Genomic DNA, 49,443 nt, shown 5'->3' on the forward strand with positions numbered 1-49,443 from the left:
GCGCTTCTTCTGCGATCTGGAGTTTGGCGATCGGCTGTTTCTGATGCAGGAAAAAGATTTTAAACAGGCCACCCAGCAGGAGTGGCAGGCTTTCGCCCGTCAGCACGGCAAACCAGCGGCGATCCTGATGAACGACTGCATCCTGCGTCGCGTCGGGAATGCCGGTCAGTTGCATGACGCCCATTTTTTTAAAGGGATTCCGGCGGCGGGGTTCTCCAGCTTCGGTGAGATCCTGGGCGTGCCGATCAACCAGACACTGTCGGCGCTGGTGTTCTTTCATCACGATGTGAAAGCGATGAGTCAGTTCCCGGTGGAGTACGCCGGTTACGCTGCGCACTATGCGCAACGGGCATTACGTCGCTGGGAAGCGCTGAACAGCGTGCAGAGTGGCGTGCTTAACCGGGTCATTAACTATCAGCAGGCGCTGATGCCGCTGATGGAGGCCCTGCCAGTGCTGGAGAGCGCCACGCAAAGTCAGGGTGAAGCCCTGAGCGTGGCAGAAAACAGTATTCGTGCCATCAGCGATATTGCTGGCCAGAGCCAGCAGGCGCAGGAGCGGCTCGATGACGGGCTGGACGATCTGGAAAAAATCTCGCACGGGATTAATGAGATCACTCATGGCATCAGTAATATCGCCTTCCAGACCAACATTCTGGCACTAAACGCGGCGGTGGAAGCGGCTCGCGCCGGAGAAGCGGGTCGGGGTTTTGCGGTGGTGGCTGGCGAAGTGCGACGCCTTGCGCACTCGTCCAAAGAGCAGGCAGAAGCCACGGCCAGTAACATCAGTGACGCGGTAACGACAATTTCACGTATCCGCCGGGTGGCCAGTGACAGCGCGCACACCGCTACCCAGATGGCCGCACGCAGCATCAATGCGGCAGACACGCTGGCGACGATGAATCAGCAGACCCGTCATGAGCGCGCCGATATCGCTAAACATCTTGGCAGCCTGCGTGAACTCAGTCAGGGCATGGAGGCAATGCAGGACGCGGTGGCGCAGCTCAGGGTGCTACAGACCCTGTCAGGCGGAAAGGTTAATGGCTGATTAGTAAGCTGAAAAGACAACAAAGTGCGGTGCAAGCGGATCGGCCAGGCAAGCCGGGCCGGCAGTTGTTACACTTGACGGTGATTAACCACGCAGAGGTACCAATGAAAATTAAAAGTTATGCAGCCATGCAGGCTGGTCAGGCACTTGAACTGTATGAATATGACGCTGCTGAACTTGCAGCAGAAGAAGTTGAAGTCGAGGTTGAGTATTGTGGCGTCTGCCACTCTGACCTGTCGATGATCGATAACGAGTGGGGCATTTCTCAGTTCCCTGTTATTGCCGGGCACGAAGTGATTGGACGGGTTTCTGCGCTGGGCGATGCGGCCAAAAACAAAGGTCTGTCGGTGGGTCAGCGGGTTGGCATTGGCTGGACCGCCAAGAGCTGCCAGCACTGCGATGCCTGTATCAATGGTGAGCAGGTTAACTGTCAGCAGGGCAGCACGCCAACCATCATGAATAAAGGTGGTTTTGCTGAGAAACTGCGTGCCGACTGGCAATGGGTTATTCCGCTGCCGGAGAAACTGGACGTTGCCACTGCGGGTCCGCTGCTGTGTGGCGGCATCACCGTCTTTAAACCGCTGCTGATGAGTAATATCACCGCCACCAGTCGTGTAGGCGTGATCGGTATCGGTGGCCTGGGCCACATTGCCATCAAGATTCTGCACGCAATGGGTGCCGAAGTGGTGGCCTTCAGCTCTACGCCAGATAAAAAGCAATCGATTCTGGACATGGGTGCAGATGAAGTGGTGAACAGCCGTGACGCTGAAGCGCTGAAGCAGCAGGCGGGTCGTTTCGATCTGATCCTCAGCACCGTCGCGGTCGATCTGGACTGGAAACCCTATTTCGCGGCGCTGGCACCAAAAGGGAAATTCCATACCGTCGGCGCAGTGATGAAACCGTTCCAGGTCGGTGCGTTTGACCTGATCATGGGTGACAAAGCGGTAACGGGTTCGTCCACTGGCTCGCCGGGTCAGCTGCGTTCGTTACTGAAGCTGGCGTCCCGTGCTGATATCGCACCACAGGTGGAGTTCTTCCCGATGTCAGACATCAATAAAGCGCTGGAACACGTACGCGCCGGTAAAGCCAATTACCGCGTGGTGCTGAAAGCCGATTTCTGATGATCGTGTTATAAAAATTCCCTGCCGCAGATAACTGCGGCATTTTTGTTTTGTCCTCTGATTCACCCTTTCCTTCCTGTTGCTGAGCAGCGTCTGAACATTTTCCAGTTGAATTAACCGCACTGCATTCACCAACAGCAGGTTGGCCCGATTTCATCGATCACTGTCCATTGAGCCTGTCACGCCGTCGTCTGTAACCGGGTAAAGTCACATTATCGCAACCACAGCGTTGTCGACGCTGATTGTACTGAACCGAACTTTGACCGGAGCCTGATGATGAAATTAACCCAAGTCCGTAATGCCACGCTGATGCTGCACTATGCCGGCAAGAAATTCCTGATTGACCCGATGCTGGCTGAAAAAGAAGCCTGGCCGGGCTTTGAAGGGAGCGCTCGTCCGCACCTGAGAAATCCGATGGTTGAACTGCCGATGCCGGTTTCACAACTGCTGGATGCCGATGCGGTTATTCTTACCCATACGCATACCGATCACTGGGACGAGGCCGCGCAGCAGCAGCTACCAAAGACCATGATGATTTATACCCAGAACCACAGTGACGCCGAACTGATTCGTTCTCAGGGCTTTCACAACGTTCAGGTCTTGCAGGAAGAAAACCGATTTGTGGATGGCCTGACGATCTATAAAACTGACGGTCAGCATGGCAGTAATGCGCTGTATGCCGACAAAGTGATGGCCGATCTGCTGGGCGATGCCTGTGGACTGGTGTTTACCCATCCGGACGAAAAAACGCTCTACATTGCTGGTGACACAGTCTGGGTTAAGCCCTATGTGCGAAGCCTGCAACGTTTTCAGCCGGACGTGGTGGTGCTGAATATTGGTAATGCGACCCACGATCTTTATGGCCCGATTATTATGGGTAAAGAGGATACACTGCATACGTTAAACATTGTGCCTCAGGCAACGCTGGTGGCTTCGCACATGGAAGCGATCAACCACTGTCTGCTGACCCGTGCTGAACTGCGTGCTTACACCGAAGAACAGGGCATTGCCGATAACGTGCTGATTCCGCAGGATGGTGAAACCATAACCTTCTGATCGGTCAGAACAGGGCGGTATTGAGATGAATAAGGGGAACGAGATGAGCGCTTTGACGGTGGCGGTGGTGGCAACGGCAGGATTCAGTCCGTTTCACTTTTCGGTTCCCTGCATCCTGTTTGGCTCCGCCCTGCCGCAGCCGGATCTGTTTCAGCTGAATATTTGTGCGGAGAAGCCTGGCGTTCTCCTTTCAGAGAGTGGCCTGTCGATCAATGTGGAGCATGGGCTTGAACTGCTTGATGTGGCTGACATTATTATTGTGCCTTATTGGCATAATCCGGGCGAAAAACCGGCTCAGCAACTGCTTGATGCGCTGACGGCGGCCTGGCAGCGTGGTGCTGAAGTGGTGGGGCTGTGTCTGGGAACCTATGTGCTGGCTTATGCTGGCCTGCTCAATCAGCATCGTGCTGCCACGCACTGGGAATTTGAGCGCGACTTCAGTCAACGCTTTCCGGACGTTCATCTCGACAGTAACGCGCTCTACACCCGTGACGATCGTCTGATTACCTCGGCCGGAACTGCAGCGGGCATCGACTGTTGTCTGGATATCATTCGTCAGCACTACGGCAGCGCCGTGGCCAACCGTGTGGCGAGAAGAATGGTAGTGCCGCCTTATCGTGATGGAGGACAGGCGCAGTTTATCGAGCGTCCGGTTCCTGAAAATACCCGCGACGGTAAAATCAATGCGCTGCTGGACTCACTGCGGCATAACCTTCATCAGCCGCACGATCTCGATTCTCTGGCTCAATCGGCTGGCATGAGCCGGCGAACCCTGACGCGCCATTTTTTCAAAGCGACCGGCATGACGCTGGGGGAATGGCTGCTGGCTGAGCGTCTGCAACGCAGCCAGGAACTGCTGGAAACCACCGGCATCAGTATTGAAAGCGTGGCTGAGAAAGTCGGTTTCCACTCACCCATCTCTTTTCGCCAGCGTTTTAAACAGCGGTTTGGCGTCACGCCCAGCGAATGGCGACGAACCTTTCGCGGACCGCTGTCAGTGTCGAAAGATGAGAGCGTACAGACATCGGGCCGTCAGGCCACGACGAGCCTAATGCAGGCAAAATAGCGAGCCGGAAAATTCAGCAATCAGGCGCGGCTGAATTTTCCGGAGCGGCATGATCACGGATTAAAGCAGAAAATCATCCAGTGACTGACCGTTATCCAGTGCGGTTTTAATCGGTGAAGGCGTACGACCCTGCCCGGTCCAGGTTTTCATCTCGCCGTTTTCATCGCGATAGTGATATTTGGCTGGCCGCTTAGCGCGTTTTTTGCGACCATCCGTGCCCGAAGCCAGGCCAGTCGTCAGCTCGGTCAGGCTGATACCGTCTTCCAGCAGCAATTCCAGGTACATCGCCATTTTTTCAGCTTTCTCGCGCGCTTCGGCCGCCTGAGCCTCTTCGGCTTCGCGCCGCTCCCTGACCACAGTCTCTAATTTTTGCGCCATCTCTTCCAGAACCTCCAGATCGACATTGCGCGACTGGGCTCGCAGGGTCCGGATGTTATTCAGGCTGCTCAGGTTGTCACTCATAAAAAAAGTCCTTCAATACACAAATTAAACAACAGTACAGATTCACTGTAAGCGGTAAGGATAACATGTATCCCGCTGATTTTTGAAGAGTTGTGGTCGGATGAAGCCTTAAAATGAGCAACCCTGGCGAGGCAGAATGGGTTTTAACCGCGATGGGTCAAAAGATGGAGGGGGCGATGAGAATACTCTACGCCACACAACAGTGATATTTGCACTTTTGCCTCCGGTTAACTGTGCTTAACTCAGTTAAAGGGTTTGAATAGGGACAGGCATGAAGTTTCGCAGGAAAAATGCGGCGCCAGCGCCAAAGATTTCGCCGCTACTCAGAAGCATCACCTTATCAGGCTTGCTGCTCACGGTGGCCGTTATCGCCATTAATCTCTGGACGCTGCGTGAAGACTGGCGTGCCGCCGTGAGTCAGGCGGAAGAAATGGCGGTCAATCTGTCGCTGTCACAGGCGCGTCAGGCGGAAGATACTTTTCTGCAGACTGAGCTGTCGTTGCGCGAAGTTCAGCGTGAGCTGGAGACGCAGATAGCAGCAGGTCAGGTGGATGGCGATGCGCTGAGTAAGACCATGCGTGTTTTGCAAAGTCGCCTGCCGCAGCTGCACGGCTTGTTCTATTACGATGCGCAGGGCAAATGGATCGCGACCTCAATGAGCACGACGCCCGTCGGGATTAATAACTCCGATCGTGAATACTTCCGCTATCACCGCTCTACTCTGCGTAACAGCGTACATGTCGGGCCGGTGATACGCAGTCGCAGCACCCAGGATCGGGTGATACCGGTGTCGCTGCGCGTCAATGACAGTGCCAGCGGGTTTAATGGCGTCTTACTGGCTACCATCAAAGTGGACTATTTTCGGCGCTTCTACAGCTATTACGAGCTGGGCGCGCGCGACGTACTGGTGCTGATGCTGGCAGACAGCACGGTGCTCTATGCCCGTCCGATGCCGGACAGCTTCATTGGTAAAAATCTCTCCTCCAGCCCTCTGTTCCGCAGCATGCTGGCCACTGCCGATCAGGGTAGCGGGCAGTGGAAAGCGGCGCTGGATGGCGAAAACCGTATCTTTGGATTCGCCCGATCTGAACGTTATCCGCTGATTGTTGCCGCTGGCTATGATAAATCCACGCTGTTCACCCGCTGGTTAAAAGGCCGGGGGCAGGATGTGATGTTAAGTCTGGCGCTGCTGGCGGTCATTCTCTCGCTGAGCGTTTTTTTGCTGCGCCAGGCGCGTCACACGTTGCGCTACCAGCGTGAACTCACCCGGCTGCGTGATGAACTTACCGCGGCGAATCTTTCACTGGAGAGCCTGGCGCACAGTGATGGCTTAACCGGCGTGGCCAACCGTCGCTACTTTGACCGGATGCTGAATGAAAGCCTGCAGCAAGCCCGCGCCAGCGGTCAGCCGGTTTCTCTGATCCTGATCGATATCGACTATTTCAAGCATTACAACGACACCTATGGGCATGTGGCTGGCGATGAATGTCTGAAAACCATCGCGATGATACTGAAAAACTTCGCAGCGGGTGAGAATGAGTTACCTGCGCGATATGGCGGTGAAGAGTTTGCGATCGTTTTGCCGGGTTATACCCTGGAAGAGACGCTGAAACTCGCCAGGTCGATCGTTGCCACGGTTTATCAACTGGAGATCCCTCATCTTACCAGCGGTCTGGCGGCAAAACGGGTGACGCTCAGCGCTGGCTGTGCCACTCAACGCATTAACCCCGGGCCAGAGACGTTGTCAGATCTGATTGAGCGTGCCGATGAGGCCTTGTATCGCGCTAAGCGACAAGGGCGAAATCGTGCGGAGTGCGAAAAGCCAGCCGGTTAAGCACCGCTGAACACGTCCAGATTCGCTTCTGTGGCATGGTGAAAGCTCAATATTCTCAGGAGGTGACAATGTCAAAGGATACGGGATTCAGCCATCTTGCTCTGCAGGTCCGCGATCTGGAAAAAAGCATCCGGTTTTACCAGCGTTATGCCGGGATGCAGGTTATTCATCACCGCGAGCCCGGCATTGCAGAAGCGCAGAAAGTGGCGTGGCTGTCAGATTTAACCCGGCCGTTTGCGCTGGTGCTGGTGCAGTCAGAACGCTGCGAAGATACGCCGCTGGGGCCGTTTGGTCACATCGGTGTCGCCTGTGCCAGCCGGGAAGAGATCGATGCCAGAGTTGAACAGGCACAGCAGGAAGGAGTTTTACGCCGCGCGGCGCAGGAATCGGGTGCTCCGGTCGGATACTGGGCGTTTTTCGCCGATCCCGATGGCAATACGCTTGAACTCTCATACGGTCAGCAAATTGGAATGGAAATAATAATGGCGCGCAATGCAGCAGTGGAAGGAGAGAATTAACCCTGCAGCGACGCTGCCTGTTACCGTAACGTCATGAGTTGCGAGAAAGGCAGAGAATGGTCACTGGGTGATCCTGTCTCTTGCCGGGCGGAGGAGAAGGGCAGGGGATGATCAGTACAGTGCGATAATTCCGAGGCTGTGCAGTTAACATGATGACACATTCTCATCGCTACATTCATCCAGGCTCTCTTAATTAACCTCCTTTTCAGAGAGTCAGGTTAATCAAATACTGTCTGAATATGGCGCGATGTGTTAACAGTAAATCCGCCCGGCCAGCGCCGGACGGATTACCTTCGGGCAGTACGCTGCTATTAAATCAGGAAGTCATCCAGTGACTTACCATTTTCAATGGCAGATTTGATCGCAGAGGGAGTACGTCCCTGACCGGTCCACTGCTTAACTTCGCCGTTTTCATCGGTGTACTGATATTTGGCCGGGCGAGGCGCGCGCTTTTTCTTCTCAACCGGCGCTGACTGCATACCATTTAACAGTTCGTTAGGATCGATGCCTTCCTGCAGCAACAGTTCGCGATATTTAGCCAGTTTCTCAGCCTTCTCACGATTTGCAGCTTCTGAAGCCTGCGCCTCTTCACGACGCTCACTAACAACAACAGTAAGTTTTTCCAGCATTTCTTCCAGGGCAGCAAGATCGAGTTCGCGAGCGTTGGCGCGAAGGGTACGGATATTATTCAAGCTGCTGAGAGTGTCACTCATCAAAGTCACCATAGTCATGTTCAGATAATAAAATACAGAGCGGGTTCACGCTGATGCTTTTCGTCAGACCTGCTTTTTAAAATGCTTGCCTTCGAAGAATCTCAATACTGAACCAATAGTTCAACTCTGACATATTAATCGTTTTTCAAGACAGTTGAAACTGTAATTAACGTGCAATAACCTGGGAATCGTAAATGAACTTACACTTTTCTGCTCAGTGGCTCAAAAAGTCAAAAAAATGCAGCACTTTTCATCCGTAAGTTAAATCAGCCTGAACGGGGTTATTCCTCGCGGTACGCCAATTCCCTGGCGCGTCATACACGGTTTCAGGACCCGTTATCAATCGGCAGAGAGATAAAATTCATCGGGATATCATGTCATGTGAAACAGGATATGTGAGCTTTGTTAAGCGTGATAATTACGTACTAAAGTATTGATTCGCTATCAACCACAATTTCCTGCTGTGATATTCGGACCATTGGATGAATAACTTATCTTTTTGATTCACTTCTTCTTTCAGAATCACTGGCCGGTAAAAAGTGGATGCAGGCTACAATTCGGTGCTTCACACTCTCAACCGGTTGGGTTAAATGTCATTGGCGTTCGGCAGATCTTCCGTTTTCCTATTCCAGTTAAAGTTAACAGGGGTCAGACTCACGATGATTTGCAAATGGTCATCCAGGGTAATAATAACGATCGGTTCCGTGGTTGAGCTGAGCTTATATATGAACGATAAATCATCAAACGCCGATTATTGACGGTATGCGATGACATTATTGCATTAAACGCATTAAACTTTTCTTCGCAGGACGGAATCTGACAGCCCTATTTCGCTGCCGGAAGGGACGTTATCCGCTAAACTGCCACAATGCTGAACAGTCCCGGTGCGGTATAAAAAGGGGCGTTCTGAAGTCAATGACCGGTATGACGGCTGCGTAATGAGAGTTTTTATATAGCGCGGCGGTTCGTTTTTGTTAGCAAATTAAAGCGTGATAACGGCGCGGTTTTACCTGAACTTTTATGCCAGTCGTCGCGTGAATAGCGCTCTGTATGCGGCCATTTAGCCAGGCAGGGAACAGAAATCTGCAAAGCCGGCGCCCGGGACTTCCGCTATAAAGATCATTCAGCCACCAGGCGACAACGGTTCATCAGGTGCTGTTTATATGGCAAGGCTTGCCGTGTTAAGTGCCAGAAAACACGCTGAAAAGCGCTATTCTGCGGCTGATGTGAGTCTGTCGTTGCACAGAGCTCTGAAGGCATAAAAGCACTGACACGTTTGACTCTGGCATTCTCTGAGGAGGCTATTCAGATGACCTTTAAAGGAAATAAAAAAAATTTACCGGTCCGTTACTGCAAAACCTGCAATAAGCCTATGGTGTGGCGTAAAAAATGGGAAAAGTGCTGGGATGAGGTGCAGTATTGTTCCGAGCGTTGCCGGCGTCAGCGTCACCCGTTGCCCGTCGATCGTCAGCCTTGATCAGGATGGCGGGCAGGAATGGCCTCAGCCGCGGTCTGAACGGTTAATTCAGCCTGAACCAGACCGCGCCCTGCCTTTACTACTGAACCTGAATCTGTTGCCAGCCTTTTTTGAACATACAATCTTTCACCAGTATCTCCCGCTGTGCTTCATTGGCATCGCGAGTCGAATAATCGGTATCGGTGGTTTTGTACTTGCTGTCTTTTGAGGTGTATTTGCCGCTGACAATGTTATCAGGCGGCAATTCCCGCAGGGCCTGAGCCTGACAAGCGGTCTCCGCCCTGATTTCCTGTTGTTCGGTTGCATCAGGTTTAACCCATTTGTACTCAGCGCATCCGGACAACGTGAGGGTGATGAACAGCAGAAATAACGTTTTCATAATTGTGTCTCAGCGATATTAATCCTGTTTCCGGCCGGTAATATTGTGCGTTATCGGCCGGGGAGCATCTGAAGCGAGGTCCTTTTTACGGGGAAAGATTACGGACCTCTGTTAGCGAGCGGTTGATACTCAGAAAGTGATGCCACCGCCAACGAAAGGACCTTCAATCAGCGTATGGCCAGGCCGTCCATCTTTACCGTCAACGCCGGCGTAGCGATAACCCGCTTTTAACATCAGCGGTGTAATGGGTGACCAGCGAATACCCCCTTCAGCTTCAACAAAGTTTTTTACACTGTTAGTGAAATGTTCGGGAGCAGAATAGCCTTCGCCATACAGGGCAAAATTTGCGGGCAGATTAAGCGTTGCACCGCCACCAATCGGAAAGGCAATGCCGTTATCCCCTTTTTTGCCGCCAATGTAAGTCGCTTTTAACCCGGCTGACAGCATGACAGGTCCTAATTCCAGGTTATAACCGGTGCCGGCCTGTCCAATCTGAGCGCCATCCCGGGTGTTTTTGATCCACTGGCTATCGAGATAAATCCCGCTGGAAGATTTGCCAATTTCAGCGTTGAGGCCGGTAAAGTTTTTACCCTGTTCGGCGGTCAGGCCAATAGCCATCGCTGACGACGAGGCAAACAACAGTACGCTGATGCCAATCAAAGCCTTTTTCATGTCAGTAATTCCTGATGTAATTATGGCTGCTTTGCAGTCTGGTTTTTAAGTGAATAATGACCTATTTTTCAACAATCTCTTTCACATCCTGCTGCTGCAGCTGATGTGTATTTCCGTCGCTATCTTTATAAGATATCAGGCCGGTCTCTTTGTCTTTGGCCGGTTTTCCGTGCGTAGAAATCATATGTCCATCGCGTGTCGAGATAACGTAATTGCCTGAACAGGCAGAAACCATCATCGCCGTAGTGAGAAGAAAGATGATGCCTGCTGTTTTCTTGCCTGATACTGAGACGTTCATTGTGATTCCCTGATTTTTTGTTAATGACGACCGGTATTATCGGTACTGCGCATTTTCACATCTGCTAATTAAACCGGTCCGTAATGGTCCGGTTTTAATTGTTTTTAGGCTCTGTGAGTTGATCTCAGTCATTGTTGATTTGAAAAAGGATTTACTTAACGGCCGCAGCACGAAAGGGGTTGCCGGCAATAAGCTGTACCCGGTATGAATCTGATTGAGGGTAAAAAATGTGTCTGAGCCTCACCGTTGTTCAACAGCCAGATCATTTTTGCGACACATATCCATTCGCCTGGCTGTTCTTTTTATCAGCGAATCTGGCCGCATTTTATGATCCTGACGCGCAGCCTTGCTGACGAGTCATCACGTCTCGGTCTGCTGACTTATTCAGCACGCCAGCCTGCCTTTCACCATGCGGTTCCGGCGTCGCTGGGGCATTGATGACCCGCGGGTTTTAAGATTTCTGCCAGCATCATTTCTTTACGTATCTCCTTAAAATAGCGCTCGCTTAGCGCTGCGGTTAACACCTCAGACGCTGTCAGCCAGACTGGAATCTGCGTCTCTTGCTTCAGAAAGTGATTTCAGACACTTCTGTTCGCTGATGTCTGTCGGTTCGTCATGCTGAGGGCAACCTCAGGCAGATACGGCGGGCGAACAGCCCATGTGATGCGGAAACCGATTTTGCGCGTTATCGCTAAAGGTTAAGGACAGATATGCACACTCAGAATCCCGATCGGACCATCAGCGTCACTTCCTTCCAGGAAGCCGTCAGGCTGCTGGAGCAGGGGAGCTATTCCCGCATCCAGCTGAACTGGGATATCTCTGGTGATGAGTTTTTTCGGCTGGTCGATCTGGTGAAGCAGACCGCTGGCATGGAGATTGAACAACAGAAGGATGGCTTCTGGCTGAAACAGCAATAACAGGGGGCTCCTCCGGCGCTAAAGGATTTCTGAGATACAGGCCAGGCAGGGGCATTGTCTGGCTAAAGTGCTGTCAGGAGTTCCACAGGATGCTACTCTGGCCGGCTGTCCGTCGGGCAAGATTAGCTCATTAATTCACCGATTAGTTACATCATCCTTTTTATGTTCTGTTGATGACGGTGCCCGACATTTACCGTTAAGCCCCTTCTGACCCTGACCCTGTCCGCTGCGCGCTGTAATTAAGAAGCTGGCCCTGACTACCGTTATCGTGCCAGCTTCAAACACGCGCCCGCAATGACCTCCTGAACAGGCGCGCCGCCGGGCCGAAGGCCCGATGTGTATTATGGCTTTATTGAATGATGTAACTAAGTCGCTAACGGTTAACTGCCTGATCGGCAGCCAACCGCAAGCCCCCGGAAATCTCTGATTTCATGTCGCCTGCGCCATAAAATCAGCTCACCGGGGCGATGGACTTAGTGGATAGCCAGCTGTCGCGGTAAGGCCGTCAGGTCTGTCAGGAAAGAGGCGTGAATCCGCCTTTCCGCGCATCACCGTTTGCTGGCAGTCGCGAGCGGGTGAGGTGTGGCCAGAATCTGTAAATCGTTGAGCTCTCGTTGACGTTTCCTGACATTATTCAGGGTCGCCCGATGTCAGATCAAAATCGGGAATGCTTATCATTTATATAATCACTGCCACTTACCCCCAATCAGATGGTCATATGGCGATGAACATGCATAGCACCTACCGTATCCTCGGCTATCAGCCCGCAGTGAACCCCGCCTGGCGTCAGAAATTGCTCACCATGGGCATGCTCCCGGGTGCCATCATTGAGATTATCCGCGTTGCGCCGATGGGCGATCCGGTACAGATCCGTACCCGGCGCGTCAGTCTGGCTGTGCGGCAGCGTGACCTCGACGCCATCATCCTGGAGGAGATAGCCTCATGAAAAATATCACTATCGGGCTGATCGGGAATCCGAATACCGGCAAGACCACCTTATTCAACCAGCTGACCGGCGCACGCCAGCGGGTCGGTAACTGGGCGGGCGTGACCGTCGAGCGCAAAGAAGGGCAATTTTTTACCGCTCAGTCAGATGTCCGGCTGGTCGATCTGCCTGGCACCCGTTCCCTCACCACGCTGTCGGCGGAAAGCTCCATCGATGAGAGTATCGCCTGCCAGTATCTCTATCACGACCACGCCGATTTAGTGATTAACGTGGTCGATGCGTCGAATCTGGAAAGCAATCTGTTCCTGACGTTCCAGCTTCTGGAGCTGGGCGTGCCCTGCATTGTCGCCCTGAATATGCAGGATATCGCCGCCAGTCAGAATATCAGTATTGATATCGAGGCACTGTCTGTCCGGCTGGGCTGTCCGGTGGTCTCGCTGACGTCAACCCGGGGTGAAGGGCTGGCCCAGCTTAAAGCGCTGATCGACAATCCGCACCGCTATTCTTCGCCTGAACGGGTGCGCTATCCGGCGAACATTGAAACGGCTATTCATCAATTGTGCGAACTGATGCCCGCATCGATACATCCTCAGAAACGTTACTGGCTGGCGCTGCAGTTACTGGAAGGGGATATCAACAGCCAGCAGCTCTGTCCGACGCTGGTGCCGCATCTGGCCGAAATCATTCAACAGGCCGGTGGTGATACCGGCGTGACGATTGCCGATTATCGTTATCGCGCAATTCATGCCCTGTGTGGTGCTGTCAGTAACATTCATCATGCCGCGCCCGGCAGTCTGACCAGCCAGATCGATAAGGTTGTGCTGAACCGCTGGCTGGGTATCCCGATCTTTCTGGCGGTGATGTACGTGATGTTCGTGCTGTCGATTAATATCGGGGCGGCATTACAGCCGCTGTTTGATAGCAGTTCGGTCGCCCTGTTTATTCATGGCGCGCAGTGGCTGGGCTATGTCTGCCATTTCCCCGCCTGGCTCACCGTCTTTCTGGCGCAGGGCGTTGGGGCAGGTATCAATACCGTGCTGCCGATCATTCCACAGATTGGCCTGATGTTCCTGTTCCTCTCTTTTCTGGAAGATTCCGGTTATATGGCTCGCGCCGCCTTTGTGATGGATCGTCTGATGCAGTCACTGGGACTGCCGGGTAAATCCTTTGTCCCGCTGATTGTCGGATTCGGCTGCAATGTTCCTTCGGTGATGGGCGCCAGAACCCTGGACACGCCGCGTGAGCGACTGCTCACGGTTTTAATCTCACCCTTTATGTCCTGTGGCGCACGGCTGGCCATCTTCGCCGTTTTTGCCGCCACGTTCTTCAGCACGCACGGTTCCAGCCTGGTTTTTTCACTCTATCTGCTCGGTATTCTGGTGGCGATCGTCACCGGATTAATACTGAAACATACCTTGCTGGGCGGTGAAGCCTCGCCCTTTATTATGGAGTTGCCGGTTTATCATCGACCTCATCTGAAGAGCCTGCTGATCCAGACCTGGCAGCGGCTGAAAATGTTTGTGGTGCGTGCCGGACGGGTCATTATCCTTGTCAGTATGCTGATTGGTTTGCTGACCAGCTTCTCGTTCAATGGTCAGCCGGTCGAGGATATCAACCATTCTGCGCTGGCCACCACCAGCAAAGCGATCACCCCGGTTTTACAACCTATTGGCGTCACTCAGGATAACTGGCAGGCAACGGTGGGATTGGTTAGCGGCATCATGGCGAAAGAGGTGGTGGTCGGTACACTGAACAGTCTTTATACCAGTGAGGCGATTCAGAACGGTGACTTTAATCCTCAGCAGTTTAATCTGCTGAGCGAGCTGAAGGATTCGGTCACCGAGACCTGGACTGGCCTGACTGCCGCGTTAAGCCTGGATGCACTGGCCCATCCTATCGATGCCAGCAAAGGCGATGGCGAAATGGCGGCGAGTCAGATGAGCGTGATGTCAGCCAAATTTGGCAGCGGCATTGCGGCCTACAGCTACCTGATCTTTGTGCTGCTGTATGTCCCGTGCGTGTCGGTGATGGGCGCTATCGCGCGCGAAGCCGGTCGCAACTGGATGCTGTTCTCCTTCTTCTGGGGGCTTAACATCGCCTTCACCACCGCAACGCTGTTTTATCAGAGCGTGACCTTTGCCGAACATCCCGCCTTCAGCACCACCTGTCTGATTAGCGTTATCGCACTGAACGCGTTGATCTTGTTGGCGATGCGCAAATCGGGTTCCCGGATGAAACAGCATCCGCTCACGCTGCCTGTCGTCACCAGCGGTTCGGGTTGCAGTGGTAGCTGCAGCGGTTGTGCTAAACAGGATAGCTTCGCGCAGTAATGCGGTTTGATTCCGCCGCCGGTGGCGATGAACAGGCCGCCGGCGGCGGAGCTGATCCGGGGCTCCTCACGGCCGATCAAGAATGCCCTTACGGCATACCTCAAGGATTTCATCCGCCAGCGGATCGTTATCCGGACAGGCGCGTGACAGCACCATGGCGCCCACCATCCGGGCGATAGTATTGATTAACGCCGCCCGGTCTGCTGCTGTTGAATCGCTTTCCGGGGTTAACGCCGCCAGCTGTTTTTCAAGCCCGGCCGCGAAGGCGTGTTTGACCTCGTCCGGCTGGCGAGCCGTATCCGCGCCCAGTGCCGCCATCATGCAGCCGGTTGCCATTGCATCACGATGACGGCGTGACAGGTAATCCGTGATAAACCCGGCCTTATCCGCCCCTTCAATTTGCGCAGCTGCGGATGAAAATCCACAGCTCACCGCCTCCGCCATCAGATCGGCTTTTGACTGAAAGTGTTTATAGAAACCACCGTGGGTGAATCCTGCTGCTGACATCAGTTCTGCCACACCAATGCCGTCATATCCCCTGGCCCGGAACAGTTCCGACGCGGTTTTGACGATATGCGCCCGATTCTCCTGCACCTGCTGTTTCGACACTTTCATTGCTGGCCACCTCCCGTTCATGTTGGCGCCATCATACATTTATGATGATCGTAATCAAAGCGATTGACATTATAGATTATGATCATCATCATTAATCATCTGCCAGCCTGCTGACATTGACCACTGAAGACAACATTAAGGGTGCCACTATGACTGTTAAACCTATCGCGCTGGTTACCGGCGCATCGTCCGGTATTGGCAGGGTCACCGCGAAGAAACTCATCGCTGCAGGCTATCGGGTTTATGGCACCAGCCGGCGCGGCAGTCAGGCGGGAGATCAGGGTTTCCCCTTACTGACGCTGGATGTGACAGAGGATGATTCAGTGACTGCTGTAGTCAGAGAACTATTGCAGCGCGAAGGGCGCATCGACCTGCTGGTAAATAACGCCGGATTTGGCATCGCGCCGGCAGCCGCAGAAGAGTCTTCAATCGACCAGGCAAAGCATATCTTCGATACCAACTTCCTCGGTATGGTGCGAATGGTGGTTGCCGTGCTGCCTCAGATGCGCCGCCAGGGCAAGGGTCGCATCATCAATATCGGTTCTGTCATCGGGATCGTGCCGCTGCCCTATGTTGCGCTTTATGCTGCCAGTAAGCATGCCGTTGAAGGTTACTCCGAATCGCTGGACCATGAACTGCGTACCTACGGAATAAGGGTATCCGTTATCGAGCCCGCCTATACCCGAACCGATTTTGAAAACAACAGTCAGCTACCGGATCTTCCCCGGGAAGAATTTGCGCCGATACGCAGCAGATTAACCGATATTGTCAGTCAGGCGATGGCGAAAGCAGATGAACCTGAAATCGTGGCTGAGGTGATTGTCCAGGTGGCGCAAAGTACCCGACCCAGGCTGCGCTATACCGCAGGCAAACTGGCCACCAGACTGGCCTTATTGCGCCGTTTCGCCCCTGCAAGCGTGCTCGATAAAGCGGTACGGAAAAGCCTTCAGCTCGACACCATCAAACCTAAAGGGCACAAAGCCGATGGACAATAGCAACAACCGCGCGTTTACGTTTCAACGCTATGGCAAGTCTCCGCAGTCTGGTTTTCAGCCCGTTACCTTACCTGAGCCGAATGCACACCAGTTGCTGGTTGAGGTCTATGCGGCCGGCCTTAATCCCATCGATAACCTGATCCCCACCGGCATCTTTAAGCCGGTTCTGCCACTAACCTTGCCGGCCGTTATCGGCAGCGATCTTGCGGGTATTGTGGTTGCGACAGGCAGTGAAGTAACACGCTTTAAGCCTGGCGATGAGGTGTTTGCCAGCACTTTTGATAGCGACTACGGCTCTCTGGCTGAATTTACCCTGGTGAATGAGAGTGCGGCCGCACTAAAGCCGGTTAACCTCGATTTTATTCAGGCTGCGTCGCTGCCGATGGTCAGCCTGACCGCCTGGCAGGCGTTGTTCGAACGTGCCGGCCTGCAACCGGGCCAGAAAGTTTTTATCCCTGCCGGTGCGGGCGGTATCGGTTCGTTTGCTATTCAGCTGGCTAACCAGTCGGGTGTTACGGTTGCCACCACGACCAGCAGCGCTAATGTTGAGTGGGTGACACGGCTCGGCGCGAATGTGGTCGTGGACTACACAAAAGAGCGGTTTGAGTCGATTTTGCAGGATTATGATGCGGTGCTGGCTACGCTAAAAGGAGACGAAATCGAAAAGTATCCGGATATTCTCAGGGCTGGCGGGAAGATTGTGTCTCTGGTGGGTCCCTTAGATTTCAGCTTTGCTCGTGCCCGACGATTGAACATAATGATTACGGCGATTGCAGGATGGCTTAGCCGCAGAATTAAACGGCTGGCGAAAAAACGCGGCGTCGATTACTCGTTTCTTTTTGTCCGGCCTGATGGCCAGCAACTCAGCCAGATAGGTCACTATATTGAGACGGGTCGCATCAGGCCCGTTATCGATAGCGTGTTCCCGTTCGAAAAGGCGGCGGCGGCGCTGGAGCATTTGCAGCAGGGACATGCGAAAGGGAAGGTAGTGGTCGCTGTAAAGAAGGAATCGCGTACTTAACCGCTAACGGGCCAGCCTGCAGCGCTTTAGTTATCCTCTGTGACAGGGTCTTTATGACACTGTTACGGCACGCAATCTGGTCTGGGTGACTCTCTGCGCACGTCACCGATCACCTCTGACATCCGCGTAATATGAATGGATTTTCAGCCGTGGCGGAAAGCGCCCGTTATCCCTTATTTGTTAATCATATAGGCTCCGCCAGTACCGGCTTACACACAGGCTGTCCACTTTTTCTGTGGATAACTATCAGCGATAGCAGCACCAGAAACGTTAAGGCGTCAGTCTGACGGCTGTTCCATGAGATCCACCATGGCACCTTTATGGGCATCGAGGTGGCGGATATAGCGCATCAGGGTCTCCGGTTTTTTCCAGGTTCCTTCCTGCATGATCTGGGCGATAGAGTACCCCTTTGCGGCCATATCCTGCGCTGCGCCGACACGCGCACTGTGTCCACTCCAGCCGGTGTAGCGGTTTTTATTAGGCTTTACCGGATCGCGCTGGCCCGCAACGGTCCAGGCTCGTGAGAAAATCTGCTCCAGTGCACGCGTACTCAGCGGACTCTCCGCAGCGATTACCTGACCAGAGCGGTGCACGGCGCTAAACAGGAAAGCATCTGGCTGACTGGCCAGTCCTGATGCCTGAATCCATGCGTTAAGCCGCTGCGTTGAGTGTGAGCTCAGCGCTTTCACCAGACCGCCTGTCTGCACCACGGTTTTTGTCCAGCCAACATCAAGAATGATGCGGCCATCCGCGGCGCAGGCCACATCCCGAATCCGCAGGCGCGCCAGCTCACTGATACGCAACAAAGTGGCATAAGCCACATGCAAAAACGCCAAATCACGTAGCTGCTGTAAACGGACTGAACAACGCCAGTGATGATCCAGTTTCAGCAGATCGTCGAGCCTGAACGGTACGGCCTGACCGGCTCGTTCTCCCTTCATCACCGCAACACGATTTATTTTCTTCACCGCGCGAAAAACTACCGGCGAATGATTGGGCGCAGGTAATCCGGCGTTACGGTGTAACATCGAGATCAGGGCAGCGTGTGAATTAACGGTGGATGAGGCCCGGCCGCTCTCTGCCAGGAATGACAGATAATCGCGCAGGTCATCTGAAGCCATCGGCAAAAAACTACGCTGATGTTTTTCCGCCCACTGGCTACAGATACGCATCACGCTAAGCAGTTGCCGCCAGGTATTCGGCGAAAAGGCCTCTTTGTCCTGAACAAACTGTTGTAGCTGCGCCGTGATGTCGGCATGACCCGACGTACTGACGTTTGCCAGCTGAGTTAACTTTGTCATCTCTGCTCATCTTTTGTTCTGCGTTGCGATTGATCGCGCTACGTGAATTCTGGTGTGCCATACCCCTGAACTGAAGTCAGAATTGACGTAGCGTTGCCATTTTTGAACTGCGTTTTGTGCTTGCCTGGTCTAATCGTATGACCAGGCTACTTCTCTGGCTTCGTATAAGTACAATTATACGAAGCCAGAAGATCAAAGGACAGCGTTCTTTGATCGTTAGTGGTTATCGCTGAGGGAAAGAGCGGGCGATGCCCACTGCTAAATGGCCCGCACTCAACACCGCTGATATTGCCAGTCGGACGCGTGCCGGATAATGCTTTATCTAAGATTAATAACCTTATCTGGCAAACAGACAGGCTTAACTTAAAAAAACAATTAAGACTCCGATGAATAATGATGTTTTTTTGTCATCCTCCCATCTGTAAAATCCAATCGGGAATGAAAATTTAATTCATAAAATTTATAATTTTTAATTATCCATCGTTCGTAATAAGATTAACTTCAATGTTTAAATTGAGCTGCCTGTTATCAATTGATAATGATCCCGGACAGGTGTCGATAGTCGGTAGCGTGACCCATAACAGGTTACGTCATGTTGCTGCGTAATCATCACCTCTCAAATCAGCATTTAAATCTAAATCCTGAATAAAACAGGAATAAAAAACTAAATACGATAATATTGCAGATTTAAGTGTTGCATGAGCATGCCGACAGATATCCTTTATTCATTATATCAGCATCCATTGACGTTTATTCTTAACCGAGGTTTTACTGAAAATGAAAAAAAGTTTATTGTCACTCTGTCTTTTAGGTCTGTTTTGTCTGCCGAAAGTCACCTTAGCCGCTGAACCGGTAAACTGTATTAAAGCCTCAGAACAGGATGTAGCGAGTCTGTTTACTAAATGGAATGATTCGCTGGCAACCGGTGATTCAAAGAAAGTTTCAGATTTATATGTCAGCGACGCTGTACTGCTGCCAACGCTCTCTAATCAGGTCAGACTGACCGATCAGGAACGCATTAATTACTTCAATGACTTCCTGAAAAAAGGACCACAGGGTAAAATTGATTCACGCACCATCAGAATTGGTTGTAATAAAGCGATTGATACCGGTGTTTATACCTTCACCTTTAAAGACAATAGCAATGTAACGGCGCGCTATACCTTTACCTATGTCTGGGACGGTAAGGACTGGAAAATCTCAACGCATCACTCTTCAGCGATGCCGGAAACGGTTACTCATCCCTGAAATAAGCCCTCGCTCCGTTAATAGCCAGCGAGTTTCAGCCTGAAACTCGCTGATTTATCTGTTACCTCTCTTATCCTCGTATGGCCCGAAAATCCGCGAATAACTACCCAATCGCCACCCGTTTCAATTCACGTTGAATAGTGAAAGAAAAAAGGGGCGAACGCCCCCGAAAAAGAAATATATCCGTCAGAAGGACCAGGACATTCCCAGGTTTGCAGTCCAGGGTGATTCTATCCGGTCTCCCTGGGTATAGCCTGCATCAGTATGAACGCTAAGCCGGTCGGTTAATTTCGCATTAACCCCCAACTGGTACACACCGCGGGTGCCGCTGACATCATTGGTAAAACGATCGTCATTCACCCGGACTTCATTATCATCAATAAACTCCTGAGCAACAGCCAGCTTGAGATAAGGCTGAATCTGCGTATCCTGAATCAAAAACTCATGCCCCAGATTAACACCAGCTTCACCGATGACTGAATGCTGAGCACCGGAATGCGCTTTCATCCCATTGGAGAGGGCATAATCCTGGGAGGTACTGGTGAAACCCATCACCGAGGCATAAGGCGCGATATAAAAGGCACCGAGATGAAAATATTTACCTGCCTGCAGGTTTGTTCCTATCCCTGTCGTGGTGTAAGAACCTTCCGCTACCGTACCGCTTGTCATTCGGGCATTAATGTCATGTCTGAAACGGTTTATTTTCAACACGCCATCAAAATAGAGGCCTGAATCATCAAGGTAACTGGCATATGCGCCTGCTGAATAAGAATCAACCTTACCATTCCCACCCCGATCAAAATCAACCTTAGAATGGCTGTAGGTAAAAAACAGACCCTGCGAGAAAATACCTTCAGCTAACTGCTCAGCCTTATCCGCGCCTATTGTTACGCCGTTTACATCCATGTCGTAACCAGCGCCAGCAGAGCTACTCAGGTTATAACGGCTGGTGGTAAAATGTCCCCATACGTTCGTGTCGTGACTCAATACACGCGCCTGATCCAGGCGACTACGGACAGCACTCAGTTCTGACTGGAAGATCAGCGGATCAACGGTCGCCATTGACAGCACCGCAGCAGTGCTCGGAGTAATTGTCGGCGCGATGGAAGGCGAGACCGGTGATACGGCTGGATTTTCCGAAACCGGTTCCGTTGTCGGTGCGGGCTCATCTGGAGTGGTGGTCGGAATCGGATCGGCCACAGGCTCATCGACCGACGCCGCGGGAGCCGGTTCTGTGGCAGGCTGATCTGCTCCCGCTGCGGGAGTCGGTTCTGCGGCAGGCTCATCTGCTCCCGCTGCAGGTGCAGGCTCTGTTGCCGGCTCATCTGCTCCCGCTGCGGGTGCAGGCTCTGCTGCCGGCGTCTCCGTTGCAGGTTGAGGATCGGATTCCGCATCCGGAACAGGATCTGTGGCAGGCTCAACGGTCGGGTCAGGTTGCGTCTGCGCCTGTGGAGAGAGCGCCCAGCTACCGTTACCCTCTGCGATTAAGTAATACTGGTAAGTCCCGACATCAACAACATGACCATTATTAGCCAGAGTAAAGTCCGCATCTCCTCCGCCGGTCTGAATGACCTGCAAAGCGGACGCTGACGCAGGGCTGGTACCGGTATCAGCAATATAGAGGTCGAAATTACCGTCAGCTTCACCGGTGACCGTCAGAAAATTGCCCTTTACGCTGGATAAATCACTGTTCATGTAAAAGGCGCCCGATCCATTCAGGCTATTCAGAGTCAGTGATGAGTATTGTGCTTGTGAGGCTTCGCCTGCAGCAGGATCAAAATAAATGCTGCCGCCGTTCATCGTCACAGCACCTAAGGCAAATGCGTAAGCGCTGGTGCCTGTTGTCCCGTCCGAAAGATGCAGATTCCCGGTACCCGACAACGTGAGATCGGCATCCCGCGTATCAGCACCGCCCACTAACGTTAACTGACCACCGTCATTGACGGCAATGTTACCCTGAAGCGTGGAGGTCGTGTCTGTTCTTGCTGCGTTCGGATTAACGGAGAGGGTGCCATTAATCGTGGCATTCGTTAAAGTGCCAGAGTTGATAATAGCGCTGGCGCCGTTTTGGATTAGCAGGTCAGTTGCTGTAGCGGCCTCAGTGCCGCCGAGAGTATACTGGCCTCCCTGGATCACGGTATTGCTGTCAATACCGCCGGCATTGCTCATCTGGCCGCTATTCAAAACAGTGTTAACAGCATTTCCTTTATTAATCAGTAAATTACCACTATTGAAGGTACTGTCACTGATGGTGGATGTATCATCATTAAGCGTGACTGTCGCGCCACTCACCGTCCAGGTATTAGCCTGACCATTATCATTAATGACCGATGTCACGCCGTCTTCTAATACGGCATTGTTGGATAGGGCTTTCTGTCCATCCTCCGTGCTACCGGTCAGTGTGAAAGAGGCTCCGGCCTTAACAAGGGTGTTATTATCAATACCCCCGTTGTTTTGCATTTCGCCATAAACAGTTGTGTTGTTGGCCGTTCCATACTGTAATCCCGATTTATCGGTTTCCGTTTTGTTATGAAGGAAATACAGAATCTGTAATGTTCCGCCTTTATTAACGATTGAGTTATTGCTCGTTCCGTGATTATCAACCGTCTGCAGGCCGCCTTCATTGATCACCGTATTATTAGATATCGCGGTATCAATCCAGTCGTTATCCAGATTTGAGCCTGTCTGCAGTATGCCACCTGAATTGACAATCGTGTCCGTGTCGATACCAAAACGGTTTTCCAGAAATGCGCTGCCGCTCAGAACAGTACGATTCATGCTGCCGCCCGTCGCCGAATCCACTGTGCCGTTAAGCCCTGAGTTTATCGATAATATTCCTGCTGTTGCCGTTACGTCGTTCGTGGCGCCGTTGACCAGCAGTGCGCCGCCAGACATGGTAACAACATTAGATTCACCGCCATAAATAATATACTGCGTGCCACCAAGGAGAGTTGTATTATTAGCGACACCGAAAATATACTGGCTACCAGAATTAATGGTAGTATTATTCGCAATGCCGTTAACAACTTGCTGAGCGTTATCACTCCCTGCAATAACTTCATTATTTACCGTCGTCCCGGCATTAACTAACGGCGTATAGGCTGCTGTGGCCTGATTAGTTAACGCAACAATAATCGCTACAGCTAACAATAGCGGCTGGGTGTTAATCTCCATTAATTCACCTGTATTAAATGTCCATTCATAATAAACTCCCTTTGAAGCCAAAACCACAGCACCACCCGGTTTTCATACGGATAGCGGTGTGATCGCAATCATAAAACATTGCGTAATTATTGTCTGGTAAATTTATTAAAAACAAACAACCCGATTACTTCTGTTTAGCACGCTAAAATTTACCAAAGGCGTTTATAAAAGATAAAAATGAAGTTTATTGCTAACCCGGATTCCCATATTGGAAGACAAGATATTTTTGTGTTAACTATGTTAACTAATATAATACTCAAGGAACCATTAATCCTGAATTGGCAACAACAATTAAAACTGCTGTTTCTATAAATGAGTATCAGGCGAATCAATTTTTTGAATGGCATTCAGGGCGGCAGTTATTAAAGGAATGCTGAACTAACGACGAGGTCTTCCTGAAGCGGCTTTCGTTCAGGTAAAAAGGGCAGTTATGTGACAGGTAGTGTGCGGGAATAGCGATTATTTAACATAATCTATGTTTTGCGCACTTTGTACCATGCTGATTTGATTTACTTTTTTCAGCGGCACCGGCTGCGGCGAAACCCACAGCCACTCTCGTAGCCTGATAAAGCGCCTGATTACCCCCATCCTCCGCTCTTTACACCATAATCACGCGCATCAAAAAAGCCTGCCGATCGTAAGGCTCTTTATGGCACACAGCCATCATTCATATTTTTTGATAAAGCAAAGCAATAAACACGGATTTTCATTGCCAGGCCTTCACTCTACTATGCATTCCATCGAGGCAAAACGCCTCACACTCTAAATCTCAACTTCTGGAACTGACCATGAAAAACTTCAAAAAATTCGTTGTAGTCGCTGTACTGGCCTTCATCTCTTCAGCAAGTTTCGCGCAGACCGTCACCGCGACCGCCTCCACGCTGGATGGCGCAGAAGCACAGATTGCGGCCAGGGCTAAAATGGCCGGTGCGGATTACAGTATTACCGAGGCGTACAGCGGCAATCAGGTTCATATGACCGCACGACTGATTAAATGATCATGGTCGCAAAGGGATTTGCCAGAAAGGGCTGCCGTCAGGTGGCCTTTGCTGGATGACGGATTAACAGAATAAGCGAGGGCTTTACGCTTTCTCGCCTGCACAACACACAGATCCGCTGTGCGGATAAATCATTCTGCCGACCGACCGCTGGCGATTAAATGAGATAATTACCGTGAATATGCTGAAAACCTGCGTGGTGCTGATCGTTGTTGGCCTGTTTTTGTTGATTATGAAGAGATGCGACAGGCCTGCGAGATAAGGGCGGCTATATACCGGCTGACGCAGGCAGACGGACGCGGCCAGTCAGCCTCTCCGCTCGCCCTGCCTTGTGCTGCTCTCAAAACAGCGGAACGGCACTCAGCCAGTCGTCTCTTTTCCTTCTAATGGCAGCGTAAACCAGAACCGGCTCCCGCCTTCCTGACGATTCTCTGCACGTAACTCACCGCCGTGACGCTTAATAATCTCATTACTGATGGTCAGCCCCATGCCCATCCCTTCCGCTTTGGTGGTGTAAAACGAATCGAATATTTTTCCGATCACCGCATCGGACAGGCCCGCGCCGTTATCAGCAACTTCAATGCGAATCACCTGACTGGAAGGATGGGAAGAGGCGATGCGCAGATGGCGTACGCCGCTGTTATCTGCCATCGCTTCGATGGCGTTAATCACCAGGTTAAGCAATACCTGCTGTATCTGAACGCTCTCACAGAAAACGTTATCGTTTTCTGCCGCCAGATCCAGCTCCAGCGAGACAAAACGACGTTCCAGCTCCAGACGCGACAGCACAATAATATCCCGGGTAATCAGGTGCATTTTTGCCGGCGCAAACTCAGCAACCTGATTACGCGTCAGCGCCTGCAGTCCGCGAATAATATCGCCCGCCCGCCGGCCTTCCCGGATGATTTCATCCAGACTGCTGCTGGCATTTTCCAGATTTGCCGGGTCACGTCTGAGCCAGCGCTGGCTGGCGCCGGCATTCGCCACGATGGACATCAGCGGCTGATTAATTTCATGGGCGATGGACGAAGTAAGCTGGCCAACGGTGGTTGCCCGCGCGACGCGGGCTAATTCTGCCTGAGCAATACGCACCGCATCCTCCGACTGACGCTGTGCCGTGATATCCGTCAGCGTGCCAAAATATTCGGCCACTTCTGGCCAGTTTTCATTGGGCTCGCCAATGCCTTTGATGTACCGGCATTCTCCGTCATCCCGAATGATGCGAAACTCAGCCTGCATGACCGTTCCTTCCCGCACGCTGGTTTCAATCAGCGCCCTGAGGCAGAGAATATCATCCGGATGAACGCGACTCTGAAATTCAACCATCGAGGTAGTCGCCTGCGACTCTGGCAGCCCCATGATGCGTTTATATTCATCGGAGATGTACTGAATATCGGGCTCAAGATGCCAGTGCCAGGTGCCGGTATGACTGATCTTCTCACCCAGCATCAGCGAGGTCTGGCTGGCACGCAGCTGTTTTTCAATTTTGCGGCGCTGAATATTCTCATCCACCAGCTCGGCGTACAGGCGAGCCGTCTCAAGGGATACCGCCGCCTGCGCACCCAGCATTGATACGATCCGGGAGTGATCGGCGGTAAACACATCCGGCATCAGGCGGTTTTCCAGATAAAGCACGCCTACCATCTGCGCCTGTCTGAACATCGGGACACACATCACCGCTGCGCCCGAGGCAACCAGATAGTTATCCTGACTGAAGGGGCTGAACACCTCGGGCTTACCGGTCCTGATCTCCTGTCCGGTGCGGATCACCGCCGACAGCACCGACAGAGGTAGATCGGTGGCGACCGGTAATTCCCGGACAATCCTCACTTTTACGCCGTCCACGGTGGTCGAGGCTCTTGCCTGAATTTCCGGTACGTTGCCATCAATCAGGCGAATCAGCATACAGTGCTGGGCACCGGCACGTTCCACCAGCATCATCATCAGGATGTGAATCAGCCGGTCCAGATTAATCTCTTCGGTGAGCGCGCGCATCACCGTCACCATGCTCTGCAGATCGCTGATGACCGGACTCTGCTCAAACGAGACGGTGCTCAGTGCGGTCTGCGTCGCATGGCTGGCAAGCGCCGGATGCTGCATCTCCAGCTGGCGAACCTTGGCCCCGGCACCCCAGCGGTCCCAGGCGGCGATAGCCCCTTTGATATAAGCATCGCCGGCAAACGTCATGTTACTGGCATATGCCATGCGCGCAGCCAGTTCACAGGTCAGCCCATTAATGTGATGAAACTGCCCTTCGCGCGACAAATTAATCGCTTTTTCAAACTGCTCAAACGCCTGCGCCGTTTTTCCTTCCAGACGAAGCCACTCCGCCCGCAGCAGGGCTTCTTTATCTGCGAACGTTTTGCTGTTTTCATTTGACCAGGTCACAAGCCTGTTGAGGTGCTGCTCCAGCTGCAGGCGTAACGTATCCGTCATCGCCCCGGTTTTAAGCGGTACGGTCAGCGAAAGCGCACTATACAGATGATAATCGAGCATATGCACATGCCCCGGAATACGTTCGGTGAACGGTTCGGCCTGTTTAAACCAGGCGTCTGCCGCCGCATATTCATTGGCGAAGAAGTGGGCCATCGCTTTATAGAGCCGCGACCAGAACTGCATCAGGTAGATGGGTTCAACAGCCTGTTCGGGCCTGACCACTTCCAGCACCGGCGTCAGAAAGTCATCACCGGTGAAGAGAGGGCTGCGTGGCTTGCGCAGGAAAAGCACATAGTCCAGCTGCATGCCGAGAATCACTTCCACATCACGGTACTGCGCCTTTCTGACAAACTGCATGCCACGCGCAATCGAGGTGTGGACCCCATCAAGATGATCGCCACGGGCAAGGGTATTCATGATGATGTGTCGCAGCGCCAGACAAGCCGACGTCCGATCACCCGTTTCAACCCCGACGTCGAACGTTGCCTTTGCCCGTTCAATTGCATAGGTCAGCGGCATCGTCCAGATGCTGACCTGATCAAGCGGCAGCAGCGTCCGGGCTTTAAAGCTGACAAAGTCATGCTTATAGACCAGTTCCCGCGCCAGCAGCGTGCTGGCAAAGCCGCGGCTGTACTCATCATATTGATCGCCGCACACCACGCCATACCAGGAGAGCGCAAGCGTGGAGGCACCACTGAGTCCGCGCGCCATCGTCAGGTGAAGCAGCTGGCACAGGATCATAAAGTGCAGCCGCGGGTTGATGAAGGCGGCAAAGGTGCTGGCGCTGGCCAGCAGATTCATTACCGCTTCCGTATTTTTACAGTTTACCCGCGACAGCGAGCGAAAGCGGGTGTACGGATTTTTACCCACATCCTCCTTCAGCTTCGTCCGCGCCTCATCACACTCCGCCTGATCCGGATGGCGGTTGAGATGGATGCCAAACACGGCCAGCCAGGCCAGCGCCGTCTCCAGCGCCAGCTTACTGTCTGACTGACGCATATGGATTTCAGCAATCAGACAGGCGGCCCCGGCTTTATCCGCCGCTTCACCCGGTGAAGATTGTACGCGGGTACTCAATGCCAGCGCGGCAGGCAGATCACCGTTCAGAAATTCGCACTCGGCTTCTTCAAGCAGAAATTCACTGCTTTCCGCATACCCTGCGCCGTGGTGAAGCGATCGGGCGGTCTGCAGATAACGCAGCGCGGAAAGGTAATCGCCGCTATTTTTTGCGCGTCTGCTGGCGCTGAGTAATAGCTGACAGAACGGCCGGGTTTCTTGCCTGAGCAGCGTAAGATTTTTAACCGCCAGGATGTGATGAGCGGCCCGGAAAAGCACCGCATGGGTAATATCGTGCTCCGATTGCTGGCGGTAATAGCGTGCTGCAGCGTAATGGAAGGCATCCTTATCTTCATAGCGCAGCAGATTAAGCGCCGCCTCATGCATGCTGTCGTGCATAAAGGCATAGCCTATCTCATTACGGGTGATCAGTCTGGCCGTCACGGCGGGCAACAGTGTCTGCTCTATCTCTGCAGCAGAGACCCCGATAATCCGGCTCATGACCTCAAGCTCACCGGTGCTGCCCAGCGAGGCGAGCTGACCCAGCATCCTGCGGGTGGCAAGCGGCAGCGAGGCGAGATGCTGCAACACGCTGGCCGCCACGTTCGCCGTATAATGACAGTGTTTTATCGCCTCTGAATCGTAGATCCATCTGAACGGCGCATGATGCGTAATGAATCCCTGCCGGACCGCCTGGCGGAAGAAGTCATGGGTCGCAAGCGGATTACCGCCGGTTTTTTCATGAATGACGCGCGCAAGCTCCGCCGTCGCCGAACTGCGGGTATGAAATCGCCCCGCCAGCCAGCTGGCAATACTCTTCTCCGAGAGCGGTTCTGGCGTCATCTCCATGATGCGTGTGGTCGCAGCGCGCAGCTGATTCAGATTGCCCGCAATGAGCGGACAGGGTAGCGAGGTGATATCCCGGTGCGCAATAACCAGCAGCAGCGGGATATCTTCATTCAGACCCAGCAGATGCTGCAGCAGCAGCATTGAAGCCGGATCGGCCCAGTGGCCGTCATCGATCAGCATTACCAGCGGCTGCCCCTGTGCCGCAAAGGCTTTAACCAGACTGCAGGCCACCAGATTAAACCGGTCTTTGGCATCAAGGGTATTCGAGTGCGGCAAAACAGCGGCTTTCTGATTAAGCAGGATACCCAGTTCAGGCACCAGGTTTACCGCCAGCCCGGTATAGGCTCCCAGCGATCGCGAAATATGCGCTTTCCAGCGGGACATCTCCTCGGCGGGCAGGCCCAGAACATGCAGCGTCAGCGTTCTGAATGCCTCGGTAAAAACGGCATAGGGTAAGATCGGCGAATGCTGATCGACTTTCACCACGCTGAGCATCGTTTTCTTGTTACGCAGCAGTTTAAGCGATGAAGCGATCAGCGAGGACTTCCCCGAACCGGCGGCGCCGCTGAGGGTGACCAGACAATGTTTCCCGCTCTGACTCACCGCCTCAAACGCTGACAGGATATCGATTGCCTGCGGATGATCGGTAGCGAGGGCTTCGGAGGAGAAGTTCGCGGAGGAAGAATCCTGCAGTCCCAGCGTAAAAGACTCGATTGATCCGTCCGGCATCAGGGTTGCAGCACAGCGGCGCAGATCGGCCAGTACCCCATCAGCGGTCTGATAACGATACTCTGGCGATTTGGCCAGCAGTTTCAGAATCAGCGCGGAGAGCATCGCCGGAACGTCTGAACGAATGGTATGAGGCGGCAAGGCTTCCGAGGCAATGTGATGATGCACCCATTCAGCATGGCCGCCTTCAGGGCTGCCATAGGGCAACCTGCCGGTCAGCAACTCATAAAGCACAATACCCAGACTGTAGAGATCACTGATACTACTGACCGGGTGGACAGAGCGGGATGTATGCTCTGGCGACATATAAGCCAGGGTTCCTGCGGCTACCGGCAGCTGAGCCGGTTCAGGCAGATCGCTCTGCACCGACGAGAGCCCGAAGCCTCCCAGCAAGACAGCACCCTCATCGCTAAAGAAGAAGTTGGCCGGCTTGATATCGCCATGTACCAGCCCCTGCTGATGTGCCTGGCTCAGGCTGCTGCAAAGCCGCGCGGCGCAATGAAGACATTCAGCCAGGGTGCCCGCCGGCTGACAGAGAACATCGGCCAGCGTGCGATAACCGAATCCGCGATAAATCAACGCATAGCGACCCTGATAAAGGGTGTGTCCCAGCGGTTTTAGCGCCCAGCTTTCCGCCAGTCTGTCACGCAGTTCATATTCATTTTTTAGCCGTTGCGTGACCTGAAAGAGGGACTCTTCACTGGCGGCGGTCGCCAATACAAAAGTTTCACCGGTGGCGGCGTGGCGGCACCGGACCCACTCAATATTGCCCTCCTGCGCCAGCGGGCTGAAGACACTCTCGCCTGATAAGGTTAATTCATCGTTTTCTGCTGCGTTCAGTGCCTGTGGATTTGTACTCATTGGCGGGCAGCCCTTGAGGAGAATTCCTGTCGGATATGTTCAAACAACGTATCAATTTCGATAGGTTTTGGCAAAAAGGCAATCGCCCCCAGATTAATGGCATAGCGCAGCATATTCTCATCACCGTTGCCTGAAATGATAATCCCCGGTGGATTTTCAATGCGTTGAGTCAGGTTGATAAACAACTCGAACCCATTCATTCCCTTCAGCTGCACATCAATGATAAAAAGCGCGGCATTCGCCATCGCGGCGTCATCACTCAGCAGAGATTCGGCAGACTCGAAGGCCTCGGTCAGATAGCCCTCAGACCGGAGCAGATTGGTCAAACCACTACGTACAGAACGTTCATCATCAATGACGACAATGCGCTGCGACAGCTGCATGCTGTTTTCCTTACATAAAGCTCAGGCCTGTTTCAGGCATTTCCATAACAGGATGATTCACCTGATAGCGGGGTGGTGTCGCCGGTTTTTGAGTGCCCGACCAGCCGTTGCCGTCAGGGACCCCGTCAACGTTGTGAGGCTGGCGAATCTCCCGCTGCGTAACGGGTCGTGCCCATTGTAGGAACCTTTTTTCCTTCAGACTATTATCCTTAGGTATAACCACGACCACGCAGATTTCACCGGCTGCCACCGGTTCTTCCTCTGTAAACGGGCTTTCTGTCCGCCAGCCTTGTTCCCCGGCTGACGCCCTTCTCGTCCGCCTTCCGGCTGCTTTGCCGATCGCCCACTTGTCTGCTGCGATCACCCGCTGGCTGAAGGCCCGCCTGGTGTATCACGGTGAAACAGGACAACATCAGTTTTTTTGATTTACTTCAGCACATTTCTGGCATTTTCATCGTCCCACGTCCGGCGTAACCTGCATCACATCGAGGCAGACTGCCTTAACATTTCAAATTAACGCTGGGAAACGCACCATGAAAAACATCAAAAAAATCGCTGCAGTTATCGTTCTTTCTCTGGTTTCAACCGTCAGTTTTGCCCAGACGGTAACGGCTACCGCTGCCACGCTGGACGCCGCCGAAGCGAAAATTGCAGCCAGCGCTAAACAGGCGGGAGCCGGTTACCGCATCACTGAAGCCTACAGCGGGAATCAGGTCCATATGACGGCGCGTCTGACCCGATAACGCCTGGTTCTTTCGTGAAAAGGGCGGCCAGCAGGCAGTAGTACTCGTCAGTTGAGGTTAAATGTGCAAAGGCTGTCACGGTCAGACGTGGCAGCTTTTTTGTCTGGGCAAGCGTGCCGGAGTGCGGGCCTGAGCACCGCTGCTGCTGCCGGGCCGTCCTCGCGCCGCTGCGCGGTTCCTTCGGCTTTGACGTCGTGCCGACGAACCGTTCTGGCTCGGCGTCACGCCTCAGCGCTGCGGATAGCCCTTTCAGCAGCAGCGGCGCTCAGGCCTCCACTATCGTGCCCTTTTTAACAGCACGCACTGAAGCCTCAGAGCTGGCTGGGGCCGATCAGGGGCAGGCAATCCGCAGCGCTGAACAGAATGAGTCTGCCAGGAGAGCCCGCAGGACGCGGGCGAAAGGCGGGGCGGCACAGGATGTGCCATCCCCGGCGGTCCGTCAGGCAGAGGAATGAAGTGAAGGTACCGCGCAGCGGCGCGAGGACCTCCAGCCCCTGATCGGCACCAGACTGCGTTATCACCTGTCGCTTAACTGACAGGCATTACGGCCAGCAGGCAGCCCTTTTCGCGTTCAGCGCGGCTGAGGTCATTCATTCATTAAAAGCGGGCATCAGCCGTTTGCCGATGACGCTTTCCACCGCGATAGCGGCCTGAAGGATATCCGCATCCTGTCCCGGCGCCCCGTAGAGCGTAATGCCAAAGGGTAAACCTTCCGCATCTGCGCCTGCGGGTATCGCCACCACCGGCGCGCCCGCTTTTCCGGTACATTTTGCCGCGGCTGACAGGGGCGACAGCAAAACATCGGCCTGTGCGGACGCCAGCGCAGCCAGAATCCCGTTCTCAAGACTTAGCGCTATGTCCTGCTGGCGATCGCCTGCATATTCTGCTGAATGGATATCCGGTGCCGCCTCAGTGGCCTCCAGCAGAGACTGACCATAGGGAATGTGCGCCGGATGGGCGCTGTTCCACGCAATGATGTCGCGTAAGGAGCCGATACCACAGGGTTTTAGCGCCGTCAGCAGGCGGTTGAGGCTGGCGCGAAACTCCGTGCGAAATACGCATGAGCGAACGTGGCTAAGCTGCTCTGCGGAAGGCAGATCGCAAGGGTCGATAATCCCGGCGCCCGCCTGAGCCAGTGATTGCAGCAGATTGTCAAATGCCGCGGTGTGAGCGGGCGTCAGTACACTGTCGGCAATGAAGCGGCGCGGAATACCGATCCGCAGCCCCGCCAGCCGGATATTGCGGCGGGATTCAGAAGGAAAAGTGGCAAGCGTCGCGCTGTCATTGCTGTCCGCGCCGGCGATAGCCTGATAGATCAACTGCGCATCATCGACAGTGCGCGCCAGGGGGCCCGGCGAATCCTGACTGGGAACCAGCGGGATAAAACCGTGACGACTGACGCGACCCACCGTAGGTTTAAAACCGACGATGGCACTGTGGACTGCCGGTGTCTGAAGAGAGTTTTGTGTTTCCGAACCGATGGCAAAACCGCAAAATCCGGCGGCAACAGCAGCGGCTGATCCCACGCTGGAGCCGCCTCCCCGCCCATACCGCAAGCCCAGCGGATGGCGGACAACGCCGCCCGCCCCGCTAAATTCGGCAGGCATTGTCTCTGCAACGAAGTCTGCAAACTCCGTCATATTGGTTTTCCCCAGCAGCACCGCGCCCGCCTCGCGCAGACGTGTGACTAACGTCGCCTCATAAGGTGGAACAAACTCAGCCAGCGCACTGGCACCCGCTGAAGCTACGCTGCCGTCCAGGGTGAAGGCGTTATCTTTGATCAGATAGGGTACGCCATGCAGCGGTCCCCTTATATGTCCGGCAGCACGTTCCGCATCGGCACGCCGCGCCTCTTCCCGCGCAAGGCGGGAAAGGCTTCTGACGCAGTTAATGCCCGCGTCGCCCTGATCGTATCGTTCGATACGATCCAGATACCACTCTGTGGCCTCCAGCGCGCTGATCTCGCCCGCCGCGATAGCTTCACCAATGGCCCGTGCTGAACCTGACGCCAGCAGCGCAACTTTCTCTTTCATGACAGCCTTCCTGAATTGACGCGCGGCAGCGCTTTAAACCGGGTAAAGGCACCGCAGTGCTTTCACCGACATATTCTTATGAAACGTCTCGCAGATGGCGATCGGTCAGCGGCATCCTGTCATGAATGGCGTCAGCACTTTTCACAAATGGGTTCAGTTGAGCTCACGCGACGCAAACTTCTCCAGCGCCGGGCCATCAAGCCGGTAACGTACCCACTCGCTCAGCGGAAGCGCATCAATGCTGTGATAGAAATCTTTGGCGGATTTATCCCAGTCGAGCACATTCCACTCAATCCGGCTGCATTTCCGGCTGACAGCAAGCTGAGCAATATAGTGAAGTATGGCTTTGCCCGCTCCGCGTCCGCGATAGTCGGGCGTGAAATAGAGATCCTCCATATTCAGGCTACAGCGGCCGATCCAGGTCGAAAAGCTCATTGAAATAACGCAGTAACCCGCAACCACGCCCTCGATTTCACAGATGTAGGCTTCTGCGGTGCTGTCGGGGGCAAACAGGGTGCGTCTGATCTGATCAGCGTCCGGCACCGCCTGTAACGGCGCTTCGCTGTATACGGAGAGGCCATTGACCATGTTACAGATGGCATCCGTATCTTCCGGGCTGGCCTGTCGAATAATAACGCGCATAAATATTCTCTACTCAGTACCCTTTGATGCCCGTAAGGATAATCGCTATTCTTTAATGAATTAAGTGCAATAAAATCAATTACAGGTGAATCTGATGCATCATGTACTGCGACGTCTCGATCTGAATCTTCTGCCTGTTTTTGATGCCGTTTACCGGCACCGTTCGGTCAGGCTGGCGGCTGGTGAGCTGGCCATGAGCACCTCAGCGTTAAGTCATGCGTTAACGCGCCTGCGTGAATTTCTGAAAGATCCGCTGTTCTATCGCGAAGGACACCGGATGTGCCCCAGCGTTTTCGCGCATCAGCTGGCGCCTCATATTGCCGCATCCCTCGCCGTCCTCAATCAGCATCTCAGCCCGGTAAAGCCGTTTGAACCGCTGACCAGCACGCAATCTTTCCGGATTGCGGTTACGGATTACACCGCCTTCTGTATCTTTCCGGAACTGATTAAAGAGGTTGAAAAAAGCGCACCCGGCATAAATTTCGAACTCTGCCATCTGCCGCACAATCCTGCATTGAATGAATTACTGGCCGGTGAAGTGGACCTGGCGTTGAGTTTTAGCGAGCCGGATGATGTCAGACATCAGGATCTGGATGAGGTCGATTTGTTCAGCGATGAATTTGTGGTGATCAGTAACATCCGGCGTGTCAGCCTGACGCTGGAAGAGTATCTGGCGGCGGGTCATCTGGTGGTCACGCCGTGGAATGAAAAGAAAGGCCTGCTGGATACGCACCTTGCGCGACTGGGGCTGACGCGCCGGATCACCCTCAAAACGCCCTCAATGCTGAGCTCTCCGCATATTGTGGCGGAAAGTGAATTGCTGATGGCTATACCGTCTTATGTCGCCGGAAAAATTGCCCGATTAGCGAAGGTGAAAATATTCCCGCTGCCCTTTTTCGCCCCCGCTTTTACGGTGAAAATTTACTCCCACCAGCGTAGCGGCAAAAAATCTTCGGCCGACTGGCTGAAAAAGAATATTTTTCAGAGCATTCAGCGTCAGAATCTGACGCTTAATCACGCCCCTGCTCCTCAAATGCCGATCGGACTGCCTCAATAATCTGCCGGGCTTTTTCCTCCTCTTCAAACTGCGGGAACGCTTTTTTCAGCTTGCCGGACACCTGCCAGCCATTCTCCTTCAGCGAACGGATGATGCGGCTGGCATCCTGATCCGGCATCTCAATCACCTCTTTCAGACGCTGCTGCGCCCGCTGAAAAATCACCAGCACTCGCGCTTCGTCAGCCATTTCCGTTTGTACCGTATGCGCGATCACCCGGGCAGTGTAGAGCACCTGCTCTGTTAAGTCGGGATAGCGCCAGGCGAATCGCGCGTCGTCGTAGTCACTGAAACTGAAGTTGCTCAGCGTACCGTCCGGATAGGTGATCAGCTCACCGAAACGATAGCTGCCGGCGTAACGCCGCATCAGGCGTTTTGAAAAAACGTCCAGCGTGCGATCGTAGCCTGCACGGAAATCCAGTGAACTGGTGATGGTGGCGGAAACCGGCAGAATGACGCCGTCCGGTACGGCCCGATCGCGAATCAGCGTATCGTTGATTAAAAACCGGTGGATACGGCCATTGCCGTCGCGCATCGGGTGGATATAGACAAAACCAAAGGCGATAACGCCGGCACGCGCCAGCGGTTCAGCGCCGCGCGTGGCCTGTTCAAAAGCGTTCAGACCCTGCATAAAACGCGGAACGTCGGTGTAGTGCGGCGCAATGTAATGAACGATATCTTCCCGCATCGTTGCCTGTCCGACAAACACCGGCGAGCGGCGCAGTCCCAGCCCCAGCGCGTCGTGACCCAGAATGCCTTTCTGTAAGGTGTGCAGGCTGGCCTCACTGAGCGGATCGTCAAGCTGGCCGCAATATTGCGCAATCACATGCGCAAAGCGCTGAATGCGATCGGCCTGGCTGGCCTCTTTCTCAATCAGAAAACTGGCGCGTGATTCCTTAAACGTTAGCCAGTTGGCGGTACGCATCAGGGTATCGGCGCCAAATGCGTTATCCAGTTCGGCAAGTGCCTGCCGGAGATCAAATGCCAGCGCCTGTTCTGTCACGGCGGTCCGTCGCACGATGGGGCAGAAATCGACGCTGCCCGGCAGATTGTCATTGATACGCCAGCGTTTCGATCGCTTTATGCCGGTGCGCGTCAGGTAGGCTTTAGCCGAAATCGCATCCACATAGCCGCCGTTGGTCACATCCGGCACCGCCAGCGTCTCGCCGGTCAGCCACTCATAGAAAAAACCGGCACGGCGGGCATATTGGCCGTAAGGTTCACGGCGGCACCAGTTTTCCAGCGGCTCAGGGCCGGTGGTGGCAAACAGACGGGCCAGAAACTCCAGATGGAGCTCTTCATATTTGAGGCCAAAAGCGAAGTGACCGGCAAAATCGTCTTCCGGGCGATAGCTGGGCGGATAGCGGTTCTCTATCTGGCCCTGACTCTCATGGCGGGATCGCACCGTGCCGATGGCCGATTCAACACGCAGCGGTTGCGCCAGCTCGATAGCATAACGTTCTGATAGCGCCTTAAAACCGACCAGCATGGTTAAATCCTTTATCTTACGACTGAAAATAATAATAAAAGAGAGATTTAACACGGAAACGATAACTTCGCCAGTCAGAGAGGTTAACGGCTGCCTGAAAAGGGTAATAAAAAGAGGTCTGGCGGTGAAAATGCTAATAAGGAAGGAGCCATCAGAACCGGGCAGTTTTCACAAAGCCCTGTTTCTGACTAAAAACGCTGCGGAAAAGTGGGAAGTATGAATAAAACATGATGACCAGGATGATGAAACCCTTCCCCGCAGATGACCTGCGGAAAAGGGCTGACTATTCAGCTTAAAACGTTTCCCAGCCCGCTTCACTGGCAGGCTGTAATCGGGCAGTGAAAGCCGGCGGACTGGCTTTCACCGGCTGTGGCCGTTCAGTAGCGTGCTGCCCATCCGCAGCGACGCGGAATACGGCCACGGTCTGCTCAAGCTGGATCGCCTGGTCTTCCAGCGAGCTGGCCGCTGCGGAGGACTCTTCAACCAGCGCGGCGTTCTGCTGAGTCGTGGTATCCATTTCAGACATCGCCTGGGAAATCTGGGAAATGCCCCGGTTCTGCTCATCGGAAGCGGCTGCTATTTCGCCCATGATCTCTTTTACCTGACTCACCGAACGTACGATTTCATCCATCGTGTTACCGGCACGGTTAACCAGCACGGAACCACTGGTCACGCGGTTCACAGAATCACCGATCAGCGTCTCAATCTCTTTGGCCGCCACCGCGCTGCGCTGAGCAAGATTACGCACTTCGCCAGCCACTACCGCGAAGCCACGTCCCTGTTCGCCTGCACGGGCGGCTTCCACCGCGGCGTTCAGCGCCAGGATATTGGTCTGAAACGAGATGCTGTTAATGACCGTAATAATCTCGCCTATTTTGCCTGAACTGCTGCTGATCCCATCCATCGTAGCGATAACATCACGAATAATCTCTCCTCCGCGGCCCGCATTCACCGAGGCTTCGGTGGCCAGCTGGCTGGCATGATGCGCGTTTTCAGCATTCTGTTTCACCGTGGAGGTCAGCTGTTCCATACTCGCCGCGGTTTCGACTACCGCCGCGGACTGCTGTTCGGTGCGTGAAGAGAGATCGGTATTGCCGGCCGAGATTTCCGAAGAGGCGCGGGCCACACTGCTGACGCCGCTTCTGACGCTGACAATGATGTTTTTCAGGCTCTGATTCATGCTATCTATGGCCTGCATCAGCTGCCCTATTTCATCACCCCGACGGGTCGCCAGCGAAACGGTCAGATCGCCCTGCGCAATGCGTAACGCAGCGGCCAGCATGGTTTTAAGAGGTTGAGTGATCGCGCGCGTGATCTTCCAGGCGATAAACAGGCTCAGAAGAACAGACAGCAGAGCCGCAAAGGCGATCCGCATCTCAGCAACTTTGATAAAACCGGCTGAGAGCAGAGACTGGTAGGCAAAAATATCCCCGACCGAAGCGTTCAGCTGTTCAGCCGCCTGGGTCAGGGCCAGCGACGCGGCTTGTTCTTTCTCAAAATCGGCAGCGTAAGCTGACAGCGCCTGAACGTAGTGCTGACTGTCGCTGATGACGGCGGCGATAGCGGTCTGTTGCTCAGTGCTTAAAATGGAGAGCAACTGCGCGGCCTGTTGATCAATGGCGCTGAACCGCGTGAGCAAATCCTGCTTTTGCGTTTCATCCGGCTGAGCAACAAAGCGATCAACATTAAAAGCCGCTTCTTTCACTGCGGACGCCAGCTGCAAAACGGGCAGTGCGGCTTCCGGCAGCGTGGCCAGAGGGCTCTGTTCCAGATTATGCGCCTGGGTAAACAGGTTAGCTGACAGCATCGCGTCACGGGCTTTTGCCCGCACACCGGAAACCTGAATAAAGGCCTGACGCGATGACTGATAATTATTTAATTTCTCGCCCATCGCGCTGATTTTCGCCTCACCGTCAGCATCCCATTTAAAAGCCGATAGCTTTTTGTAGTGAGCGAACAGTTCGTTAATCGCCTGGACATTCAGCTCTGCATATTTTTGTTCTTTGGTGTACTGATAGAGCGTGCGATTGAGTCGGGCATTACTCAGGGTATTCACCATCTCCACGGTGACAGAACGGCGCGCTGAGTTATCTTTGATGTTGTTAAAACAACCAAAGGCAAGCAGTGCAATCACCAGTGATGCGGCAATCACAACAGCAAAACCGGCCCCCAGCTTTTTGCCCATTTTTATATCAGAGATTTTATATGCGAGGCCCATAAGGTTTACCTTTCATAAGAGGATGTATTGAGAAAAAAGAAAAAAGGTGCAGCAATGGGTTAAAAGAAGCCCTGTTGCAGTTATCGGCCAGCGCGGCCTAACCTTTAAATTCATTTAACAGTAACAGCGCGGGCAAAAAGGAGGGAACGGTGCGGAACGGTTTCTGCTGCTGAACGGCACTGCCCCAAACGCAGGTCATAAAGGTGGATATTATCACCGGGGAAAAAGTCAGTCCTCTACCGAATGGTGGCGCGGCACGACATCGGACAGGGCGAGTCACCGGTTGATCTGATCAGCCAACCGCAACAAAAACGCGAGCGGAGTCGCAAAAGCACCGGTGCTGGACGCACAACAGATTACGCGTTTTTGATATTAATCATTAAGCACGCTAATTATTATGACTGATTCAGGCAGGATTTTCTGTCGGATACCCGTCCGGGCCTGCGGTGCGACACTGGCACACCGCTCATCGCCAGGCACTGACGTGGGACTGGCGAAGCGGACCGGAGCAGGCTGAACGGTAAACCGGCCATCTTCAGCAGGAGGTTATTCTTCGATTACGGCAAGCGCCGCAGAAGAAGGCTGGGCTGGTGACGCATTAATGGCGTCATCGCCAGTTACAGGCAGACTGGGTATGAGGCTGATAGCTGCACGCCGCAACCGGACTGCTGGCGATGTCAGGGCTTACGTGCGATACAGAGCACCCCGATGATGATAACGGCTATGCCCGCCAGCCCGCGCCAGCTGAAAGACTCATGGAAAAAGGGCAGGCCAACGGCAGCCAGCCACACCAGTACATAACTCAGACTCAGCAGTGGATAAACCCGGTTAAGCGGAAAATGATGAAGCGCCTGAATCCAGCACAACATCGACAATCCGTAGGCGCCGAGTCCGGTCAGCAGCAGCAGCGCGGGAAGCAGAGCAAAAGAGGACGCCGCTGCGGCCAGCGCAGTCAGCTCAGGCAGTTGCGGCATCGCCCAGCGCATCATCAACTGTGCCATCGACACCAGTAACACGCTGCCCGCCACCCAGCCGTAGCCTTTCATCGCTGACTGCCCATCAGCATCACCCCAGCCACGACCAGCAGCGTGCCGCAGATCTGGCGCAGCGTTAAGCGCTCACGCCAGAGTATCCGCGCCGCCAGCGCCACAAAGATAAAATTGAGGCTCAGCATCGGATAGGCCTGGCTGACCGGCACCCGCTGCAGCACCACCAGCCAGAGCACCATCGCGATACCCAGCAACAGCACGCTGCCCGCGATCCAGCCAGAGGCCACCCGTCGGGAACCGCTTACGCGGGTTGCCTGTTTCTGGCACAGCTGGGCGCTGCAGCTGAGCAGGCTGACCAGCACGATCAGCACGATCATCACCGCGTCTGGCCATAATAGAGGCTGACCAGCCTGCCCTGGCGATAAACCGCGTCCGGCATCGGCACCTGCGCGCCGATATCGCTGTGTACCGAGTCGACCAGCAGCAACAGCGAGACGCTTCCCGTGCGGCGATGCGCCGCGAGCCAGCCACGGAATGCCGCCTGAGTGACGAAGCGGGATTGTGCGTCAGGATAGCTCAGGCCATATTCCAGCTCGCCTTTCTCATCATAAAATCCGATATCACTGCGGCGCAGGTGCCAGGCGACCGCCGAGGCGACGCCGGGATTATCCGCCAGAATATAGCGGCTGGTCGCCAGCCGATCGCTGATTGCTGCCACAAAATGCTGTGGCTGTTTGGCATCCCGTATCTTCTGCGGGATCACCTGCCCGACCACCAGCGCCACCATCAACGGACAGAGCGCTGCAGCCTGCCAGCGATGGCTGGCATAGCGGAGGCTGTAGAGGCCGATCAGCGACCAGCTGATGAATGCCAGCGCCGCCAGCGCCAGCTTGCTGTATTCACTGCGGGCAAACAGCGGATGGTGTGTCAGGCTCCACGGGGCCAGCACCAGCAGCAAAACAGCCAGCATCAGCGCGCCATACAGCACATTCAGCCAGCCATTGATTTTCAGCGCCCGTCCGGCCCGCTGCGCGGCGCTCAGACCGTAGTGCGCCATCAGCAGCGACAGCGGGACAAAACAGGGCAGGATGTAGGTCGGCAGCTTGCCTTTTGCCAGGCTAAAGAACAGCAGCGGCATCACCGTCCAGCTCAGCAGATAACGTGCGCCCGCCTGATGCTGACGTTCGCGCCAGCCCGTTATCAGCGCGCCCGGCAGCAGTCCCAGCCAGGGCAACGTCCCCAGCAGCAACACCGGCAGGTAATACCAGAACGGCGCTTTGTGTTGCGCATTGGGTTCGGCGAAACGCTGAATGTGCTCCACCCAGAAGAAGTAGTGCCAGAAATCGGGTGCCTGATGGGCAACGGCCAGCGCCCAGGGGGCGCTGATCGCCGCCGCTGCCAGCACCGCCAGCGGCCCATAAATCAGTAATTCTTTAAGTCGCTGGTGCCAGATCGCCCACGGCAGAATCGCCAGCACCGGTACCGCCAGCGCCAGAAACCCTTTGGTCATCAATCCCATGCCGCAGGCGAGGCCGAGCAGCAGATAACCGGCAAGGCGACCGGAGCGCGCAACAGATTGCGTTGCCAGCCAGTAGCTGCACATCGCTGCCGCCAGCCAGAGCATTAACATCGGATCGAGCGCCGCATAAGTGCCGACACCGTAAACCAGCAGCGAACTGAGGAAGATGATCGCGCCCATTGCCGCCGTCCGCGCCGAGCAAAACAGCCGTTTACCCAGCCAGTAAATCAGCACCGCGGTCAGCGTAGTGGCGATCACCGAACCGGCCCGCACGCCAAAAAGAGTATGGCCAAACAGCCACTGGCACAGCGTGTTGATCCAGTAACCTGCCACCGGTTTTTCAAAATAGCGCAGGCCGAAAAAGTGCGGCACTACCCAGTTACCGCTTGCCAGCATCTCGCGGCTGATCTCGGCGTAGCGGGTCTCGTCCGGCTGCCAGAGATCGCGGAACATCGGCGGGATCAGGTAATAGAGAGCAAAAAGGCTGACAAAAACCAGCCATCGGGTGGTTATACGCATCGGGCTATTTCACCTCATCAATCCGTTTCTGACAGCCCAGCCACCCTTCCCGTCCGGCAATCTCGCCCCTGACCACTTTGCCTACCGGCAGGGTGGAGAGATCGGCGGGCAGCAGCGCGCTTAACGGACAAAATTCAATGCCGTTGCGCCGGGCACAGGTCAGCAGCGTGGCAAAGTCCTGATAGCCGACAATGCCTTCCACTTCGGCATGAATGGTGTAAACCGGCGTTCCGCCAGCGGCCAGCATCTGATCAAGAATATAGCCGTTGAACCCATTGGCGCTGACCTGCCGACCCACCACTTCATCCCAGGTCGGCAGCGTGACCGGTATCTGTACTGTGCCAGTCTGCCCGTCAGGCAGCAGCGGCAGGAAAGGTTCGCTGCCGCGGCAATCACTGTTGTAGTGAAAACCAAAGTTCTGCTTAGCGGCCATCACCCGGCCATCGGCACGCCAGCCTGCGACAGCCGAGCAGCTGATGGGATGACCGAGAATGTCGCTTAGCGTCTCGCTGCCGCGCGCAATCTGTTCGATCAGCTTCTCTTCCGGCCAGACGCCAGCCCAGGTTTGCCAGGCAAAATGGTCCCAGGCGTGCAGCCCCACCTCATGCTGGCGGGCGGTCTCCTGCATAATGCGACTCAGACCGCGACCAATCGGCTTCCCTGGCCAGGCGGTGCCGGCCAGCAGGATGTCCCAGCCGTAGAGCGAGGCGGCGCGCGAGCGCATCATCTTCCACAGAAAAGCCGGCTTGATCAGACGCCACAGATGGCGTCCCATGTTGTCTGGCCCGACGCTGAAGAAAAAACTGGCGCGTATGGCATGCTGCCTGAATAGCGTCAGCAGCGCAGGCACGCCCTGCTGCGTGCCGCGCCAGGTATCCACGTCAATCCGCAGACCCACCTTTTTCATTGATGCTCAGCCTGCTGCTCAAGGGTACGCAGGAAGAAGTCGAGCGTATTATCGATGGTGGTATCCATGGTTACGGTCGGCGTCCAGCCCAGCAGCCGGCGCGCATTACGGATCGCCGGTTTGCGGTGTTCCACATCCTGATAGCCTTTGCCGTAATAGCTGCTGCTCTCCACCTCACGGAAACCGGCAAACGGTGGGAACTGATGACGCAATGGGTGACGTTCAAAGCTAGCCAGCAGCTGCTCTGCCAGCTCTTTGATACTGGCTTCGTTCTCCGGGTTGCCAATGTTGATGATCTGGCCGTCGCAGTTCTGCTGCTTGTTTTCAATAATCCGGAACAGCGCCTCTACCCCATCCTGAATGTCAGTGAAGCAGCGCTTCTGCCTGCCGCCATCAATCAGCTTGATTGGCGATCCCTCCACCAGATTAAGAATCAGCTGCGTGATGGCGCGCGAACTGCCGATGCGCGCCGCATTAAGGTTGTCCAGCCGCGGGCCCATCCAGTTAAATGGACGGAACAGGGTAAAACGCAGCCCCTCTTTTTCGCCATAGGCCCAGATCACCCGATCCAGCAGCTGTTTGGATACCGAGTAGATCCAGCGCTGCTTATTGATCGGTCCGACCACCAGATTAGAACCGTCCTCATCGAAGCTGGCATCAGTACACATGCCGTACACTTCCGAGGTCGAAGGGAAAATGATGCGCTTCTGATACTTCACGCAGTCGCGAATGATTTTGAGGTTCTCCTCGAAATCGAGTTCAAATACCCGCAACGGATTACGGGTGTATTCGATCGGTGTCGCAATCGCCACCAGCGGCAGGATGACATCACATTTTTTAATGTGATACTCAATCCATTCGGAGTGGATAGCGATATCACCTTCAACGAAATGGAAGCGCGGCTGATCCAGAAAACGGCTGATGGCGTCGGAACTGATATCCAGACCATAAACCTCGAAATGGTCATCCTGTAACAGCCGCTCGGTGAGGTGGTTACCGATAAAGCCGTTTACGCCGAGGATCAGCACCCGGGTACGGCGCTGCAGGACGGACTGCGGTTGCGAGTAAAGCAGCGCGCCCGGCACCATGCCTAAACTCTGTGCCAGCTGGCTGCCGTTCATGTAAACACCGTGCTCAGACTGTCCGGTCTGAATCTCCAGCGCCCCGTCGCCACAGGCGATCAGGAAAGGCTGTTTCGACAGCACGGTACCGGGCTTCGCCGCGTGTTGCTGCGGATGAACCCGGCTCTTCCAGACGATAAATTTGACCGAGCCGGCAAAGGCAAAAGCACCCGGCCAGGGATCGGTGACCGCTCTGACCAGATTGTGAATCGCCTGCGCCGGCTGATGCCAGTCAATACGACCATCTTCAGCGGTGCGCCGCCCCACCCGGCTTGCCTGGCTTTCATCCTGCGGCCATTCGCTGATCTGACCGCGGCGCAGATTGGGCAGCAGATCGTTCAGCAGTTGCTCCGCCGCCGCCGACAGTTTGCGGTGCAGCGTCAGCGCCGTGTCCTGATCCTCAATCGCCACCCGCTGCTGCGCCAGGATATTGCCAGCATCGGCCCGTTTCACCATCCGGTGCAGCGTAACGCCGGTTTCGCGCTCACCATTAATTAACGCCCAGTTGAGCGGTGCCCGGCCACGGTATCGGGGCAGCAGCGATCCGTGCAGATTAAAGGCGCCATGCCGGGCGCACGCCAGGATCTCATCGCTCAGCAGATGCCGGTAGTAGAACGAAAAAATCATGTCGGGCGCCATGGTGCGGATCCGGTCGAGCCAGATCGGGTGATTCGCCTCGTCCGGGGCATAGACCGGGATACCATGCTCAGCCGCCAGCCGCGCCACCGAACCGAAAAAGTGATTTTCGGTCGCCTCATCGTTGTGGGTAAAAATGGCGGTGATTTCATAACCTGCGTTCAGCAACGCAGTGATGCCAACACAGCCCATGTCGTGATAGGCGAAAACGAGGGTCTTCATAATGAACTTTCCTGTACTGATGGCTGTACTGAAGGCTCTTCAGGAGCCTTAACAACGCGTTGAACGAAATAGCGCGGACGCGCACGAACATCGTTATAAATCCGCCCGATATACTCACCGAGCAGGCCCATACCCACGAACTGCGCACCGATAAACATGAACAGCACGGCGAATAACACGAACACGCCGTCACCTGCCCAGGCGGCACCGAAGAAGAGACGCAGCACGATTAACACCAGGGAGAAGCCGAAGCCGGTGAGCGCAATGACGCTACCGACGACGCTGAGCCAGCGCAGCGGTGTGGTGGTCAGGCAGGTCACCAGGTCATACATCAGGTTAATCAGCCGCATAAAGCTGTATTTCGAGTCACCGAAGGCCCGTTCGGCATGGATCACCGGCAGCTCGATGGTGTGGCGGGCAAAGGTATTCGCCAGAATGGGAATGAAGGTGCTGCGCTCGTGGCAGTTGAGCATCGCATCGACAATATGCCGACGGTAGGCGCGCAACATGCAGCCGTAATCGCCCATCGCTTTACCGGTGACCCGCTGAATCAGCCGGTTCAGCGTGCGGGACGCCTGACGACGGAACCAGCTATCCTGCCGCTGTTGCCGTACCGTGCCGACCACGTCATAGCCCTGACGCGCGGCCTCAACCAGTCGGGGGATCTCCTCCGGCGGGTTTTGCAGATCGGCATCGAGCGTCACAATTAAATCGCCACGAACGTGGCTGAAGCCGGCCATGATGGCGGAATGCTGACCATAGTTACGGTTTAGCAGCACCCCAATCACCGGGCTGCCCGCAACGGCGGCGGCCTGTTCGATTATCTCCGCTGAGCGATCGCTGCTGCCGTCATCGACTAACAGGAGTTCATACGCTACTCCCAGCGGATCACAGGCTGCACGGGTGCGGCGAATCAGTTCTGGCAGACTCTCCTGCTCGTTGTAGACCGGAATCACCACGGAGAGCAGGTTGATGGGTTTAACGTCGCGCATCTCAGGCCTCCACAATCTCATGTAACGCCTGAATGACGCGATCCACATCCTGATCCGTCATCGACGGGAACAGCGGAATGGAACACATTTGCTGGCTGTTACGTTCGCTGGCGGGCAGTTGCAGCTGCGGGAAGCGCTCACGATAATATTTGTGGGTGTGAGCAGCGCGGAAATGCAGCCCGCTGCCAATCTCCCGCGCTTTCAGGGCCTGCATAAAGGCATCACGCGACAGACCGCAGCGCTGCTCATCAATGCGCAGAATAAACAGATGCCACGCGTGCTGATGAGGCCAGGCGGGCAGCGACAGCGGCGTGAACGGCAGTGACCGGAGTGCATCGAGATAACGCCGGGCTATCTCACCGCGTCGCGCAATAAACCCTGGCAGTTTTTTTAACTGCACCAGCGCAATCGCGGCGCTGATGTCAGGCAGGTTGTATTTAAAGCCCGGCATCATCACTTCAGCCTGTGGCTGGCGGCCGTGGGTCTGGCGATCAAAGGCATCCACCGCCAGCCCGTGAAACTTCAGGCTGCGAATGCGATCGGCCAGTGCGGCATCGTCCGTCACCACCAGTCCTCCTTCCGCACAGGTGATATTTTTGATGGCGTGGAAAGAAAAAATCGCGGTGCCTTCGCGCCCGACATGCTGTCCCTGATAGGTTGTGCCGACCGCATGTGCCGCATCTTCAATCACCGCGATACCGTGCTGGCGAGCCAGCTGGTAAATCGGTGCCAGATCAACCGGTACACCGGCATAGTGCACCGGGATGATGGCGCGGGTACGTGGCGTGATGGCGCGGGCAATCTGCTCCGGCATCACCATCAGATGATCCGGGTCCACATCAATCATCACCGGGGTCGCGCCGAGCAGCGTGATCAAATTCAGGGTAGAAACCCAGGTCATGGAGGGCGTAATCACCTCGTCGCCGGGCTGGATGCCCAGCGCCATCAGCGTGACGTGCATTCCCGCCGTCGCCGAGCTGACTGCGATCGCCTGCTGATTGCCGGTCAGCTGGATAAATGCCTGCTCCAGTTCGGCGCATTTCGCGCCGGTGGTAATCCAGCCAGAGTCGAAAACCGCTTTTACGGCGGCCAGTTCCTCATCACCAAACGCCGGGCGGGAAAAAGGCAAAAAGGCCATAGTGAAACTCCTGCAGCTCTAAACAATAAACAGGCACACAAGGTTAATCGTGCGCAACCCCAGTAATCGCGAGGAAATAGCGAATCTCCCGCCGGCACCCTTTCCAAAGAGAGCGTATTGTTCTTCTTAAGAAATTTAAAACATCAGACGGGTGATACACGCTAACGCACAAAAGTTAACTGAACATTAAATGAAGCCGGTTAAATTAAATAAAATAAATAAAACTTCATTTAATCATTTTCAAAAAAGTTCACTTATTTAATATTAATAATCATGTCAATTACCACTCTCTTCACTTTATTGATAATACGTTTATAATCGATGAAGATCAGGAGGTTCTCATGGCTTTGCCATCAATCTGAAGCAATAGTCCGGGCTAAGATAAAAACATTATTTTTCATGATGATAAAAATAAATCAGGCTTGAGATCGGCATGGAATAGCTATGTGACGGGCACGAAATAATAATTTGAATATAAATATTATCAGCTTAAGGTTTTCTTAATATTAGTCAGATCTGTTTATTCACGTCCTGACCGCGCATTGAGATCCCTTTTGTTGCTTTCAGGTCAGGACCCGGCGGGCCAGCAGTTTCAATTGGGAAGAAAATGCGGTTTTCGCTCAGGGATGGTTCCCGGCAACAAGGCTATTTTCACCGCCCCTGTTTACCGCGGATCGGGTTTATCCAGCGAAGAGTAAACCTGGTCAGGTTTTAAAATGAATAGATTCAGTCCGACAGACGTTAACACCTTATCTGCACGTAAAAGAGAGCCATCTGATGATCCGTACCGCCTGTCTGTTAAGCCTGAGCTGTTTCTTTAGCGCGTCGATTCATGCCGCGCCGATCACCTACGCCATCGCCACCGAAAAAACCGCCATCGGGCTCTCCTGGCGCGCCTTTGGCCACAGCTTTTCACAGGCGCATCTTGAGGGTGTAACCGGTACCGTGACGCTGAACCCTGAACAGGACAGGGATGATCATGTTGAGGTGAATATTCCCGTCAACACGCTGGTCGCCTCTAATGCGTTATTAACCTGGCAGCTAAAAAGTGACCAGTTTTTTGATGCGCAGCACTATCCCGGCATCCGCTTTGTCAGCAGCCGGGTTGCCACGCTGGGGGCAGGAGAATACCGCATCTTTGGCGTCCTGACGGTGAAAGATGTCAGCCGTCCGGTGGTGATGCTGGCGACACTGGAGGGAGGAGAGCCGCTCACGTCTTCAGCGCAGTCGCTGACGCTGCATGCGACCACCGCCATATCCCGCACCGCCTTCCGGGTTGATCGGCTGGTCGGGATAGTCGATGACCGCGTTGCTATTGCCCTCACCATTACTGCTAAGACGAAACCCCCGCTGTAAGCGCCGTCCGGCCAGCTTCGGCGATTGTGGTCAGTTGCGCTGGCGGATTGCGACCGATCAGCACAAACTGATGTCCCTGATTTGGCGGCAGCGATTCAGGCGGGCGGCACGGGATATGCCAGAGAGTGAGCAGGTCTGTTCACGCGCGTGCGGCAGACGAAAAACGCACAGCGCGTGAGTGACCGGCAGGCTGAGCGTCCGGCCGGTCCGGATCATAGCGACACTTTTTCAACCGCACAGAAGCGGTGCTCTGCCAGCGAGATCACCGCCGCTTCCGCGATCGCCTGGGCTTTCAGACCATCTTCCAGTCCCGGCAGATCGCTAACCGTCTCACCGTTGAGTGAACGGACAAAGGCATCCAGCTGCGCGTAGTAGGTGGCCTGCACCCGGCTGAACCAGTCGGGCAACAGCCCGGGCTGCGCGATCTGCGCGTTCTGATAACAGGTCACGCCGCGCTGCTGCTGACTCTCAGACACCAGCATCCCGCCCGCGCCCATCACGCTGATGCGTTCATCATAGCCATAGCCGGTACGGCGAGCGTTATCCAGCTGCGCCAGGCCGCCGCGTTGCAGCCGCAGCAGCAGCGTGCTGGTGTCCACGTCGGCAAAATCGCGGATGGCGGGCAGTGCCAGCGCCGCACCCATAGCCGCCACTTCCGTCACCTCGTCATCGGTGAGCCAGCGTAGCAGGTCAAAAAAGTGGATTGCCTGATCGCGCATCTGTCCTCCTGAAGCCTGTAAATAGGCGAGCGGCGGCATCTCAGAAGAACGGCAGACCATCTGAATAAGCTCAGCTGCACCGATCCGGCCCTCCCGGAGCTGCTGCCTGAGCTGCTGATGGCTGACGTCAAAGCGGCGATTAAAGCCAACCGTCACCGGCACATTGAAGGGTAAAACCCGGTCCACCACCCGGCATGCGCGTTCCAGAGAGAGATCGATAGGTTTCTCACAGTAGATCGCTTTGCCGGCACGCGCCGCCGTCTCCAGCAGATCGGCGTGGGTAGGCGTGGCGCTGGCGATTAACACCATATCGATGCTGTCATCATTGAACACCTGGCTGGCTGACGCGGCGCAGGCGGCAAAACGCGCAGCAAACGCGGCGGCGCGTGCGCTATCCGTATCAGCGACTGAGACCAGTTCTGTTGCAGGATGCGCCTGCAGATTGGCGGCATGTACCTCACCGATAAAGCCACAGCCGATCAGAGCAACGCGTTGCTTTTTATTCATTTATTTGAACTCCATCATAATCCAGCGGAAAGCGGCCTTTGCAGGATAACCTTGCTGGTTACACTGACCCCATCGCGTTTTTGAGGTGTTTACCTCAGGGGAAAAAACC

General features: G+C 54.4%; 39 protein-coding genes (1 of these 39 running past the window's edge). 17 read left to right on the forward strand and 22 right to left on the reverse strand.

The genetic code is table 11. The features are described from left to right. From LZU96_RS22840 to LZU96_RS22855, 4 genes are all read left to right on the forward strand, one after another. Window positions 1-1,045: the 3' portion of a methyl-accepting chemotaxis protein gene (locus tag LZU96_RS22840; protein ID WP_233988891.1), read on the forward strand. Its footprint begins 929 nt before the window's first position; 1,045 of the gene's 1,974 nt are visible here — the last part of the coding sequence; its start codon lies off the left edge, out of view; it ends in the stop codon at window positions 1,043-1,045. 104 nt (window positions 1,046-1,149) lie between these two features. Next, on the forward strand, window positions 1,150-2,166 hold the full coding sequence (gene ahr / locus LZU96_RS22845) for an NADPH-dependent aldehyde reductase Ahr (protein WP_233988892.1): 1,017 nt from the start codon (window positions 1,150-1,152) through the stop codon (window positions 2,164-2,166). A gap of 276 nt (window positions 2,167-2,442) precedes the next feature. Next, window positions 2,443-3,222 carry an MBL fold metallo-hydrolase gene (locus LZU96_RS22850; RefSeq protein ID WP_233988928.1) on the forward strand — a complete coding sequence of 260 codons (780 nt, stop codon included), beginning with the start codon at window positions 2,443-2,445 and terminating at the stop codon, window positions 3,220-3,222. Window positions 3,223-3,265: 43 nt separating this feature from the next. Next, entirely contained in the window at window positions 3,266-4,288 is a 1,023-nt protein-coding gene (locus LZU96_RS22855; protein WP_233988893.1) for a GlxA family transcriptional regulator, read from the forward strand. Window positions 4,289-4,348: 60 nt separating this feature from the next. Here the strand turns inward: LZU96_RS22855 and LZU96_RS22860 are convergent, their stop codons facing one another. Next, window positions 4,349-4,750 carry an H-NS family nucleoid-associated regulatory protein gene (locus LZU96_RS22860; protein WP_233988894.1) on the reverse strand — a complete coding sequence of 134 codons (402 nt, stop codon included), beginning with the start codon at window positions 4,748-4,750 and terminating at the stop codon, window positions 4,349-4,351. 271 nt (window positions 4,751-5,021) lie between these two features. On the opposite strand from LZU96_RS22860, the gene LZU96_RS22865 reads away from it, so the two are divergent. Both LZU96_RS22865 and LZU96_RS22870 read left to right on the forward strand, forming a co-directional pair. Further along, window positions 5,022-6,584, forward strand: a complete 1,563-nt coding sequence (locus LZU96_RS22865) for a sensor domain-containing diguanylate cyclase (RefSeq protein ID WP_233988895.1) — start codon at window positions 5,022-5,024, stop codon at window positions 6,582-6,584. 68 nt (window positions 6,585-6,652) lie between these two features. Then, window positions 6,653-7,102 (forward strand): VOC family protein, encoded by a 450-nt coding sequence (locus LZU96_RS22870; protein ID WP_233988896.1) that lies wholly within the window; start codon window positions 6,653-6,655, stop codon window positions 7,100-7,102. 311 nt (window positions 7,103-7,413) lie between these two features. On the opposite strand, the gene LZU96_RS22875 is transcribed toward LZU96_RS22870, so the two are convergent. Next, window positions 7,414-7,815 (reverse strand): H-NS family nucleoid-associated regulatory protein, encoded by a 402-nt coding sequence (locus LZU96_RS22875; RefSeq protein ID WP_233988897.1) that lies wholly within the window; start codon window positions 7,813-7,815, stop codon window positions 7,414-7,416. A 1,309-nt stretch (window positions 7,816-9,124) separates the two neighbouring features. On the opposite strand from LZU96_RS22875, the gene LZU96_RS23515 reads away from it, so the two are divergent. Then, window positions 9,125-9,292: a DUF2256 domain-containing protein gene (locus tag LZU96_RS23515; protein ID WP_262287804.1), complete on the forward strand. Its 168-nt coding sequence runs from the start codon at window positions 9,125-9,127 to the stop codon at window positions 9,290-9,292. Window positions 9,293-9,371: 79 nt separating this feature from the next. Here LZU96_RS23515 and LZU96_RS22885 read toward each other — a convergent pair whose 3' ends face one another. From LZU96_RS22885 to LZU96_RS22895, 3 genes are all read right to left on the reverse strand, one after another. After that, entirely contained in the window at window positions 9,372-9,671 is a 300-nt protein-coding gene (locus tag LZU96_RS22885; RefSeq protein ID WP_233988898.1) for a hypothetical protein, read from the reverse strand. A gap of 129 nt (window positions 9,672-9,800) precedes the next feature. Beyond that, a complete protein-coding gene (locus tag LZU96_RS22890) occupies window positions 9,801-10,343 on the reverse strand; it encodes a YfaZ family outer membrane protein (protein WP_233988899.1) in 543 nt (180 codons plus the stop codon). 61 nt (window positions 10,344-10,404) lie between these two features. Continuing rightward, window positions 10,405-10,641 carry a YgdI/YgdR family lipoprotein gene (locus LZU96_RS22895; RefSeq protein WP_262287803.1) on the reverse strand — a complete coding sequence of 79 codons (237 nt, stop codon included), beginning with the start codon at window positions 10,639-10,641 and terminating at the stop codon, window positions 10,405-10,407. Between the two features lie 710 nt (window positions 10,642-11,351). On the opposite strand from LZU96_RS22895, the gene LZU96_RS22900 reads away from it, so the two are divergent. From LZU96_RS22900 to feoB, 3 genes are all read left to right on the forward strand, one after another. Continuing rightward, on the forward strand, window positions 11,352-11,558 hold the full coding sequence (locus LZU96_RS22900) for a hypothetical protein (protein ID WP_233988900.1): 207 nt from the start codon (window positions 11,352-11,354) through the stop codon (window positions 11,556-11,558). 718 nt (window positions 11,559-12,276) lie between these two features. Beyond that, window positions 12,277-12,504 carry a ferrous iron transporter A gene (feoA, locus tag LZU96_RS22905; RefSeq protein WP_233988901.1) on the forward strand — a complete coding sequence of 76 codons (228 nt, stop codon included), beginning with the start codon at window positions 12,277-12,279 and terminating at the stop codon, window positions 12,502-12,504. Next, complete coding sequence (feoB, locus tag LZU96_RS22910; RefSeq protein ID WP_233988902.1) at window positions 12,501-14,834, forward strand: Fe(2+) transporter permease subunit FeoB; 2,334 nt, start codon at window positions 12,501-12,503, stop codon at window positions 14,832-14,834. The genes feoA and feoB overlap by 4 nt, the downstream gene beginning before the upstream one ends. Before the next feature lie 66 nt (window positions 14,835-14,900). Here the strand turns inward: feoB and LZU96_RS22915 are convergent, their stop codons facing one another. Next, a complete protein-coding gene (locus tag LZU96_RS22915) occupies window positions 14,901-15,449 on the reverse strand; it encodes a TetR/AcrR family transcriptional regulator (RefSeq protein WP_233988903.1) in 549 nt (182 codons plus the stop codon). Window positions 15,450-15,598: 149 nt separating this feature from the next. Between LZU96_RS22915 and LZU96_RS22920 the strand changes: the two genes are divergently transcribed. Then, on the forward strand, window positions 15,599-16,444 hold the full coding sequence (locus LZU96_RS22920) for an oxidoreductase (protein WP_233988904.1): 846 nt from the start codon (window positions 15,599-15,601) through the stop codon (window positions 16,442-16,444). Beyond that, the gene (locus LZU96_RS22925; RefSeq protein WP_233988905.1) at window positions 16,434-17,465 is read left to right on the forward strand and encodes an NADP-dependent oxidoreductase; all 1,032 of its coding nucleotides are present in this window, start codon (window positions 16,434-16,436) and stop codon (window positions 17,463-17,465) included. The genes LZU96_RS22920 and LZU96_RS22925 overlap by 11 nt, the downstream gene beginning before the upstream one ends. Window positions 17,466-17,743: 278 nt before the next feature. Here the strand turns inward: LZU96_RS22925 and LZU96_RS22930 are convergent, their stop codons facing one another. Beyond that, complete coding sequence (locus tag LZU96_RS22930; RefSeq protein WP_233988906.1) at window positions 17,744-18,766, reverse strand: tyrosine-type recombinase/integrase; 1,023 nt, start codon at window positions 18,764-18,766, stop codon at window positions 17,744-17,746. Window positions 18,767-19,543: 777 nt separating this feature from the next. Between LZU96_RS22930 and LZU96_RS22935 the strand changes: the two genes are divergently transcribed. Beyond that, complete coding sequence (locus LZU96_RS22935; RefSeq protein WP_233988907.1) at window positions 19,544-20,014, forward strand: SgcJ/EcaC family oxidoreductase; 471 nt, start codon at window positions 19,544-19,546, stop codon at window positions 20,012-20,014. Window positions 20,015-20,200: 186 nt separating this feature from the next. Here the strand turns inward: LZU96_RS22935 and LZU96_RS22940 are convergent, their stop codons facing one another. Beyond that, entirely contained in the window at window positions 20,201-23,245 is a 3,045-nt protein-coding gene (locus tag LZU96_RS22940) for an autotransporter outer membrane beta-barrel domain-containing protein (RefSeq protein WP_233988908.1), read from the reverse strand. Between the two features lie 761 nt (window positions 23,246-24,006). Between LZU96_RS22940 and LZU96_RS22945 the strand changes: the two genes are divergently transcribed. Further along, window positions 24,007-24,216: a DUF1471 domain-containing protein gene (locus LZU96_RS22945; protein WP_031377939.1), complete on the forward strand. Its 210-nt coding sequence runs from the start codon at window positions 24,007-24,009 to the stop codon at window positions 24,214-24,216. 360 nt (window positions 24,217-24,576) lie between these two features. On the opposite strand, the gene LZU96_RS22950 is transcribed toward LZU96_RS22945, so the two are convergent. Beyond that, window positions 24,577-30,147, reverse strand: a complete 5,571-nt coding sequence (locus LZU96_RS22950) for an ATP-binding sensor histidine kinase (RefSeq protein WP_233988909.1) — start codon at window positions 30,145-30,147, stop codon at window positions 24,577-24,579. Then, window positions 30,144-30,530 (reverse strand): response regulator, encoded by a 387-nt coding sequence (locus LZU96_RS22955; protein WP_233988910.1) that lies wholly within the window; start codon window positions 30,528-30,530, stop codon window positions 30,144-30,146. Before LZU96_RS22955 ends, LZU96_RS22950 begins: the two co-directional genes overlap by 4 nt. Before the next feature lie 533 nt (window positions 30,531-31,063). Here LZU96_RS22955 and LZU96_RS22960 point away from each other — a divergent pair. Beyond that, entirely contained in the window at window positions 31,064-31,273 is a 210-nt protein-coding gene (locus LZU96_RS22960) for a YdgH/BhsA/McbA-like domain containing protein (protein ID WP_233988911.1), read from the forward strand. A gap of 590 nt (window positions 31,274-31,863) precedes the next feature. Here LZU96_RS22960 and LZU96_RS22965 read toward each other — a convergent pair. Both LZU96_RS22965 and LZU96_RS22970 read right to left on the reverse strand, forming a co-directional pair. Then, window positions 31,864-33,306 (reverse strand): amidase family protein, encoded by a 1,443-nt coding sequence (locus LZU96_RS22965; RefSeq protein WP_233988912.1) that lies wholly within the window; start codon window positions 33,304-33,306, stop codon window positions 31,864-31,866. Window positions 33,307-33,459: 153 nt separating this feature from the next. Then, window positions 33,460-33,948, reverse strand: a complete 489-nt coding sequence (locus LZU96_RS22970) for a GNAT family N-acetyltransferase (RefSeq protein ID WP_233988913.1) — start codon at window positions 33,946-33,948, stop codon at window positions 33,460-33,462. A gap of 94 nt (window positions 33,949-34,042) precedes the next feature. On the opposite strand from LZU96_RS22970, the gene LZU96_RS22975 reads away from it, so the two are divergent. Next, the gene (locus tag LZU96_RS22975) at window positions 34,043-35,005 is read left to right on the forward strand and encodes a LysR family transcriptional regulator (protein ID WP_233988914.1); all 963 of its coding nucleotides are present in this window, start codon (window positions 34,043-34,045) and stop codon (window positions 35,003-35,005) included. Here the strand turns inward: LZU96_RS22975 and LZU96_RS22980 are convergent. The 9 genes from LZU96_RS22980 to arnB form a co-directional block, all read right to left on the reverse strand. Beyond that, window positions 34,959-36,491, reverse strand: a complete 1,533-nt coding sequence (locus tag LZU96_RS22980; RefSeq protein WP_233988915.1) for a Fic family protein — start codon at window positions 36,489-36,491, stop codon at window positions 34,959-34,961. The two genes, LZU96_RS22975 and LZU96_RS22980, sit on opposite strands and share 47 nt — an antisense overlap. Before the next feature lie 292 nt (window positions 36,492-36,783). After that, window positions 36,784-38,709, reverse strand: coding sequence for a methyl-accepting chemotaxis protein (locus LZU96_RS22985; RefSeq protein WP_293001476.1), 1,926 nt, complete (start codon window positions 38,707-38,709; stop codon window positions 36,784-36,786). A 677-nt stretch (window positions 38,710-39,386) separates the two neighbouring features. Beyond that, a complete protein-coding gene (gene arnF / locus LZU96_RS22990) occupies window positions 39,387-39,755 on the reverse strand; it encodes a 4-amino-4-deoxy-L-arabinose-phosphoundecaprenol flippase subunit ArnF (RefSeq protein WP_233988916.1) in 369 nt (122 codons plus the stop codon). Further along, window positions 39,752-40,075, reverse strand: a complete 324-nt coding sequence (gene arnE / locus LZU96_RS22995; RefSeq protein WP_233988917.1) for a 4-amino-4-deoxy-L-arabinose-phosphoundecaprenol flippase subunit ArnE — start codon at window positions 40,073-40,075, stop codon at window positions 39,752-39,754. Before arnE ends, arnF begins: the two co-directional genes overlap by 4 nt. Beyond that, entirely contained in the window at window positions 40,075-41,736 is a 1,662-nt protein-coding gene (gene arnT / locus LZU96_RS23000; protein WP_233988918.1) for a lipid IV(A) 4-amino-4-deoxy-L-arabinosyltransferase, read from the reverse strand. Before arnT ends, arnE begins: the two co-directional genes overlap by 1 nt. Window positions 41,737-41,740: 4 nt before the next feature. After that, entirely contained in the window at window positions 41,741-42,643 is a 903-nt protein-coding gene (gene arnD, locus LZU96_RS23005; RefSeq protein ID WP_233988919.1) for a 4-deoxy-4-formamido-L-arabinose-phosphoundecaprenol deformylase, read from the reverse strand. Further along, window positions 42,640-44,622, reverse strand: a complete 1,983-nt coding sequence (gene arnA / locus LZU96_RS23010) for a bifunctional UDP-4-amino-4-deoxy-L-arabinose formyltransferase/UDP-glucuronic acid oxidase ArnA (RefSeq protein WP_233988920.1) — start codon at window positions 44,620-44,622, stop codon at window positions 42,640-42,642. Before arnA ends, arnD begins: the two co-directional genes overlap by 4 nt. Continuing rightward, window positions 44,619-45,614: an undecaprenyl-phosphate 4-deoxy-4-formamido-L-arabinose transferase gene (gene arnC / locus LZU96_RS23015; RefSeq protein WP_233988921.1), complete on the reverse strand. Its 996-nt coding sequence runs from the start codon at window positions 45,612-45,614 to the stop codon at window positions 44,619-44,621. Before arnC ends, arnA begins: the two co-directional genes overlap by 4 nt. A gap of 1 nt (window position 45,615) precedes the next feature. Further along, a complete protein-coding gene (gene arnB, locus LZU96_RS23020; protein WP_233988922.1) occupies window positions 45,616-46,752 on the reverse strand; it encodes a UDP-4-amino-4-deoxy-L-arabinose aminotransferase in 1,137 nt (378 codons plus the stop codon). Window positions 46,753-47,529: 777 nt separating this feature from the next. Between arnB and LZU96_RS23025 the strand changes: the two genes are divergently transcribed. Then, complete coding sequence (locus tag LZU96_RS23025) at window positions 47,530-48,108, forward strand: YceI family protein (RefSeq protein ID WP_233988923.1); 579 nt, start codon at window positions 47,530-47,532, stop codon at window positions 48,106-48,108. A 212-nt stretch (window positions 48,109-48,320) separates the two neighbouring features. Here the strand turns inward: LZU96_RS23025 and LZU96_RS23030 are convergent, their stop codons facing one another. Then, complete coding sequence (locus LZU96_RS23030) at window positions 48,321-49,334, reverse strand: Gfo/Idh/MocA family oxidoreductase (protein ID WP_233988924.1); 1,014 nt, start codon at window positions 49,332-49,334, stop codon at window positions 48,321-48,323. Window positions 49,335-49,443 lie beyond the last annotated feature (109 nt).

The sequence above is a fragment of the Pantoea agglomerans genome (assembly GCF_021397715.1).
In the GTDB taxonomy this organism is placed as follows: Bacteria; Pseudomonadota; Gammaproteobacteria; order Enterobacterales; family Enterobacteriaceae; genus Pantoea; species Pantoea astica.

Bases quoted from the DNA above. Each gene is read 5' to 3' on its own strand.
- ahr (WP_233988892.1), top strand. From the start codon at position 1,150: ATGAAAATTAAAAGTTATGCAGCCATGCAGGCTGGTCAGGCACTTGAA.
- LZU96_RS22850 (WP_233988928.1), top strand. From the start codon at position 2,443: ATGAAATTAACCCAAGTCCGTAATGCCACGCTGATGCTGCACTATGCC.
- LZU96_RS22855 (WP_233988893.1), top strand. From the start codon at position 3,266: ATGAGCGCTTTGACGGTGGCGGTGGTGGCAACGGCAGGATTCAGTCCG.
- LZU96_RS22860 (WP_233988894.1), bottom strand. From the start codon at position 4,750: ATGAGTGACAACCTGAGCAGCCTGAATAACATCCGGACCCTGCGAGCC.
- LZU96_RS22865 (WP_233988895.1), top strand. From the start codon at position 5,022: ATGAAGTTTCGCAGGAAAAATGCGGCGCCAGCGCCAAAGATTTCGCCG.
- LZU96_RS22870 (WP_233988896.1), top strand. From the start codon at position 6,653: ATGTCAAAGGATACGGGATTCAGCCATCTTGCTCTGCAGGTCCGCGAT.
- LZU96_RS22875 (WP_233988897.1), bottom strand. From the start codon at position 7,815: ATGAGTGACACTCTCAGCAGCTTGAATAATATCCGTACCCTTCGCGCC.
- LZU96_RS23515 (WP_262287804.1), top strand. From the start codon at position 9,125: ATGACCTTTAAAGGAAATAAAAAAAATTTACCGGTCCGTTACTGCAAA.
- LZU96_RS22885 (WP_233988898.1), bottom strand. From the start codon at position 9,671: ATGAAAACGTTATTTCTGCTGTTCATCACCCTCACGTTGTCCGGATGC.
- LZU96_RS22890 (WP_233988899.1), bottom strand. From the start codon at position 10,343: ATGAAAAAGGCTTTGATTGGCATCAGCGTACTGTTGTTTGCCTCGTCG.
- LZU96_RS22895 (WP_262287803.1), bottom strand. From the start codon at position 10,641: ATGAACGTCTCAGTATCAGGCAAGAAAACAGCAGGCATCATCTTTCTT.
- LZU96_RS22900 (WP_233988900.1), top strand. From the start codon at position 11,352: ATGCACACTCAGAATCCCGATCGGACCATCAGCGTCACTTCCTTCCAG.
- feoA (WP_233988901.1), top strand. From the start codon at position 12,277: ATGGCGATGAACATGCATAGCACCTACCGTATCCTCGGCTATCAGCCC.
- feoB (WP_233988902.1), top strand. From the start codon at position 12,501: ATGAAAAATATCACTATCGGGCTGATCGGGAATCCGAATACCGGCAAG.
- LZU96_RS22915 (WP_233988903.1), bottom strand. From the start codon at position 15,449: ATGAAAGTGTCGAAACAGCAGGTGCAGGAGAATCGGGCGCATATCGTC.
- LZU96_RS22920 (WP_233988904.1), top strand. From the start codon at position 15,599: ATGACTGTTAAACCTATCGCGCTGGTTACCGGCGCATCGTCCGGTATT.
- LZU96_RS22925 (WP_233988905.1), top strand. From the start codon at position 16,434: ATGGACAATAGCAACAACCGCGCGTTTACGTTTCAACGCTATGGCAAG.
- LZU96_RS22930 (WP_233988906.1), bottom strand. From the start codon at position 18,766: ATGACAAAGTTAACTCAGCTGGCAAACGTCAGTACGTCGGGTCATGCC.
- LZU96_RS22935 (WP_233988907.1), top strand. From the start codon at position 19,544: ATGAAAAAAAGTTTATTGTCACTCTGTCTTTTAGGTCTGTTTTGTCTG.
- LZU96_RS22945 (WP_031377939.1), top strand. From the start codon at position 24,007: ATGAAAAACTTCAAAAAATTCGTTGTAGTCGCTGTACTGGCCTTCATC.
- LZU96_RS22950 (WP_233988909.1), bottom strand. From the start codon at position 30,147: ATGAGTACAAATCCACAGGCACTGAACGCAGCAGAAAACGATGAATTA.
- LZU96_RS22955 (WP_233988910.1), bottom strand. From the start codon at position 30,530: ATGCAGCTGTCGCAGCGCATTGTCGTCATTGATGATGAACGTTCTGTA.
- LZU96_RS22960 (WP_233988911.1), top strand. From the start codon at position 31,064: ATGAAAAACATCAAAAAAATCGCTGCAGTTATCGTTCTTTCTCTGGTT.
- LZU96_RS22965 (WP_233988912.1), bottom strand. From the start codon at position 33,306: ATGAAAGAGAAAGTTGCGCTGCTGGCGTCAGGTTCAGCACGGGCCATT.
- LZU96_RS22970 (WP_233988913.1), bottom strand. From the start codon at position 33,948: ATGCGCGTTATTATTCGACAGGCCAGCCCGGAAGATACGGATGCCATC.
- LZU96_RS22975 (WP_233988914.1), top strand. From the start codon at position 34,043: ATGCATCATGTACTGCGACGTCTCGATCTGAATCTTCTGCCTGTTTTT.
- LZU96_RS22980 (WP_233988915.1), bottom strand. From the start codon at position 36,491: ATGCTGGTCGGTTTTAAGGCGCTATCAGAACGTTATGCTATCGAGCTG.
- LZU96_RS22985 (WP_293001476.1), bottom strand. From the start codon at position 38,709: ATGGGCCTCGCATATAAAATCTCTGATATAAAAATGGGCAAAAAGCTG.
- arnF (WP_233988916.1), bottom strand. From the start codon at position 39,755: ATGAAAGGCTACGGCTGGGTGGCGGGCAGCGTGTTACTGGTGTCGATG.
- arnE (WP_233988917.1), bottom strand. From the start codon at position 40,075: ATGATCGTGCTGATCGTGCTGGTCAGCCTGCTCAGCTGCAGCGCCCAG.
- arnT (WP_233988918.1), bottom strand. From the start codon at position 41,736: ATGCGTATAACCACCCGATGGCTGGTTTTTGTCAGCCTTTTTGCTCTC.
- arnD (WP_233988919.1), bottom strand. From the start codon at position 42,643: ATGAAAAAGGTGGGTCTGCGGATTGACGTGGATACCTGGCGCGGCACG.
- arnA (WP_233988920.1), bottom strand. From the start codon at position 44,622: ATGAAGACCCTCGTTTTCGCCTATCACGACATGGGCTGTGTTGGCATC.
- arnC (WP_233988921.1), bottom strand. From the start codon at position 45,614: ATGCGCGACGTTAAACCCATCAACCTGCTCTCCGTGGTGATTCCGGTC.
- arnB (WP_233988922.1), bottom strand. From the start codon at position 46,752: ATGGCCTTTTTGCCTTTTTCCCGCCCGGCGTTTGGTGATGAGGAACTG.
- LZU96_RS23025 (WP_233988923.1), top strand. From the start codon at position 47,530: ATGATCCGTACCGCCTGTCTGTTAAGCCTGAGCTGTTTCTTTAGCGCG.
- LZU96_RS23030 (WP_233988924.1), bottom strand. From the start codon at position 49,334: ATGAATAAAAAGCAACGCGTTGCTCTGATCGGCTGTGGCTTTATCGGT.